53 protein-coding genes and 1 tRNA gene (2 of these 54 cut by a window edge) are annotated in these 55,562 nt (G+C 65.5%); 28 read left to right on the plus strand and 26 right to left on the minus strand.

Annotation, left to right across the window (positions count from 1 at the left end):
• Positions 1 to 640: the 5' portion of a corrinoid protein gene (locus ACO2Q5_RS13530; RefSeq protein ID WP_423291871.1), read on the minus strand. Its footprint begins 59 nt before the window's first position; only the first 640 of its 699 coding nucleotides appear in the window; the start codon lies at positions 638 to 640; its stop codon lies beyond the left edge, outside the window.
• Between the two features lie 156 nt (positions 641 to 796).
• Between ACO2Q5_RS13530 and ACO2Q5_RS13535 the strand changes: the two genes are divergently transcribed.
• Complete coding sequence (locus ACO2Q5_RS13535; RefSeq protein WP_423291873.1) at positions 797 to 1,912, plus strand: PA0069 family radical SAM protein; 1,116 nt, start codon at positions 797 to 799, stop codon at positions 1,910 to 1,912.
• On the opposite strand, the gene ACO2Q5_RS13540 is transcribed toward ACO2Q5_RS13535, so the two are convergent.
• The 3 genes from ACO2Q5_RS13540 to ACO2Q5_RS13550 form a co-directional block, all read right to left on the minus strand.
• The gene (locus tag ACO2Q5_RS13540) at positions 1,909 to 2,289 is read right to left on the minus strand and encodes a DUF4260 domain-containing protein (protein WP_423291875.1); all 381 of its coding nucleotides are present in this window, start codon (positions 2,287 to 2,289) and stop codon (positions 1,909 to 1,911) included. The two genes, ACO2Q5_RS13535 and ACO2Q5_RS13540, sit on opposite strands and share 4 nt — an antisense overlap.
• Positions 2,289 to 3,305 carry a betaine--homocysteine S-methyltransferase gene (bmt, locus tag ACO2Q5_RS13545; RefSeq protein ID WP_423291877.1) on the minus strand — a complete coding sequence of 339 codons (1,017 nt, stop codon included), beginning with the start codon at positions 3,303 to 3,305 and terminating at the stop codon, positions 2,289 to 2,291. Before bmt ends, ACO2Q5_RS13540 begins: the two co-directional genes overlap by 1 nt.
• A 66-nt stretch (positions 3,306 to 3,371) precedes the next feature.
• Entirely contained in the window at positions 3,372 to 3,686 is a 315-nt protein-coding gene (locus ACO2Q5_RS13550) for a DUF1476 domain-containing protein (RefSeq protein ID WP_423291879.1), read from the minus strand.
• A gap of 202 nt (positions 3,687 to 3,888) precedes the next feature.
• Between ACO2Q5_RS13550 and ACO2Q5_RS13555 the strand changes: the two genes are divergently transcribed.
• Positions 3,889 to 4,647: a phosphoribosylaminoimidazolesuccinocarboxamide synthase gene (locus ACO2Q5_RS13555; protein WP_423291881.1), complete on the plus strand. Its 759-nt coding sequence runs from the start codon at positions 3,889 to 3,891 to the stop codon at positions 4,645 to 4,647.
• A 72-nt stretch (positions 4,648 to 4,719) separates the two neighbouring features.
• Positions 4,720 to 4,959, plus strand: coding sequence for a phosphoribosylformylglycinamidine synthase subunit PurS (gene purS / locus ACO2Q5_RS13560; protein WP_423291883.1), 240 nt, complete (start codon positions 4,720 to 4,722; stop codon positions 4,957 to 4,959).
• Between the two features lie 170 nt (positions 4,960 to 5,129).
• On the opposite strand, the gene ACO2Q5_RS13565 is transcribed toward purS, so the two are convergent.
• From ACO2Q5_RS13565 to ACO2Q5_RS13575, 3 genes are read right to left on the minus strand one after another with little or no spacing between them, the layout of a single operon-like run.
• On the minus strand, positions 5,130 to 6,494 hold the full coding sequence (locus tag ACO2Q5_RS13565) for a cytochrome P450 (RefSeq protein WP_423291885.1): 1,365 nt from the start codon (positions 6,492 to 6,494) through the stop codon (positions 5,130 to 5,132).
• On the minus strand, positions 6,494 to 7,744 hold the full coding sequence (locus tag ACO2Q5_RS13570) for a hypothetical protein (RefSeq protein WP_423291887.1): 1,251 nt from the start codon (positions 7,742 to 7,744) through the stop codon (positions 6,494 to 6,496). Before ACO2Q5_RS13570 ends, ACO2Q5_RS13565 begins: the two co-directional genes overlap by 1 nt.
• 39 nt (positions 7,745 to 7,783) lie before the next feature.
• Positions 7,784 to 8,542, minus strand: coding sequence for a cytochrome c biogenesis CcdA family protein (locus ACO2Q5_RS13575; protein WP_423291889.1), 759 nt, complete (start codon positions 8,540 to 8,542; stop codon positions 7,784 to 7,786).
• A gap of 100 nt (positions 8,543 to 8,642) precedes the next feature.
• Here ACO2Q5_RS13575 and ACO2Q5_RS13580 point away from each other — a divergent pair, with 100 nt between their 5' ends.
• Entirely contained in the window at positions 8,643 to 8,921 is a 279-nt protein-coding gene (locus ACO2Q5_RS13580) for a sulfurtransferase TusA family protein (protein WP_423291891.1), read from the plus strand.
• A 237-nt stretch (positions 8,922 to 9,158) separates the two neighbouring features.
• On the opposite strand, the gene ACO2Q5_RS13585 is transcribed toward ACO2Q5_RS13580, so the two are convergent.
• From ACO2Q5_RS13585 to purQ, 4 genes are all read right to left on the minus strand, one after another.
• Positions 9,159 to 11,921, minus strand: coding sequence for an Rne/Rng family ribonuclease (locus tag ACO2Q5_RS13585; protein ID WP_423291893.1), 2,763 nt, complete (start codon positions 11,919 to 11,921; stop codon positions 9,159 to 9,161).
• Positions 11,922 to 12,534: 613 nt separating this feature from the next.
• Complete coding sequence (locus ACO2Q5_RS13590) at positions 12,535 to 13,863, minus strand: sigma-54-dependent transcriptional regulator (RefSeq protein ID WP_423291895.1); 1,329 nt, start codon at positions 13,861 to 13,863, stop codon at positions 12,535 to 12,537.
• A gap of 2 nt (positions 13,864 to 13,865) precedes the next feature.
• The gene (locus tag ACO2Q5_RS13595) at positions 13,866 to 15,626 is read right to left on the minus strand and encodes a sensor histidine kinase (protein ID WP_423291897.1); all 1,761 of its coding nucleotides are present in this window, start codon (positions 15,624 to 15,626) and stop codon (positions 13,866 to 13,868) included.
• A 46-nt stretch (positions 15,627 to 15,672) separates the two neighbouring features.
• Positions 15,673 to 16,341 carry a phosphoribosylformylglycinamidine synthase subunit PurQ gene (gene purQ / locus ACO2Q5_RS13600; RefSeq protein ID WP_423291899.1) on the minus strand — a complete coding sequence of 223 codons (669 nt, stop codon included), beginning with the start codon at positions 16,339 to 16,341 and terminating at the stop codon, positions 15,673 to 15,675.
• A 224-nt stretch (positions 16,342 to 16,565) separates the two neighbouring features.
• Between purQ and murB the strand changes: the two genes are divergently transcribed.
• The 8 genes from murB to recN all read left to right on the plus strand — a co-directional run bounded on the left by murB (position 16,566) and on the right by recN (position 26,464).
• Positions 16,566 to 17,489: a UDP-N-acetylmuramate dehydrogenase gene (murB, locus tag ACO2Q5_RS13605; RefSeq protein WP_423291901.1), complete on the plus strand. Its 924-nt coding sequence runs from the start codon at positions 16,566 to 16,568 to the stop codon at positions 17,487 to 17,489.
• Between the two features lie 67 nt (positions 17,490 to 17,556).
• On the plus strand, positions 17,557 to 18,474 hold the full coding sequence (locus ACO2Q5_RS13610) for a D-alanine--D-alanine ligase (protein ID WP_423291903.1): 918 nt from the start codon (positions 17,557 to 17,559) through the stop codon (positions 18,472 to 18,474).
• Complete coding sequence (locus tag ACO2Q5_RS13615) at positions 18,462 to 19,388, plus strand: cell division protein FtsQ/DivIB (protein ID WP_423291905.1); 927 nt, start codon at positions 18,462 to 18,464, stop codon at positions 19,386 to 19,388. Before ACO2Q5_RS13610 ends, ACO2Q5_RS13615 begins: the two co-directional genes overlap by 13 nt.
• The gene (ftsA, locus tag ACO2Q5_RS13620) at positions 19,385 to 20,719 is read left to right on the plus strand and encodes a cell division protein FtsA (protein WP_423291907.1); all 1,335 of its coding nucleotides are present in this window, start codon (positions 19,385 to 19,387) and stop codon (positions 20,717 to 20,719) included. The genes ACO2Q5_RS13615 and ftsA overlap by 4 nt, the downstream gene beginning before the upstream one ends.
• Before the next feature lie 221 nt (positions 20,720 to 20,940).
• A complete protein-coding gene (gene ftsZ / locus ACO2Q5_RS13625; RefSeq protein WP_423291909.1) occupies positions 20,941 to 22,626 on the plus strand; it encodes a cell division protein FtsZ in 1,686 nt (561 codons plus the stop codon).
• Positions 22,627 to 22,855: 229 nt separating this feature from the next.
• On the plus strand, positions 22,856 to 23,788 hold the full coding sequence (lpxC, locus tag ACO2Q5_RS13630; RefSeq protein ID WP_423291911.1) for a UDP-3-O-acyl-N-acetylglucosamine deacetylase: 933 nt from the start codon (positions 22,856 to 22,858) through the stop codon (positions 23,786 to 23,788).
• 153 nt (positions 23,789 to 23,941) lie between these two features.
• Entirely contained in the window at positions 23,942 to 24,787 is an 846-nt protein-coding gene (locus tag ACO2Q5_RS13635) for an outer membrane protein assembly factor BamD (RefSeq protein WP_423292013.1), read from the plus strand.
• A 33-nt stretch (positions 24,788 to 24,820) separates the two neighbouring features.
• On the plus strand, positions 24,821 to 26,464 hold the full coding sequence (gene recN, locus ACO2Q5_RS13640; protein ID WP_423291913.1) for a DNA repair protein RecN: 1,644 nt from the start codon (positions 24,821 to 24,823) through the stop codon (positions 26,462 to 26,464).
• Here the strand turns inward: recN and ACO2Q5_RS13645 are convergent.
• The 5 genes from ACO2Q5_RS13645 to ACO2Q5_RS13665 form a co-directional block, all read right to left on the minus strand.
• Entirely contained in the window at positions 26,461 to 27,261 is an 801-nt protein-coding gene (locus ACO2Q5_RS13645; RefSeq protein WP_423291915.1) for a hypothetical protein, read from the minus strand. The genes recN and ACO2Q5_RS13645 overlap by 4 nt on opposite strands.
• 281 nt (positions 27,262 to 27,542) lie before the next feature.
• Positions 27,543 to 27,797, minus strand: coding sequence for a DUF2484 family protein (locus tag ACO2Q5_RS13650; RefSeq protein ID WP_423291917.1), 255 nt, complete (start codon positions 27,795 to 27,797; stop codon positions 27,543 to 27,545).
• Positions 27,794 to 29,221 carry a UDP-N-acetylmuramate--L-alanine ligase gene (gene murC, locus ACO2Q5_RS13655; RefSeq protein ID WP_423291919.1) on the minus strand — a complete coding sequence of 476 codons (1,428 nt, stop codon included), beginning with the start codon at positions 29,219 to 29,221 and terminating at the stop codon, positions 27,794 to 27,796. Before murC ends, ACO2Q5_RS13650 begins: the two co-directional genes overlap by 4 nt.
• Entirely contained in the window at positions 29,218 to 30,309 is a 1,092-nt protein-coding gene (locus ACO2Q5_RS13660; protein ID WP_423291921.1) for a UDP-N-acetylglucosamine--N-acetylmuramyl-(pentapeptide) pyrophosphoryl-undecaprenol N-acetylglucosamine transferase, read from the minus strand. The genes murC and ACO2Q5_RS13660 overlap by 4 nt, the downstream gene beginning before the upstream one ends.
• Entirely contained in the window at positions 30,306 to 31,472 is a 1,167-nt protein-coding gene (locus ACO2Q5_RS13665) for a peptidoglycan glycosyltransferase FtsW (protein ID WP_423291923.1), read from the minus strand. The genes ACO2Q5_RS13660 and ACO2Q5_RS13665 overlap by 4 nt, the downstream gene beginning before the upstream one ends.
• Positions 31,473 to 31,732: 260 nt before the next feature.
• Between ACO2Q5_RS13665 and ACO2Q5_RS13670 the strand changes: the two genes are divergently transcribed.
• On the plus strand, positions 31,733 to 32,665 hold the full coding sequence (locus ACO2Q5_RS13670; RefSeq protein ID WP_423291925.1) for an L-lactate dehydrogenase: 933 nt from the start codon (positions 31,733 to 31,735) through the stop codon (positions 32,663 to 32,665).
• Here ACO2Q5_RS13670 and ACO2Q5_RS13675 read toward each other — a convergent pair.
• Complete coding sequence (locus ACO2Q5_RS13675) at positions 32,662 to 33,279, minus strand: class I SAM-dependent methyltransferase (protein WP_423291927.1); 618 nt, start codon at positions 33,277 to 33,279, stop codon at positions 32,662 to 32,664. The two genes, ACO2Q5_RS13670 and ACO2Q5_RS13675, sit on opposite strands and share 4 nt — an antisense overlap.
• Before the next feature lie 141 nt (positions 33,280 to 33,420).
• Complete coding sequence (scpA, locus tag ACO2Q5_RS13680; protein WP_423291929.1) at positions 33,421 to 35,547, minus strand: methylmalonyl-CoA mutase; 2,127 nt, start codon at positions 35,545 to 35,547, stop codon at positions 33,421 to 33,423.
• 73 nt (positions 35,548 to 35,620) lie between these two features.
• Here scpA and ACO2Q5_RS13685 point away from each other — a divergent pair, with 73 nt between their 5' ends.
• Positions 35,621 to 36,073 carry a DUF4174 domain-containing protein gene (locus ACO2Q5_RS13685; RefSeq protein ID WP_423291931.1) on the plus strand — a complete coding sequence of 151 codons (453 nt, stop codon included), beginning with the start codon at positions 35,621 to 35,623 and terminating at the stop codon, positions 36,071 to 36,073.
• Between the two features lie 23 nt (positions 36,074 to 36,096).
• On the opposite strand, the gene ACO2Q5_RS13690 is transcribed toward ACO2Q5_RS13685, so the two are convergent.
• The 8 genes from ACO2Q5_RS13690 to ACO2Q5_RS13725 form a co-directional block, all read right to left on the minus strand.
• Positions 36,097 to 38,100, minus strand: a complete 2,004-nt coding sequence (locus ACO2Q5_RS13690) for an acetyl-CoA carboxylase biotin carboxylase subunit (RefSeq protein WP_423291933.1) — start codon at positions 38,098 to 38,100, stop codon at positions 36,097 to 36,099.
• A gap of 120 nt (positions 38,101 to 38,220) precedes the next feature.
• Entirely contained in the window at positions 38,221 to 38,460 is a 240-nt protein-coding gene (locus ACO2Q5_RS13695; RefSeq protein ID WP_423291935.1) for a hypothetical protein, read from the minus strand.
• 340 nt (positions 38,461 to 38,800) lie between these two features.
• Positions 38,801 to 39,196, minus strand: a complete 396-nt coding sequence (locus ACO2Q5_RS13700) for a hypothetical protein (RefSeq protein ID WP_423291937.1) — start codon at positions 39,194 to 39,196, stop codon at positions 38,801 to 38,803.
• Positions 39,197 to 39,610: 414 nt separating this feature from the next.
• On the minus strand, positions 39,611 to 39,751 hold the full coding sequence (locus ACO2Q5_RS13705; protein WP_423291939.1) for a hypothetical protein: 141 nt from the start codon (positions 39,749 to 39,751) through the stop codon (positions 39,611 to 39,613).
• Positions 39,752 to 39,962: 211 nt separating this feature from the next.
• A complete protein-coding gene (locus ACO2Q5_RS13710; protein ID WP_423291941.1) occupies positions 39,963 to 40,376 on the minus strand; it encodes a DUF6497 family protein in 414 nt (137 codons plus the stop codon).
• Positions 40,377 to 40,393: 17 nt separating this feature from the next.
• The gene (locus tag ACO2Q5_RS13715; protein WP_423291943.1) at positions 40,394 to 41,926 is read right to left on the minus strand and encodes an acyl-CoA carboxylase subunit beta; all 1,533 of its coding nucleotides are present in this window, start codon (positions 41,924 to 41,926) and stop codon (positions 40,394 to 40,396) included.
• A 127-nt stretch (positions 41,927 to 42,053) separates the two neighbouring features.
• Positions 42,054 to 42,139, minus strand: a tRNA-Leu gene (locus ACO2Q5_RS13720).
• Between the two features lie 43 nt (positions 42,140 to 42,182).
• Positions 42,183 to 43,064: a lytic transglycosylase domain-containing protein gene (locus ACO2Q5_RS13725; RefSeq protein WP_423291945.1), complete on the minus strand. Its 882-nt coding sequence runs from the start codon at positions 43,062 to 43,064 to the stop codon at positions 42,183 to 42,185.
• A 370-nt stretch (positions 43,065 to 43,434) separates the two neighbouring features.
• On the opposite strand from ACO2Q5_RS13725, the gene ACO2Q5_RS13730 reads away from it, so the two are divergent.
• The 14 genes from ACO2Q5_RS13730 to ACO2Q5_RS13795 form a co-directional block, all read left to right on the plus strand.
• Positions 43,435 to 43,641 (plus strand): Flp family type IVb pilin, encoded by a 207-nt coding sequence (locus tag ACO2Q5_RS13730; RefSeq protein WP_423291947.1) that lies wholly within the window; start codon positions 43,435 to 43,437, stop codon positions 43,639 to 43,641.
• A gap of 419 nt (positions 43,642 to 44,060) precedes the next feature.
• The gene (locus tag ACO2Q5_RS13735) at positions 44,061 to 44,267 is read left to right on the plus strand and encodes a Flp family type IVb pilin (RefSeq protein ID WP_423291947.1); all 207 of its coding nucleotides are present in this window, start codon (positions 44,061 to 44,063) and stop codon (positions 44,265 to 44,267) included.
• Positions 44,268 to 44,470: 203 nt separating this feature from the next.
• A complete protein-coding gene (locus ACO2Q5_RS13740; RefSeq protein ID WP_423291949.1) occupies positions 44,471 to 44,662 on the plus strand; it encodes a hypothetical protein in 192 nt (63 codons plus the stop codon).
• Positions 44,663 to 44,719: 57 nt separating this feature from the next.
• Positions 44,720 to 45,637: a Flp pilus assembly protein CpaB gene (cpaB, locus tag ACO2Q5_RS13745; protein ID WP_423291951.1), complete on the plus strand. Its 918-nt coding sequence runs from the start codon at positions 44,720 to 44,722 to the stop codon at positions 45,635 to 45,637.
• A 204-nt stretch (positions 45,638 to 45,841) separates the two neighbouring features.
• Positions 45,842 to 47,233 carry a type II and III secretion system protein family protein gene (locus ACO2Q5_RS13750; protein WP_423291953.1) on the plus strand — a complete coding sequence of 464 codons (1,392 nt, stop codon included), beginning with the start codon at positions 45,842 to 45,844 and terminating at the stop codon, positions 47,231 to 47,233.
• 4 nt (positions 47,234 to 47,237) lie between these two features.
• The gene (locus ACO2Q5_RS13755; protein WP_423291955.1) at positions 47,238 to 47,924 is read left to right on the plus strand and encodes an OmpA family protein; all 687 of its coding nucleotides are present in this window, start codon (positions 47,238 to 47,240) and stop codon (positions 47,922 to 47,924) included.
• A 242-nt stretch (positions 47,925 to 48,166) separates the two neighbouring features.
• Positions 48,167 to 49,441 (plus strand): AAA family ATPase, encoded by a 1,275-nt coding sequence (locus ACO2Q5_RS13760; RefSeq protein WP_423291957.1) that lies wholly within the window; start codon positions 48,167 to 48,169, stop codon positions 49,439 to 49,441.
• 20 nt (positions 49,442 to 49,461) lie between these two features.
• Positions 49,462 to 50,931 carry a CpaF family protein gene (locus tag ACO2Q5_RS13765; protein ID WP_423291959.1) on the plus strand — a complete coding sequence of 490 codons (1,470 nt, stop codon included), beginning with the start codon at positions 49,462 to 49,464 and terminating at the stop codon, positions 50,929 to 50,931.
• A 9-nt stretch (positions 50,932 to 50,940) separates the two neighbouring features.
• Positions 50,941 to 51,909 carry a type II secretion system F family protein gene (locus tag ACO2Q5_RS13770; protein WP_423291961.1) on the plus strand — a complete coding sequence of 323 codons (969 nt, stop codon included), beginning with the start codon at positions 50,941 to 50,943 and terminating at the stop codon, positions 51,907 to 51,909.
• A gap of 8 nt (positions 51,910 to 51,917) precedes the next feature.
• The gene (locus tag ACO2Q5_RS13775; protein WP_423291963.1) at positions 51,918 to 52,883 is read left to right on the plus strand and encodes a type II secretion system F family protein; all 966 of its coding nucleotides are present in this window, start codon (positions 51,918 to 51,920) and stop codon (positions 52,881 to 52,883) included.
• Between the two features lie 30 nt (positions 52,884 to 52,913).
• On the plus strand, positions 52,914 to 53,462 hold the full coding sequence (locus tag ACO2Q5_RS13780) for a tetratricopeptide repeat protein (protein WP_423291965.1): 549 nt from the start codon (positions 52,914 to 52,916) through the stop codon (positions 53,460 to 53,462).
• Positions 53,463 to 53,504: 42 nt separating this feature from the next.
• A complete protein-coding gene (locus tag ACO2Q5_RS13785) occupies positions 53,505 to 54,362 on the plus strand; it encodes a tetratricopeptide repeat protein (protein WP_423291967.1) in 858 nt (285 codons plus the stop codon).
• Positions 54,363 to 54,366: 4 nt separating this feature from the next.
• Positions 54,367 to 54,873, plus strand: a complete 507-nt coding sequence (locus tag ACO2Q5_RS13790) for an A24 family peptidase (protein ID WP_423291969.1) — start codon at positions 54,367 to 54,369, stop codon at positions 54,871 to 54,873.
• Between the two features lie 63 nt (positions 54,874 to 54,936).
• Positions 54,937 to 55,562 carry the start of an ATPase gene (locus tag ACO2Q5_RS13795; protein WP_423291971.1) on the plus strand. It continues 706 nt past the right edge of the window, so the window shows 626 of its 1,332 coding nt (coding positions 1-626); the start codon lies at positions 54,937 to 54,939; its stop codon lies beyond the right edge, outside the window.

A 55,562-nucleotide genomic window follows, 5' to 3' on the forward strand; every position in this document is an offset into this window, starting at 1 on the left:
CGGCCGCATCGCGGCAATAGGCATCGGCCCCGATGGCACGGCCAAACTCTTCGTTCAGGGGCGCCCCGCCGACGAGGACGATGTAATCCTCGCGCATGCCCTTTTCCTTCAGCGTGTCGATCACGACCTTCATATAGGGCATGGTCGTGGTCAGCAGCGCCGACATGCCCAGAATATCGGGCTGTTCGGCGGCCAGCGCGTCGAGGTATTTTTCCACGGCATTGTTGATGCCAAGGTCAACCACCTCGAACCCGGCGCCTTCCATCATCATCGCGACAAGGTTCTTGCCGATGTCGTGGATGTCGCCTTTCACGGTGCCGATCACCATCTTGCCCATCCGCGGCGCGCCGGTTTCGGCCAGCAGCGGCTTCAGGATGGTCATGCCGGATTTCATCGCATTGGCCGACAGCAGCACTTCGGGCACGAACAGGATGCCGTCGCGGAAATCGTCACCCACGATCTTCATGCCGGCGACCAGCGCCTTGGTCAGCACGTCGTAGGGCGCCCATCCCCGCGCGATCAGGATGTTGACGCCCTCTTCGATCTCTTCCTTCAGACCGTCATACAGGTCGTCGTGCATCTGAAGCACAAGCTCGTCATCCGGCAGTTCGGACAGGATGATTTCGTCGTCGTCGGCCATGGTCGGCTCCAAAGGGCGGAAGTCTTCATCCTGAATGATCCGAAAGCGACGCCGCCACTTCGCGGATTGCGACATGCGCCGGATTAAAGCCGACAGAGCGGCGTCGCAGATGGTGCGGGCTTGGCAAATGTTCTCTTAATGTTCTAATCTCACGGCATGGAATCGACCCTGCCCCCCTCTGACGGACCACCCCTGCCTGAGGGGCTTCACCCCGGTGACCGGGCGCGCGGCCGCGGTGCAGTATCAAATGCGACCGGCCGGTATGAGGCGGCCAGCCGCGAAGCCGTGGATGACGGCTGGGACATTCCCCATGACGACCGGCTGATCCGGACCGAGGTGCGCGAGGAACGGGCGCGCTCTGCCCTGACCTTCAACAAATCCCCCGACCTGCCGTTCGACCGCAGCGTGAACCCCTACCGGGGCTGCGAACACGGCTGCATCTATTGTTTTGCCCGGCCCAGCCATGCCTATCTGAACCTGTCGCCCGGGCTGGATTTCGAAACGAAGCTGATCGCGCGGCCCGGCATCGGTGCGGTGCTGGACCGGGAGCTGCGGGCGAAATCCTACAAGGTGGCGCCTTTGGCGATTGGCACCAACACCGACCCCTATCAGCCGATCGAGGCGAAATACCGCGTCATGCGCGAGGTGCTGGAGGTGCTGACCACCTTCCGCCATCCGGTCGCCATCGTCACCAAAGGCACGCTGATCGAACGCGACATCGACCTGCTGGCGCCTCTGGCCGCGCAGGGGCTGGTGCGGGTCGGCGTCTCGGTCACCACGCTGGATGCGGGGCTTTCGCGGCGGATGGAGCCGCGGGTCGCCGCCCCGGCCCGCCGTCTGGCCACCATCCGCCGTCTGGCCGAAGCCGGCATCCCGGTCCGCGTCATGGTCAGCCCGATCATCCCCGGCCTGACCGATCACGAGATCGAGGCGATCCTGCAGGCGGCCAAGGATGTGGGCGCCACCAATGCCAGCTGGGTCATGCTGCGCCTGCCGCTGGAGGTGTCGCCGCTGTTTCAGGAATGGCTGGCCGAGGTGGAGCCGGGCCGCGCGGCCAAGATCATGGGGCGTGTGCGCGACACCCATGGCGGCAAGGATTACGATCCGGCCTGGGGCAAAAGGATGCGGGGCGAAGGTGTCTGGTCGAACATGATCGCGCAACGCTTTGCCAAGGCGGTGGCGCGGATCGGCCTGAGCACCGAACACCCGTCGCTGCGCTGCGACCTGTTCGCCGTGCCCTTCGCCAAGGGCGCGCAGCTGGGGCTGTTCTAGCGCTGCCCCGGGCGGCGGCCGATGCGGCCCAAATGGGTGTCCTGGAACGCTGTAGGAAGCTTCAGCCCGTAGCCCAGCATCCGGTCGAACCCGGCATGCGCGGCCCAGAGCGCCCCGCAGGCGGTCAGCACCGGCAGGCCAGAGACCAGCCCCACCGCCGCGACCGTTATGCCGAAGCCGTAAAGATGCACAGAATTGTAGGCGATGGCCCCGATCCGGGGGCCAAAGGCATAGCCCGCAAAGCTCAGATCCGGAGCAAAGAAGATCAGCACGGCACCCCAGACCGGCACGGGCAGGCCCAGATGCCAGAGGGCGGCCAGCACCGCCAGAAGAACCAGCGCACCTTCAGCCTGTTGCCAAAGCCGCGCCGGTGCCATCAGCCGCCCCGGCGCCCGCGGCGTTCGCGCTTGGGTCCCGGATCGTCGCCCGTCCCGTCCGACGCCGAGGAGAAGCCGCCCAATTTCGCCGCCACCTCCTCCAGCGAGGGGCGCGGACCCATGGGCCGCTCTTCCAGCGCGCGGCGCATGGCGGCCAGATGCTCGGGCATGGTGCCGCAGCAGCCGCCGATGATCCGCACGCCGCTGTCGCGCGCCAGAACGGCATATTCGGCCATCAGGTCCGGGGTGCCGTCATAATGGATATGGCCATCGTGATATTTGGGGATGCCCGCATTGCCCTTGGCGATCACCGGACGCTCGGTCCCCGAGGCCATGAAGCCCATGACCGTGCGCATCAGATCCGACGCGCCCACACCGCAATTCGCACCGAAAGCCAACGGCGGGTTCGGCAGCTTTTCGACCATCGCCGCCAATGCCTGCGACGTGACGCCCATCATGGTGCGCCCCGCGGTGTCGAAACTCATGGTTCCGGCCCAGGGCATCCCGGCCAGCGCCGCCGCCTCAGCCGCAGCCTTGTATTCCTCGGGCGCGCTCATCGTCTCGATCCAGAGCACATCGGCGCCGCCTTCCTTCAGGCCCTCGGCCTGTTCGTGGAAGATCTCCACCGCCTGCGCATGGGTCATGCTGCCCATCGGCTCGAAAATCTCGCCCGTGGGACCGACGGAGCCCGCCACAACGACCGTGCGGCCCGAGGCATCGGCGATTTCGCGCCCCAAGGCGGCGCCCGCGCGGTTCAGCTCGCGCACCCGGCCCTGCGCCTCGTGCAGCTTCAGCCGCGCCGCATTGCCGCCGAAGGTGTTGGTCAGAAAGATATCCGACCCGGCATTCACCGCATTGCGGTACAGGGTGCGGATATTCTCCGTCTGGTCGACATTCCACAGTTCCGGCGGCTCGCCCGAGGCAAGGCCCATATTGAACAGGTTGGTCCCCGTGGCCCCGTCGGCCATCAGCCAGTCACGGGTGGCAAGAAGCCGGCTCAGCGCGTCTTCGGACATGGGAACCCCCTGGACAAAATTCGGCAGAAAGGAAAAGGGCCGCTCTGGAAAGCGGCCCCGGAGCGTTCAGATCTCGCTCATCAGCTGGGCCTTGGCCACCGGCAACAGTTCGGTCAGCTTGGCGCGCACCTCATCGGCGCTGGCCTTGCCCGCCAGATCGGCCACGACCTTGCGGACCACATCCTCGTGCCCGGCTTCCTCGAAATCGGCGCTCACCACTTCGCGGGCATAGGCATCGGCGGCATCGCCGGTCTTGCCCATCAGCCCCGCGGCCCAAAGCCCGACCAGCTTGTTGCGGCGGGCCTCGGCCTTGAACTGCATTTCGCTGTCATGGGCGAACTTCGCCTCAAACGCATTCTCGCGATCGTCGAACGTGGTCATGTCCCGCTCCGGCTTAGGGCTGTTTCCTCCGATATGCCCATGCAAGGGCCGCGCCGCAAGATCAAAGCCGCGCCGCGCCCGCGACAGGACGCCCTGCGCCGCCTTGCGGGGCGCGGGCCACTGGCGTATAGGCCGGGAAAGACGGGGTGGCGGTCTGCAGGCGCAGGCGGGCGCCCCTTTCGTCATTTCCGCAGAGGCACGCATGGCACGTCGCAAGAAGGTGTACGAGGGCAAGGCCAAGATCCTGTACGAAGGCCCCGAACCCGGCACCCTGATCCAGTATTTCAAGGACGACGAACAGCCCGCCAATGTCTCGCCCATCTCGGCCGCGACCGAGGGCAAGGGCGTCCTGAACAACCGCCTGTCCGAATTCTTCATGACCGGGCTGAACAACATCGGTGTGCCGACGCATTTCATGCGTCGCCTGAACATGCGCGAACAGCTGGTCCGCATGGCCGAGATCGTGCCGCTGGAGGTGGTGGTGCGCAATTTCGCCGCGGGCGGGATCAGCGAAAGGCTGGGCATCCCCGAAGGCACGCCCCTGCCCCGCCCGATCGTGGAATATTACTTCAAGGACGACAATCTCGGCACGCCGCTGGTGTCGGAAGAACATATCATCGCCTTCGGCTGGGCCAACCAGCAGGATCTGGACGATGTCGTGGCGCTGGCGCTCCGGGTGAACGACTTCCTGTCGGGCGTCATGCTGGGCGTCGGCGTGCGGCTGATGGACTTCCGCATCGAGGTGGGCCGCATCTGGGAGGGCGATTTCATGCGCCTGATCCTGGCCGATGAGATCAGCCCCGATTCCATGCGCCTCTGGGACCTGCGCCTGCCCGAACGCTCCGACGGCCAGACCCCGGACCCGGCACCGCTGGCCGATGTCTACACCGAACTCGCCCGCCGTCTGGGCGTGCTGCCGTCGAATGTGACCCATCCGGCCAAGCCGTCGGTCATCAACTGAACGCCGCCCTTGCCCCTGCGGGGCGGGGGCGCTAATGCCCTGCATATCCACGAGCCACCCGGAGCCTGCCCGATGAAAGCCCGCGTCACCGTCATGCTGAAGAACGGCGTCCTTGACCCGCAGGGCGAGGCGATCCGCCACGCGCTTGGCGCCCTGGGCTTTTCCGGCGTGAACGGCGTGCGGCAGGGCAAGGTGATTGAGCTGGACCTCGCCGCCACCGATGCTGCCGCGGCCGAAACCGAGGTCAAGGCGATGTGCGAAAAGCTGCTCGCGAATACGGTGATCGAAGGCTACAAGGTCGAGATCCTGTAAGGTTCCGTCTTTGCCCGCCCACAGGGGCTCTGCCACCGGCCCTTCGGTACCTCGAACCGATGGCGTCCCCGTTGGGCCACCCGGGACATTCATGAACAGATGAACCGCGCAAATCATTCATCTGTTCATAAATATCCTCTGGGGGTGCGGGGGGCGAAGCGCCCCCGCTGCTACCGCCGCGTCACGCGCAGCCGGATGCCGTCCTTGGCCCGCACGGTCAGCTGTGCCTGCGGCACCGGGTCCTGGCCCTTGATCCGGCTGAACCGGTAGCTGCGCACCAGCATCGCCAGGAGCAAAACCCCCTCGATCATCGCGAATCCGGCGCCGGTACAGACGCGGGGGCCGGCGGAGAAGGGTAGGAACGCTTCGCGCGCAGAGATCCGGCCCGCCGCGGTCTGCCAGCGGTGCGGGCAGAAGGCATCGGGCAGATCCCAGAGCCGTTCGTGGCGCTGCAGGTGCCATGGCGACAGCACCACCTGCGCGCCGGGGGCGACGGGGCGGCCGCGGAAATCTTCGTCCTTGGTGGTTTCCCGCACCATCATCGGCACCGGCGGATAGAGCCGCAAAGCCTCACGAAACACATCGCGGGTGTATTTCAGCCGGCCCACGGCGGCGAAATCGGGCGCATCGCCCAGCAGGTCAGCCTCCTCGGCCACCTTCTCCTGAACATCGGGACACATCGCGCAAAGATAAAGCGCCCAGGCCAAAGCCGAGGCGGAGGTTTCGTGCCCGGCCAGAAAGAAGATCGCCACCTGATCGACCATCTCAGCCGGGGTGAAGGTCTCTCCCGTCAGCGGGTCCGGCGTGGTCATGATCTTGGTGGCCAGATCGTCCGGCGCGGTGCCTGCGGCGATCTCGGCCGCCCGCGCCTCGGTCAGGTCCGTGATCAGGCGCCGGATCACCTGCGCCGATTGCAGGGTGCTGCGGCGGTGAAACCGCGGGAACCAGCGCGGCAGCGGCAGAAAGGCGGCAAGGTTCAGGATCGGCTGCGTCCGCTGATAGCGGCGGAATTCCTGAAACACCCGGGCCGCCACCTCATGTTCGATCGGGATCGAGAACAGCGTGCGGAAGATCACATCCGCCGCGGCATGGCTCATCTGCTCTTCAACCTCGACCTCCCCCTCGCCCATGCGGGCGACGGCGGCGCGGGCGGCGGCGGCCATAGCGGGGAAAGTGTCGCGCAGGCGCCCGCCCTCAAACGCGGGGTCGATGATGCGGCGCTGGCGTTTCCAGACCTCGCCATTGGTCACAAAGACCGAATTGCCCAGCAAAGGCTCCAGCCCGGCGCGGATGCGGTTCGACTTCGGGAAATCGTCCGGCCGCCCCTTCAGCACCAGATCGACGAGCTTCGGATCGTTGCACATATAGCTGCGGAAGAATGGCGTGCGGAATTCGGCCATCCACGCCCGATACAGCCGCCCGGGTTGCGCCGAGAGGATGTCGCGCCGGAAAAGCCGCAGATATCCCAGAAGGGAAACCTTGTCGGCCCGCGGTTGCGGTTTCGGCGGAACGGGGCAGCGGCCGAACTCATCCATCAGGCCACGCTTCCATAGCCGTTGACCGCGCGTTCGATGCGGCTTTTCGACGGGGGCCGGGCGGCGAACCGTTCGCGCAGGGTCAGCGGCCCGGCCGTCACGCGGAAATAGTCATATTCATCGGCACGGTCGGCCAGATTGTCGAAGGCACAGAGATATTGGAAATGCAGCCGGAACCAGCGTCGTTTCAGTGCCTGCCATTTCGCGGGCGACAGCGTGCGCGTGAAGGCGGCAGAGATCACCAGCGGCCCCTTCTTGTCCGGCGGCGCCATGCCCGAGACGCTGACTGGATCGCAGAGCGCGAAGGCGCAGCCGTCGCCGGGCGCCGTCACGTCCAGCCAGAACACCTGCTCCTGCGCCGCCATAAAGCGCAGATCGGCGCGCAGCCGCGCGGCGTTCGGCAGGAAGGACACCATCGGCACCACCTGCCCCAAGGACAGGAAGGACAGCGCGGGGCAGCGCTCCGGCAATCCCTCGCGCAGCAGATCCGCCAGAATGGACACCGCCAGATGCGCGCCGGAGGAATGGCCGACGACCAGCACCTCATCATAATCCTGATCCAGCGCGGCGCGGATCTGGGTGCGGAATTCAGCCATCCGCACCTCCAGCGCGGGCGGGTTGGCCCCGCCGGACTGCGCGGAATAGGCGTAGTCATGCATCAGATACCAGGCAAAGACCTTGTTGTCCTTCGCCTTGAACCAGCGCAGCACCAACACCGCCACAAGCGCCGCCACCGCAAGGCCAAGCGTCCAATGGGTCAGGCCCGCAATCAATGCCCCCAACGCCCAGCCCAGAAGGCAGGCCAGCGCCAGCTGCACCAGCAGAAACACGATCGGATACAGCGCCGCGATCATCGGCCCCTTGCGCAGCCGCATCAGCCGGAACAGCGCGCCGGAGCCGATATAGGCCCAGGCGGTGCGCACCAGCTGCAGATAGGTGGCGGGGATCGTGCCGGACATGCTGTCGCGCACAATATCGGACCAGACCAGCACCTCGACATCGGCCTCGGCGGAGCGGCCTTCGATCACCCCCTCCACCTGCCAACCATAGGGTCCCTTCACCTTCTTGGGGCGCAGCGTCAGGCCGTAGCCGGACAGGTCAGCCTGTTCGGCCCCCTCTTTGCGGTAAAGCTCACGATAGCGGCGGGGATGGATCGGATCATAGCCCGGCAGATAGAACACCCGGCGGCGGAAGGTCCGCGTTGCGGCCTCCTGCTCTGGCACGGCGATCTGGGGCTCGGCATCTTTCATGCGGCCCAGATTACCCGGAATTCCGGCGGAAATAAGGGGTCAGCCGGGCAAAGGCAGGCCAAGCGTCTCGAAGATCTCCAAGAGCCACCAGCTGAAATCGGTGAAGGCGCCGGTGACCATCATCAGCCCGACGATCAGGAGAAGCGCGCCCATGGCCCGCTCGATCCACTTCATATGGGGCTTCAGCCGGTTCATGACGCCCATGGCGCGTTCGATGAACAAAGCTGACAGAAGGAATGGCAGGCCCAGACCCACGGCATAAATGCCGAGAAGCAATGTGCCCCGCCCGACCGAGTCGCTTTGCGCGGCCAGGGACAGGATCGTGCCCAGCTGCGGGCCGATGCAGGGTGTCCAGCCCGCCGCGAAGGCCAGCCCCAGCACGAAGGCCCCAAGGGCCGAACCGCCACGGTCGCCCGCATCCAGCCGCGCCTCCCGGTTCAGGACCGGAATGCGGATCACCCCCAGAAAATGCAGGCCGAAGACGATGATCACGGCACCCGCGATCCGCGCGAACAGCACCTGATTCGACAGGAAAAACGTCCCGAAGGCCGAGGCGGTGAAGCCCAGAAGAAGGAAGATCACCGACAGGCCCATGACGAAGAACAGCGCAGGCAAGAGAATGCGCCAGCGTGCCGAACCGCCGCCCTTCATCTCTCCCATCGTGATGCCGCCCATATAGGCCAGATAGGGCGGCACCACCGGCAGGACGCAGGGCGACAGGAATGACAGGACCCCCGCGACAAGGGCCACAAGCGCGGCGGGGCCAAGGCTGGCCTGAAAGAGGTCGATCCCGAACATGCGCCCTGCATAGCGGGTTGGCCGCCGCGCGTCACCGGGGCGCGGCTCACTTTGCCGGGAACGCATTGTCACAAAGCGCCGCAGGCGGGTAGAAGGCGGCATGACCGAGGATGCCCCCCTTCCCGCCCGACTGCCCGCCGCCGATGAGACCGTGGATTGCGCGGGCCTTCTGTGTCCGTTGCCCGTGCTGCGCGCGAGGAAGCGCCTTCTGGCCATGGTGCCCGGTCAGGTGCTGGGCGTCCTTGCCACCGATGGCATGGCGGCGGTGGACCTGCCGCATTTCTGCGGGCAGGCCGGGCATGCGTTTCTGGGATCCCGGCCGGAAGGGGCGGCAACCCTGTATCTGATCCGTGCCGGAGCGGTGGCCGGCGCCCCCTAGTCATTCTAGGCTATGGCCTGCCTTGAGGAAGCGGCGGTTGCGTCCAAGCCCGTCTGCGCGAGGCCGGGCGGGGTGAAACCTGCCGGTTTGCACCCTGCACCGATGCGACCCGCCCTCGGACCAAGCCGGCCTGACATCCGCAACGCTATGCCGCGTTCAGACCACGACAGCCCGACAGCCTAAAACGAAAACGGACGGACCTTCCGGCCCGTCCGTCTGTTTCTGTCTCAGACCGTCTTAGCGGCCCAGCGACCACCAGCCCTTTTTGCGCGGCTTCGGCTCACCGTTGTCATCGGTCTCCTCTTCCGCGGCCACGGGCTCTGCCGGATCGGGTGCCAGCGTCTCAGCCACGGCGGGGCCGGGATCGGGCTGCAGTTCGGGCAGCACCGGCGCCACCGCGACAGGCGCATCGACAGGCGCTTCGGCCACCGGGGCGGCCGGTTCTTCCGCCGGAGTTTCAGCCGCTGCAGCAGCGGCCGCAGCTTCCTCGGCCGCTTTCGCTGCCTTGGTCTTCGACGGCGCACGGGTGCGCTTCGGCTTGGCGGGCGGTTCCACTGCCTCGACCGGCAGGCTTTCGGCGCTTTCGGGTGCCGCCTCAGCCGCCGCTGCCGCAGCGGCAGCCGCTGCTTCTTCGGCCGCCTTCGCCGCCTTGGTCTTCGACGGCGCGCGGGTGCGCTTCGGCTTGGCCGGGGCCGCTTCTTCAGGCGCGGGTTCGGCCACGACCTCCACCGGCGCAGGCGCGGCTTCCGCAACCGCCTCGACTTCGGCCGGGGCCTCGGCGGCTACCGCCGGGGTGTCATCGACGCCGTCTTCCGCGCCTTCCCCGTCGTCATCGCCATCGTCATCCTCGTCGCCATCATCCTGACCGTCGGCCCCGCCGTTCGCGGTGCCATCCTTCGATCCGCCCCGACGCCGACGGCGGCGGCGGCGCTTCTTCTTGCCCGGCGCCCCGTCACCATTGCCGTCCGCCGAAGGCGCGGCGGGCGCGGCGGCCTCATCCTCTTCTTCCTCATCGACCACATCGTCGATCAGGTCTTCCTCTTCCTCATCCACCGGGGCGCCCATCAGACCGGCATGGCCCGAGATCACCGCCGAAGGTTCGGGCACGGTGCGGGTGGCGGTCTTGAACTTCTCGATCGAGTAATCGGGCGAGACGAGCGTGGGGTCCGCCTCCATCCGCACGGCCATGCCGTAGCGGGTTTCGATCAGCGCGATATGTTCGCGCTTGTGGTTGAAGAGATAGTTGACGATGCCGACCGGCGCCTTCAGCAGCACCTCTTTCGACCGCTTGCGCGTGCCCTCTTCCTCCAGCGCGCGCAGGACCGTCAGCGCCATGCTGTCGTCGGACCGGATCAGGCCGGTGCCATGGCAATGCGGGCAGGGCTGGGTGGTCGATTCCAGCATGCCGGGGCGCAGGCGCTGGCGGCTCATCTCCATCAGGCCAAAGCCCGAGATGCGGCCCACCTGGATGCGGGCGCGGTCGGTCTTCAGCTTGTCCTTCAGCCGCTTCTCGACCGCGGCATTGTTGCGCCGCTCTTCCATGTCGATGAAATCGATGACGATCAGACCGGCCAGATCGCGCAGGCGCAGCTGACGGGCGATTTCTTCAGCGGCCTCAAGGTTGGTCTTGAGCGCGGTCTCCTCGATCGAGCCTTCCTTGGTGGCCCGGCCGGAGTTCACGTCGATGGCGACCAGCGCCTCGGTCACGCCGATGACGATATAACCGCCGGATTTCAGCTGCACGGTCGGGTTGAACATGCCGCCAAGGTAGCTTTCTACCTGATAGCGCGCGAAAAGCGGCATCGGTTCGGTGTAGCGGACCACCTGCTTCGCATGGCTGGGCATGATCATCCGCATGAAGTCCTTGGCGGTGCGGTAGCCCGCTTCGCCTTCGACCAGAACCTCGTCGATCTCGCGGCTGTAGAGGTCGCGGATCGTGCGCTTGATCAGATCGCCTTCCTCATAGATGGCGGCGGGCGCGATCGACCGCAGGGTCAGGTCGCGGACCTGTTCCCACAGCCGCATCAGATATTCGTAATCGCGGCGGATTTCCGGCTTTGTGCGCTTGGCGCCCGCGGTGCGGATGATCAGGCCGGCGCCTTCCGGCACCTCCAGCTCGGATGCGATTTCCTTCAGCTTCTTGCGGTCGGCGGCATTGGTGATCTTGCGGCTGATGCCGCCGCCGCGGGCGGTGTTCGGCATCAGGACGCAGTAACGGCCCGCAAGGCTGAGATAGGTGGTCAGCGCGGCGCCCTTGTTGCCCCGTTCTTCCTTGACGACCTGGACCAGCATGATCTGCCGGACCTTGATCACTTCCTGAATCTTGTAGCGACGCGGACGCGGGCGGCGCGGGGCGCTGATTTCCTCGGCCACATCCTCTTCGGCGACCGATTCGATCTCGTCATCGGTGTCGCTGGCGTGGTCCACGGCGCGGTAGGGCTTTTCGCCGTTGCCGTTGCCATTCCCTTCGGCCGGAGCCTCTGCAACCGCCTCGGTCCCTTCGGGGGCTGCCGCGCCTTCGGATTCGTAGGCGGCCACACCGCCATCGGCCGCGGCATCCTCAAGGTCGATCACTTCCATGCCGTCGGGCATGCCGCCGGATGCCAAATCGGCCGCTTCGGTCGCCACCGGATCGGCGGCCACCGCGGCCGTCTTGGGCGCAGGCTTGCGCGACCGGCTGCGGCGGTTGTCCTCTTCCTCTTCGGCGCGGGCCAGCGCGCGCTCTTCCTCGATCAGCGCCTTCCGGTCGGCGACGGGGATCTGGTAATAATCCGGGTGGATTTCCGCAAAGGCCAGAAACCCGTGCCGGTTCCCGCCGTAATCCACGAAGGCCGCCTGAAGCGAGGGTTCAACCCGCGTCACCTTGGCCAGATAGATATTCCCTGCCAGCTGCCGCTTGTTCAGGGTTTCAAAGTCGAATTCCTCGACCTTGTTGCCGTCCACCACGACGACCCGGGTCTCCTCCGGGTGCGTGGCGTCGATGAGCATTTTCTTTGCCATGTTCTTCCATCGCGCCCCGAACGCACAAGGCCGCCCGGAGGACCGGACGGCGGATTGAACGTTGCAGGGCGGCTTGTCTGGGCGCGGACGGCGGGCACAGGGCCGCGGACCCTGCCCGGTGGGCAGTCCTCGCGTCCTTCTGTCATGCTCGCGCGCCTCATCGCGGTTCACGTCAAGGGGACTTGCGCCCCCCGCCTTGGTCAGCCGCCTGCCCTGCCCTTCCGGGCCGCAGGTCGGCAATGGTGCACGGCCTTGCGGCCGATCCGGCTCCCCTCGGTCTGCGGCGCGGGCCAAGGCACCAGGCGTTCCGGGGGGAGAGAATTTCTCGGGCAGCGTCATGCGCGCCTTGGGGCGAAACTAAGGGCAAACCCGGGGCAAGGGCAACGGGAAATTCATCGCAACGTTACCCGGCCGTGCCCAGGCGCGCGATCAGCCCGGCCTTCCGGCACGGATCCGCCGGATCAGCCGCACCACCAGCCAGACCAGAAGCACCGCAATCGCGACCGCCCCCACCGCCAGAAGGACCAGCACGGTCAGAAGACCGTCATAGCAGCCCTGCCCCAGACATTCGGCCGCGGCAGCAGCACCGCCAGTGCCGCCGCCAGCAGGCGCATCAGACGTAATCCGCCCGCTGAAGCCCGTATTTCGCCATCTTTTCGTTCAGCGTCCGCCGCGGCAGACAGAGTTCCTCCATCACCGCGACGATGCTGCCTTTGTGCCGGCGCATGGTGTTGTCGATCAGCATGCGTTCGAAGGCTTCGACATATTCCTTCAGGGGCTTGCCCTCAGTCGTCATCGCCGGGCCGCTGGCTTCGTTGTCGGCCATCAGCAAGGACGCGATTGAGCCGGAGCCGCGGCGGTTCTGCAAAACCGCCCGTTCGGCGATGTTGACCAGCTGGCGCACATTGCCCGGCCACGGCGCCTGCATCAGCTGCGCGGCCTCCTGCGCCGTCACCTGCGGAGCATCGCAGCCGTACTCCTCGGCGAATTGCTCGGAAAGGCGGGTGAACAGCTGCAGGATATCCTCGCCCCGCGCGCGCAGCGGCGGCAGGACGATGGTCATGGCGCCAAGGCGATAGAACAGATCCGACCGCAGCGCCTGTTCCAGCGTCACATCGGGCGCGTGCTGGTTGCGGATGGCGATGATCCGCGTCTCGGGCGGGGTGCCCTGATCGTTGATGAAGGTCAGAAGCCGCGCCTGCAGGCCCTGGCTCAGCGCCTCGATATCCTCAAGGCAGAGCGTGCCGCCCCGCGCCTCTTCCACCAAGGGGATCGCGCCATCCTCGGCCGGGCCGAACAGGCGGGCGGCCAGCTGATCCTCGCTCCATGCCGCACAGGATATGGTGACGAATTTCTTCGACGCCCGCGGCCCCACGGCATGAAGCGCATGGGCGACCAGCGTCTTGCCGGTGCCGGTTTCGCCGTCGATCAGGACATGGCTGTCCGCCTGCCCCAGATCGAGGATATCCTCGCGCAACCGCTCCATCGCCGGGGACGACCCGACCAGCTTTTTCATGATGGTGGAGCCATCGGCCAGTTCCCGGCGCAAGGCGCGGTTGTCCAGCGTCATGCGCCGGGACTGGGTGGCCTTTTTCGCAAGTTCGGTCATCCGGTCGGGATTGAACGGCTTTTCCAGAAAATCAAAGGCGCCGACCCGCATCGCCTCCACCGCCATGGGCACATCGCCATGGCCGGTGATCATGATGACGGGCAGACCGGAATCCTGACCCATCAGGCGCTTCAGGAACGCCATCCCGTCCATGCCCGGCATCTTGATGTCGCTGACGACCACGCCGGAATAATCCGGGCCGATGACCTTCAACGCCTCTTCGGCCGAAGAATAGGTCTCGGTGTCGAACCCGGACAGGGCCAGCCATTGGCTGATCGAGGCGCGCATGTCCGCCTCGTCGTCCACGATCGCCACTTTCATTGCGCGTGCCATGCTTACTCCGCTGCTTCCTGTTCACGTCCGAGGATGGGCAGCTGCATCTCGAAAACCGCGCCGCCCCCTTCCCCGTTGCGGGCGGTGAGCCGGCCACCCAGATCGGTGACGATCCCGGACGAGATGGCAAGGCCAAGGCCCACGCCCTCTCCGGGTTTTTTCGTCGTGTAGAAAGGCTCAAATAGGTTATCCAGATCGCCGATGCCGTGGCCGTTGTCGCGCACGGTCAGGGTCGCCGTCTCTCCCGCCGACAGAAGAAGGTCGATCTGCGGGGATTTCACATCCTTGGTCGCATCCAGCGCGTTGCGCAGCAGGTTGATGATCACCTGCTCCAGCCGGATACGGTCGGCCATCACCATCACCTCGCGCCGGGGCAGGCCGCGGGTAATCTTGACGTAGCGGGTTTTCAGCTGCGGCTCCATCATGGCCAGCGCCGAGGAGACGCAGGCGCGCAGGTCCACCGGCTCGAACGCCTCGCCGCCCTTGCGGGCATAGGATTTCAGTTGCCGGGTGATCGCGCCCATGCGTTCGATCAGATCGTCGATCCGCTGAAAGCTGGACAGCGCCTCATCCGCGCGCTTGCGCTGCAAAAGAAGGCGTGCGCCGGCCAGATAGGTCTTCATCGCGGCCAAGGGCTGGTTCAGCTCATGGCTGACCGCGGCCGACATCTCGCCCAGAACCGCCAGTTTGGACGATTGTTCCAGCGTCTGTTCCGCCACCTGAAGGTTGGCCTCCACCTTCTCGCGCTCTGCGATTTCCCTCTGCAAACGCGCATTCAGCATCCGCAGTTCCGCAGATTCCCGCTGCAGGCTGATCGAACGCGACCAGGCCCGGCGGCTGAGCAGGTAGAAGGTGATGGACATCAGGATGGCGAAGCCCATGATCTCCAGCGCAAGGATGCCGTTCACCTTTTCCCGCACGGTGCCGTAATCGGTGAAGGTCACGATCCGCCAGCCGCGGAAGGGGATCCGCGCCTCGGTCTTCATCATCGGTTCGCCCTGAAGCCAGGCGTCGGGCTTGGACCGGGCCCAGTCGGTGCTGGCCTGAAACATCCGCGACAGGGTGGAGGTGGGTTCCGTTACTGCCATCGCCTCGGTCAGCGACTTGCCGCGCCAAAGGGGAACGGTGGTCAGGATGACGGTGCCCTCGCTGTTCGTCACCACGACGGCATCCTGCAGCCCCGACCAGGCGCGTTCGTATTTGAACAGATCGACCGAGACGACGATGACGCCCAAAATCTTGCCATCCGCCTTCAGCGCGCGGCTGTAGGTGAAATCGAAGCCAACGGAATCGCGCGGCGCAGCGGTGAAGATCGTCTCATTGGTGCGCTGCGCATCGACGAAGTAAATCTCGTTGCGGTAGCTGGTGCCCAGAACGTTGCGGTTCGTGGCACCCACCACCCGGCCCGCGCTGTCCAGAAGCCGGATCGAGGCGACGCCGATTTCCGATTGCAGGGCGATCAGCTTGGCCGAGGTGCGCGAGAAATTCCCGTCGCGCAGCGCGGCAATCAGATCAGGGTCGCGCGACAACAAAAGCGGCACGACCGAGGTCCGCTGCAATTCGCTGACCAGGTTGCCGGAATAGAGCGCGAGCCGCACATCGCTGCGGTTGCGGGTGGAATCGACGAAACGGTCCGTCAGCCAGCGGTTCGAGACGACGACCACCCCGATGGCCAGCACGACCAGCAGGACAACCGCAAGCTTCACCCGCCAGGGCAGGCCCTGCGGTGCATCTTGGCTGTCTGTGGTGCGCTCGGCAAACATCGGGCGATTCTAGGCTCTGGCCCCTGCCCCCTCAAGCCGCAGGGCCTCAGGCCAGCGCCAACCCGCCCATCAGACCCGTGAACATCGCCGCCCCGTCGGTGGAGCCGTGCAAGCCTTCGGCCGCGCGCTCGGGGTGGGGCATCAGGCCCAGCACCCGGCGGTTCGCCGACAGCACCCCCGCGATATCCCCCATCGAGCCGTTGGGGTTGGCCGTATAGGTAAAGGCGATCCGGTCGCCGTCCTGCAATTCCTTCAGGCCCGCATCGTCGATCGTGTAATTGCCGTCATGATGGGCGACGGGAATGCTGATCTCCTGCCCGGCCTTATACCCTTGCGTAAAGGCCGAGGCGGTGGTGGCGACCCGCATCCCCACGGGTTTGCAGATGAATTTCAGCCCGGCATTGCGCATCAGCACACCCGGCAGGAGCCGCATCTCGGTCAGCACCTGAAAGCCGTTGCAGATGCCAAGGACATAGCCGCCGCGGTCGGCATGGGCCTTGACCGCCGCGCTGATCGGCGATTGTGCGGCGATGGCGCCGCAGCGCAGATAGTCGCCATAGGAGAACCCGCCCGGCACGCCCACGACATCAGTGCCTTCGGGCAGGGCCGTGTCCTTGTGCCAGACGCGCGCCACCTGAAATCCGGCCTTCTCGAACGCGACGGCAAGGTCACGGTCGCAGTTCGACCCGGGGAAGGTGATGACGGCGGCTTTCATGGGCGTGGCCTCGCTGGCATTGGGATGCCGGTCCCATACACCCCCCGCGCCCGTTCTGCCAGAGTGCGATTGCGCCAGCCGTGGACCAGCCGCGCGCTCTGCCGCGCCCGCGGACGCCTCCGGCGGTGGAGTATCTGGATCAAGAGGAAGCAGCAAGGGCAGAGCCCCGCCGGTGCCCGCGGGCCGGGCTTGCGGCAGGTGCGGCGGAAAGTTACGGAAAGCCTATGACCCAGATCCCTGCCCCCCGCGGAACCCTGACCGAAAACCGCCCGCTGGCCGACCTGACCTGGCTGCGCGTCGGCGGCCCGGCCGACTGGCTGTTCCAGCCCGCCGATGAGGCCGACCTTGCCGCCTTCCTGCGCGACCTGCCCCCCGAGGTGCCGGTCTTCCCGATGGGTGTGGGGTCGAACTTGATCGTGCGCGACGGCGGCATCCGCGGCGTGGTGATCCGGCTGGGCCGCGGCTTCAACACGGTGGTGGTCGAGGGCCCGCGGGTGACCGCGGGCGCGGCGATGCTGGACGCCCATGTCGCGCGCAAGGCGGCCGAAGCGGGGCGCGACCTGACCTTCCTGCGCACCATTCCCGGCGGCATCGGCGGTGCGGTGCGGATGAACGCCGGCTGCTACGGCCATTATGTCGTCGATTTTCTGGAGGAGGTGCGGATCGTCACCCGGCAGGGCGAGGTGCAGACCCTGCCCGCCGCGGCGCTGAACCTGCGCTACCGCCAGTCCGACCTGCCCGAGGGCGCAGTGATCGTCGCGGCCACCTTCCGCGCGCCGGAGGGTGACCCCGCCGCGCTGGCCGCCCGGATGGAGGAGCAGCTGGCCAAGCGTGACGCGAGCCAGCCCACCAAGGACCGCACCGCCGGATCGACCTTCCGCAATCCGCTGGGCCGCTCCTCCACCGGGACGGCGGATGACACCCATGAGCTGAAGGCGTGGAAGGTCATCGATGAGGCCGGAATGCGCGGCGCACAAATCGGCGGGGCGCAGATGTCGCCCCTGCATGCCAATTTCATGATCAACACCGGCGGGGCCACGGCTGAGGATCTCGAATCACTGGGCGAATCAGTGCGAAAAAAGGTGTTCCAATCCAGCGGGATCACGTTAGAATGGGAAATCATGCGGGTCGGCGAACCGGCGCGCTGAAACGGACCACGGGGCACAAGACCCTGACGAAGAACGAAAACGGGGTCTACCCCCGAGAGGCAGTTACATGGCGGCGGGATCGGGCAGATTTCCCCGCGTGGCGGTATTGAAGGGCGGCATGGCTGCCGAACGCGAGGTCTCTCTCGTGTCCGGTCACGAATGCGCCAAGGCGCTGCGCGAAGCGGGATATGAGGTGGACGAGGTCGACGCCGGCCCCGACCTTCCGGCCGTGCTCTCCGCACTGAAACCCGATGTCGTGTTCAACGGTCTGCATGGCCGCTGGGGCGAAGACGGCTGTGTGCAGGGTCTGCTGGAATGGCTGCGCATCCCCTATACCCATTCGGGCGTACTGGCCTCATCCCTTGCGATGGACAAGCAGCGCACCAAAGAGGTCTACCGCGCCGTGGGTCTGCCGGTGGTGGACAGTGTCGTCGCCACGCGTGAGGCGGTGGAGGCGGGCCATGTCCTGCCGCCGCCCTATGTGGTGAAACCGTTCAACGAAGGCTCCTCCATCGGGGTCTATATCGTTCATCCCGGATCGAACGCGCCGCGCCTTGCGGCAGAGATGCCGGCCGAGGTCATGGTGGAAACCTATGCCCCGGGCCGCGAACTGACCGTCACCGTGCTGGGCGACCGCGCGCTGTGCGTGACCGACATCATCACCGACGGCTGGTATGATTACGACGCGAAATACAAGCCGGGGGGCAGCCGGCATCAACTGCCCGCGAATGTGCCGGAAGAGATCACGGCGGCCTGTCTGGACTATGCCTTGCGCGCCCATGTCGCGCTTGGCTGCCGGGGGCTGACCCGGACCGACTTTCGCTGGGACGAAAGCCGGGGGCTGGCGGGGCTGATCCTTCTGGAGACGAACACCCAGCCGGGCATGACGCCCACCTCTCTGGCGCCGGAACAGGCCGCGCATTGCGGCATGACCTTCCCGCAGCTGTGTGACTGGATGGTGAGGGACGCCTCATGCAACCGCTGATCGCCCGCCGCTCTGCTGCCGCACCCGAGGCCCGCCGCCCTGTGGCGGGCGAGGCGCGGCGCGATCCGGCGCCGACGATCTGGGCCTATCGCATGCAGCGCGTCATGCTGACGCCCTATCTGCGGGCGCTTTTGCGCATCGGCCTGCCGACCATGGTGCTGGCCTCGCTCTGCGGGCTGTATCTGGCGGATCAGGCCCGGCGTGACGGGGTGGTGCAGATCTTCACCGATCTGCGCGCCAAATTCGAACAGCGCCCGGAATTCATGGTGACCCTCGCCTCGATCGAAGGCTGCTCGGACGAGTTGGCCGAGGCGGTCCGCGCGCGGCTGCACCTGAACCTGCCGCAATCGTCGTTCGATCTGGACCTTGAGGCCGCGCGCAGCCGGATCGAGGCGCTGGACGCGGTGAAATCGGCCGATCTGCGGGTGCGCTCGGGCGGGATCCTGCAGGTGGTGATCGTGGAACGCCAGCCGGTCGCCGTCTGGCGCACGGATGAGGGGCTGACGCTGGTCGATGACACCGGCCACCGCGTGGCCAGCCTGATCGAGCGCGCCGACCGCGCCGATCTGCCGCTGATCGCCGGTGCCGGTGCCGATCTGGCCACGCCCGAAGCGCTGCAGATCCTGGCCGCCTCTGCCCCCCTCGCCCCCCGCATCCGCGGGCTGGTGCGGGTGGGTGAACGGCGCTGGAACCTTGTCCTTGACCGCGGCCAGACCATCCTGCTGCCCGAAGATGCGCCGGTGCGCGCCATCGAACGCCTTCTGGCACTGGATCAGGCCCAGCCGATCCTGGGCCGCGACCTTGTTCAGGTGGACCTGCGCCATGCGGCGCGGCCCACCATCCGCCTGACCCCTTACGCGCTGACCGAACTGCGCCGCGCGCGCGGCTTGCCCATCGTGGAGACAGACCTGTGACAGATCTTTACCAGACGCAACGCGCCATGCGGAACATGCGCCGGGCTGCCATGCAGCGGGGCGTGATCGCCATTCTGGACGTGGGCACCTCCAAGATCGCCTGCCTGATCCTGCGCTTTGACGGAGAGGCGCGGCTGCGGGAAACCGAAGGCGTGGGCCCGATGGCGGGCCAGTCGCAGTTCCGCATCATCGGCGCTGCCACCACCCGGTCGCGCGGGGTGCGCTTCGGCGAGATCAGCGTGATGAACGAAACCGAACGCGCCATCCGCACCGCCGTTCAGGCGGCCCAGAAGATGGCTAATGTCCGGGTGGACCATGTCATCGCCTGTTTCTCGGGCGCAGAGCCGCGCAGCTATGGCCTCGCCGGGGATATCGAACTGGCCGACAATGTGGTGACCGAACAGGACATCGCCCGGGTGCTGGCCGCCTGCGACGTGCCCGACCTTGGCCACGGGCGCGAGGTGCTGCACGCCCAGCCGGTGAATTTCGCGCTGGACCACCGCTCGGGTCTGGGCGATCCGCGCGGCCAGATCGGCCAGCGGCTGGCCTGCGACATGCATCTTCTGTCGGTGGACGGCGGCGCGATCCAGAACCTTCTTTACTGCATCAAGCGCTGCGATCTGGAACTGGCGGGCATCGCCTCCTCGGCCTATGTCTCGGCCATCTCCAGCCTTGTCGAGGACGAGCAGGAACTGGGCTCCGCCTGCATCGACCTTGGCGGCGGTGCCACCGGCATCTCGATCTTCATCAAGAAACACATGATCTTTTCCGACAGCGCCCGGATGGGCGGCGATCATGTCACCTCGGACATCTCGAAAGGGCTGCAGATCCCGATGGCCACGGCCGAGCGGATCAAGACCCGGCACGGCGGCCTGTTCGCCACCGGCATGGACGACCGCGAGATGATCGAGATCGGCGGCGACAGCGGCGACTGGGACAAGGACCGCCGCCAGATCAGCCGCACCGAACTGATCGGTATCATGCGTCCGCGGGTCGAGGAAATTCTGGAGGAAACCCGCGCCATGCTGGATGCCGCCGGGTTCGACAGCCTGCCCAGCCAGCAGATCGTGCTGACCGGCGGCGGCAGCCAGATCCCGGGGCTGGACATGCTGGCCGCGCGCATTCTGGGCCAGCGCGTCCGTCTGGGCCGCCCGCTTCGGGTGCAGGGCCTGCCGCAGGCCGCCACCGGACCGGCCTTTGCCAGCGCCGTGGGCCTGTGCCTCTTTGCCGCGCATCCGCAGGATGAATGGTGGGATTTCGAAATTCCCGCAGAACGTTACCCCGCACGGTCGCTGAAACGGGCCTTCAGATGGTTCAAGGACAACTGGTAACCGCAACATCCGGGAAGACGTGCGAAATCCCGCCGATTGGACGGGATTTGCCCCTACATTTTGTGGGCAATTGGCGTTTTTTTGATGACCTCCCCGGTCGATGTCGATAGAATCAGGGGAATTGCGGTGGACGCGGGCTGGGGACAGGTCCGATCTGCCCGAAGAAAAGACGAACAGCTAAAAGACGACTGCGGCGTCACAAGAAACGGACAGGCGGAACCATGGCACTCAATCTGACGATGGCGAACCAGCGCGAAGAGCTGAAGCCGCGCATCACCGTCTTCGGTGTGGGCGGCGCGGGCGGCAACGCTGTGAACAACATGATCGAGCAGCAGCTGGAAGGGGTGGAGTTCGTCGTCGCGAACACCGATGCCCAGGCCCTGCAGCAATCGAAATCGCATGCGCGCATCCAGATGGGCGTGAAGGCCACCGAAGGTCTGGGCGCGGGCGCCCGCCCCTCGGTCGGGGCCGCCGCCGCGGAAGAGACCATCGAGGAAATCGTCGACCATCTGGCGGGGGCGCATATGTGCTTCATCACCGCCGGGATGGGCGGCGGAACCGGCACCGGCGCCGCCCCGATCATCGCGCAGGCTGCGCGGGAACTGGGCGTCCTGACCGTGGGCGTGGTGACCAAGCCCTTCCAGTTCGAAGGCAACAAGCGGATGCGTCAGGCCGAAGAGGGGATCGAAGCCCTTCAGAAGGTCGTCGATACACTGATCATCATTCCGAACCAGAACCTGTTCCGTCTGGCCAACGAACGCACCACCTTCACCGAAGCCTTCGCCATGGCCGATGACGTTCTGTATCAGGGCGTCAAGGGCGTGACCGATCTGATGGTGCGCCCGGGCCTGATCAACCTCGACTTCGCCGACGTGCGCGCGGTCATGGACGAGATGGGCAAGGCGATGATGGGCACCGGCGAGGCCGAGGGCGAAGACCGCGCCGTTCAGGCCGCCGAAAAGGCCATCGCCAACCCGCTTCTGGACGAGATCAGCCTGCATGGCGCCAAGGGTGTCCTGATCAACATCACCGGCGGCTATGACCTGACGCTGTTCGAACTGGACGAGGCCGCGAACATCATCCGCGAGAAGGTGGACCCGGACGCCAATATCATCGTCGGCTCCACGCTGGACACCTCGATGGAAGGCCGCCTGCGGGTTTCGGTCGTGGCGACCGGCATCGACGTGAACCAGCAGCTGAAGCCGGAAGTGCCGGTGACGCGCCGCCCGATGGCGCAGCCGCTGACGCTGCATCCGGCGCCGGCCCCCGCCCCGGAGCCGCGCCGCGCTCCGGTGCAGCAACCGGCCTATGCGCCTGCCGCCGCGGCCTATGCGCCCGCGCCGCAACCGGCCCCTGTCCCGCAACCCGCCCCGCAGCCCATGGCTGAGGCGCCCCGCGCGCAGGACCTGTTCGACCATCACGAGGACCATTCCGGCTTTGCCCCCGCGATGGAACCCGAAGAGATGCTGGACCACGACCTGCCCCCGCCGGTCTATCGGACGCAGGCCCCTGTCCACAGCCCGGCCGTGACACGCGCCGTGCCCTCGGCCATCGAAGCGGATGCCGGCGGTTTCGTCGCGCCGAAGCCCCGCCCCGCCGGTCAGCCCTCGCCCGAGGCCTTGGCCCGGCTGCAGGCCGCCGTGTCGAAGAACCCGGCGATGACGGCACAGCGCGGCGCGGCCCAACCCGCCCCGCAACCGGCCGCCGCCCCGGCCGCAGGCGCCAAGCCGCGCTTCGGTATCGGCTCGCTCATCAACCGGATGGCGGGCCATGGCGATGCCCCGGCCGAACGTCCCGCCACCACCCGTGCGCAACCTCCCGTCACCTCTTACGATGACGAGCAGGACCGCGGCAGCGACCATGACCGGATCGAGATTCCCGCTTTCCTGCGCCGTCAGGCCAATTGATTAACAGGCAAGAAGAAACGGCAGAAGGCCCGGGAGACCGGGCCTTTTTGCTGCAAAATCAACATATTGGACATGTTTCATTCCGTGTCACATTCCGTTGCAAAAGGTGAATTGTGATCGCACCCCCCCTTGATTACCTAGAATGCGACGGAACGGTGACGGTTGCGCGGGTGTTACGCCCATGTTGACCCGGTTGTTCCGGCCGAAGGCATCAAGGGAAGGCACGCTCGTGCAGAATACACTGAAATCCGCGATCAGCTTTGCCGGAGTGGGGCTTCACTCCGGTCGGCCTGTGCGCATGACGGTGCGTCCCGCCTCGGCCGATTATGGCATCTGGTTCCGCCGCACCGATGTCTCTGGCGTCGATGCCATGGTTCCGGCGATCTGGTCGGCGGTGCCGCCGTCGCGCCTGTGCACCATCGTGGAAAACGACGATGGCGTTTCGGTCTCGACGATCGAGCATCTGATGGCCGCGTTGGCCGGTTGTGCGATCCACAACGCCCTGATCGAGATTGACGGGCCGGAAGTGCCGATCCTTGACGGCTCGGCCGAACCTTTCGTCGCGGCCTTCCTTGCCCGTGGTCTGCGGTCGCAAATGGCCGAAGTGCGCACGATCCGCGTGCTGAAAGCCGTCGAAGTGCGCGAGGGCGAGGCCGTGGCCCGTCTGGAACCGGCGGACATGCTGGAAATCGACTTCCGCATCGAATTCAACGAAGCGGCCATCGGCACACAGGAACGCCACCTGCTGATGTCCAACGGTGCCTTCGTGCGCGAACTCTCGGACAGCCGCACCTTCTGCCGTCAGGCCGATGTCGATGCGATGCAGGCCCGCGGTCAGGCGCTTGGCGGCACGCTGGACAATGCGGTGGTCTTTGATGGCGACCGCGTGGTCAGCCCGGGCGGCCTGCGCCACCCGGATGAGCCCGTGCGCCACAAGATGCTGGATGCCGTCGGCGATCTTTCGCTTGCCGGTGCGCCCCTGCTGGGCCGCTATACCGGCCATCGTGCGGGCCATGCGCTGACGAACCGCCTGTTGCGGGCACTGTTTGCCGATCCCGAAGCCTATCGGCTGGAAAGCTGTGCCGCCTTTGTGGGGGCAAAGCTGCCGGGCGTGGGCGTCCATGCGGGCGATCTGCCCTCGGCCCGCCGTCACGCCGCCTGACGGCGGTGCTGCCGAAACCACGCGTCCAGTCCCGGAAACCTGACGAAAGGCGTTTTGCGCAGCCGATTTTTCTGTGCTAGGACAAGGCAAATCGCCCGGGCGGCGCCCTTTTGGGGGCGCCGGACAAGGAAGACAGGTTTGGACAAGCGGAAGATGGCAGGCACGGCGGCGGGCGTTCGGATCGGGGCGGCTTTGGCCCTTGCGGCGGTGCTTTCGGCCTGCGGCGGCGGCTCGGCCAATAAGGAACCGGCTTTCGAAAGCTTCACGGCCGACGAACTTTACCGTCAGGGCGAGCTGAAGCTCGAATCCGACGGCAAGCCCGAAGATGCCCTGCGCTATTTTCAGGAGATCGAGCGGCTTTATCCCTATACGGCATATGCCAAGCGCGCGCTGATCATGCAGGCTTTCGTACTGCACAAATCCAAGAATTATGAAGAAGCCCGCGCCGCCGCGCAGCGCTTCATCGATTTCTACCCGGATGACGAAGACGCCGCCTATGCCCAGTATCTGCTGGCGCTGTCCTATTATGACCAGATCGAGGATGTGGGCCGGGATCAGGGCCTGACGTTCCAGGCGCTGGTCGCCATGCGCGATGTGATCGAGAAATATCCCGACAGCGAATATGCCCAGTCGGCCATCCTGAAATTCGACCTCGCCTTCGACCATCTGGCGGCGAAGGAAATGGAGATCGGGCGCTATTACCTGAAGCGCAAGCATTATACCGCGGCGCTGAACCGCTTCCGCAGCGTGGTGCAGGATTTCCAGACCACCACCCACACGGCCGAGGCGCTGTATCGTCTGGTGGAATGCTATCTGGCGCTTGGTTTCGATGCCGAGGCCCAGACCGCGGCGGCGATCCTTGGCCACAATTACCAATCCTCGCCCTTCTATCAGGATGCGTTCAACCTGTTGAAAGGCAAGGGTCTTTCTCCCGAAGTCAAGGGTGACAACTGGCTGTCGAAGATCTACCGCCAGATGATCCGCGGCGAATGGTTGTAAGGGTGGGCCCCCTGCCCGCCCTGTGGTCCTGCCATGCTGCGCAGTCTTGAAATCCGCGATATCCTGATCATCGACCGCCTGGTGCTGGAGCTTGGCGCCGGGCTGAATGTGCTGACCGGAGAGACCGGGGCCGGCAAATCCATCCTGCTTGACGCGCTTGGCATGGTGCTGGGCTGGAAGGGCCGGGCCGACCTGGTCCGCCTTGGCGCCGACCGGGGCGAGGTGACCGCCGTCTTCGACCTGCCCGGCCAACACCCCGCCCGCGCCCTGCTGGAGGATGCCGGGATCGAGGCCGAGGATGAGCTGATCCTGCGCCGTCTGGCCCATGCCGATGGCCGCCGCCAGGCCTTTGCCAATGACCGCCGGGTTTCGGCCGAGGTGCTGCGCGGCCTGTCGGAGACGCTGGTGGAGCTGCACGGCCAGCATGACGACCGCGGGTTGCTGAACCCCCGCGGCCACCGGGCGCTGCTGGATGCCTTTGCCGGGCTGGACACCGCGCCCCTGCGCACGCTTTGGGCCGCGCAACGACAGGCCCGCGACGCATTGTATGAGGCGGAGGCGCAGATTGCCCGCGCCCGCAGCGATGAGGATTTCCTGCGCCATGCGGTGGCGGAACTGGACAAGCTGGCCCCGCTGCCCGGCGAAGAGGCGACGCTCGACGCCAAACGCCGCCTGATGCAGGGCGCCGCCCGCATCCGCGAGGATGTGTCGCGCGCCTTGGCCGCCTTGTCCGAAGACGGCGCCGAAGGCCGCATGCGCGATGCGCAGCGCTGGATGGAGGGCGCCTCGGACAAGGCCGAAGGTCGTCTGGATGCGCCACTCTCCGCGCTGGCGCGTGCAACGATCGAACTGGCCGAGGCGCAGGCCGGGGTCGAAGCCTGTCTTGAGGCGCTCGACTTCAACCCGGCCGAGCTGGAAGCCTGCGAAGAACGGCTCTTCGCCATCCGCGCCCTGTCACGCAAGCATGGCGTGGCGCCCGACGATCTGGCCAGCCATGCCGATGGCCTGCGGACACGGCTGGGCGCCATCGACGCGGGCGAGGCCGGGCTGGCGAAGCTCTCGGCCGCGGTGCGGGACGCCGAAGCCGCCTTCGCGGTTGAGGCAAAGCGCATCTCGTCCCTGCGCGCCACCGCGGCCACCCGGCTGGACCGGGCCATGGCGGCGGAGCTGGCGCCGCTGAAAATGGAACGCGCGGTCTTCCGCACCGTTCTGGACGCGGCCGAACCGGGGCCGGAGGGGCTGGATCAGGTGACATTCACCGTCGCCACCAACCCCGGCGCCCCGCCCGGTGCGCTGAACCGTATCGCTTCGGGCGGGGAACTCAGCCGCTTCCTTCTGGCGCTGAAGGTCTGCCTGACCGGCGGCGGCGAGGGGTTGACCATGATCTTTGACGAGATCGACCGCGGCGTCGGCGGCGCCACCGCCGATGCCGTGGGGCGGCGGCTGAAGGCACTCTCCGCTGCGGCACAGGTTCTGGTCGTGACCCATTCGCCGCAGGTGGCGGCGCTTGGCGCGCATCACTGGCGGGTGGAAAAGCGGGTGAAGGCGGATGTCACCACCTCGACCGTGACCGCTTTGTCCAAGGCTGAGCGGGTCGAGGAGATCGCCCGCATGCTGGCCGGGGATACCGTGACCGACGCCGCCCGAGCGGCAGCGCAGGCGCTGCTGGCGGCCTAGAACACCCCGTTCAGGACGTTCTGGATCACCGCGGGCAGCGCGCTGTCCGGCGTGCCATACAGCGTGCCGCCCTGCCCCTTTATCCAGCGCGCCAGGATCACCCGTCCGTCGCGGGTCGAAATCGCCACCCCCGCGCGTGAGGCGTTGCAGTTATGCGCCTCGCATCCGGCGCCCGCCACCCAATCGCCGTCGCGGGTCATCGGCACCGCGGACAGGACGGCGGCCAGCCGCACCTCGGCCAGAACGGCGGGGGAGACGATGCCCAGCAGGACAGGCTCCATTTCGGCCGCGCCCAGCACATCCCACGGCCATTTCCCCTCCCACTGCGCGGCATCGCGCGGGTTCGTGACACCGGCCGGGGCAAGGCCCAGATCCACCTCGGTCACCGTCACCCCGTCGAAAACAAAGCCGGAGATGCCGCTGTTGTCCGACCGGGACATCACCGCCATCGGCCCGCCTTCGGTCTGCCGCATCTCAGGGCTGCCGCCGCAGGTGCCGAAATTGGGCGTGGCCCACAGGCCCGCAGGGGCAATCGTGACCCAGACCAGATCGGGCGCGCACATCGACCCGCCGGTCGACGTTGCCAGCAGCACCGATTGCGCGGTGCGCGCCACCACATCGGGCAGATAGGCGGTCGCCAGTTGCACCGAAGATCGTCCGTCAGACACAACGGCGCGGAAATTGTCGCGGTCCAGCTGGATGACCAGCGACCCGTCCGGCAGGTCCACCTGTATGCGGTCCTGCGCGGCGGCGGCAAGCGGAAGGATCAGGGCAAGGCATAGGGCAATCGCGCGCATCCGGGCCTCCTGCGGGTGCGGCCATGGTGGCGGCGGATCGCCCGGTCGGCAAGGATTTCCGGCCATGCAGCATGGTCAGGGCGGGGTTGCGGTCAAAGCGCTGGCAATGCTGCAATGCGGCATTATCTTGACCCCGGGGAGGACTGTCACAGGAGATGCCATGCTCGCCCCGCTGAAAACCGCCCTGCGCGCCTTTCACCTGCCCATGATCTTCCCGGAACTGGAAACGGCCGAGCGCGCCTGCCTGCCTCCGCGCAGATTGTTCCGCGCGCGGCGCTGACTTACTCTGCCGGATCGCGGCTGCCGCGCAACCCGCGCCACAGGTGGATCAGCGGCCAGCGCAGGACCGAGGCACCGCCTGCAAGGAACAGCAGCCCCCAAAGCGGCCCTGCCGTCCAGGTCACCCAGCCCAGAAGCGGGATGCCCACGGCAATCAGCCCATAGGCCGCGCGCCAATGCTGGTCGCGCGAGGGCAGCATGGCGATAAGGTTCGCCACGACCAGCCAGAGGAAACCGCCGATCAGCGCCGCCGTCATGCGGCCTGCGCCGTCAGCTTGGCCGGAAGCGCATTGGCCCAGGCCGAGATGGTGCCCGCGCCAAGGCAGACAAAGATATCGCCCGGCCGGGCCTGTTCACGGAACAGTCGCGCCAGATCCGCCTCGTCCAGACAGGCACGCGCATGGCGGTGGCCATGGGCGATCAACCCGGCCACAAGGTCATCACGGCTGGCGCCGGGGATCGGGTCTTCGCCCGCGGCATAGACATCGGCGATGGCGACCACATCCGCCTCGTTGAAGCAGGTGCAGAAATCCTCGAACAGGCCGGACAGGCGGCTGTAGCGGTGCGGCTGGTGAATGGCGATGACGCGGGCGCCCGGCGTGGCCGAGACGGCCTGACGCGCGGCCTTCAGCACGGCGGAAATCTCAACCGGGTGGTGGCCGTAATCGTCGATGATGGTGACCCCATTGACCTCGGCCACCTTGGTGAAGCGGCGATTGACACCCCCGAAGGCAGCCAGAGCCTCGCGGATTTCCTCGCGCTTCATGCCCAGATGGCGGGCGACCGCCACCGCGGCCAGCGCGTTCGAGACATTGTGATTGCCCGGCATCGGCAATTCGCAGCCTTCAATAACCGAACCTTCGCCTTCATTCTGAAGCACGACATCAAAGCACGACTTGCCGTTTTCGAACCTGACATTCACCGCCCGCACATCGGCCTGCGCGTTGAAGCCGAAGGTGACGATGCGGCGGTCGGTGACGCGGCCGACCAGCGCCTGAACCTCGGGGTGGTCGGTGCAGCAGACGGCAAGGCCATAGAACGGGATGTTCGACACGAAATCCTGGAACCCGCGGCGCAGGGCGTCGATGGTGCCCCAATGCTCCATATGCTCGGGGTCGATGTTCGTCACGATGGCGATGGTTGCGGGCAGCCGGTTGAAGGAACCGTCGCTCTCATCCGCCTCGACCACCATCCATTCGCCGGCGCCTGCGCGGGCGTTCGATCCATAGGCATGGATCACGCCGCCGTTGATCACGGTGGGGTCGAAGCCGCCTTTGTCCAGCAGAGTGGCCACCATGGTGGTGGTCGTGGTCTTGCCATGGGTGCCCGCGACGGCGATGTTCGACCGCATCCGCATCAGCTCGGCCAGCATCTCGGCCCGGCGCACGACCGGCAGCTTGCGGCGACGGGCCTCTTCCAGCTCGGGGTTGCCCTTCTTGATGGCCGAGGAAATCACGACCACAGACACCCCGTCGCCGATATTCGCGGCGGCCTGCCCTTCGAAGAAGGTGGCGCCCAGCTTCACCAGACGGTCGGTGATCTTCGACGCCTTGGAATCCGAGCCCTGGACCCGATAGCCCAGCGTGATCAGCACTTCGGCGATCCCCGACATGCCGATCCCGCCCATTCCCACGAAATGAATCGGGCCCAATTCCAGCGGCAGCTTGGTGGCTGCATTCATGGCAGGTCTCCTGCAAGTTCTTCGACAAGGGCGGCCAGACGTGCGGCCGCGTCGGGCTTGCCTTGCGAAAGCGCATGGGCGGCCATGGTTTCGGCCGCAGCGGGGTGCCCGAGGATCGCCGCCATTTGCGCGCTCAGCGCGGCAGGGTCAAGCAGCTTTTCCGGGATCAGCACCGCCGCCCCCGCCTCGGTCAGACCGCGGGCATTGGCGGTCTGGTGGTCGGCAATGGCCGCAGCAAAGGGGATCAGGATCGACGGACGCCCGATGATCGAGATATCCGCCACCGAAGACGCACCAGAGCGGCTGATGACCAGCTGCGCCTCGGACAGGCGGCGGGGAATGTCGGCAAAGAAGGGCTGGACCTCGGCCCGGACGCCCGCAGCGGCATAGGCGGCGGCGGCGCGTTCGGCATCCTCGTCACGGGCCTGATGCGCCACCCGCAGATTGTCGCGCAGGCCCTCGGGCAGCAGCGCCACCGCTGCGGGCACCACATCCGACAGGATGCGCGCCCCCTGCGAGCCGCCGATGACCACAAGGCTCATCGGATAGTCACCCGGCGGGATATAGGGCGCGGCGGCACGTTCGCGCACGGCGGCGCGCACCGGATTGCCGGTGTTCTCACCCGTCACGCCCTGCGGCAGCTCGGTCGGCCAGGTGCCGCAGGCCACCTTGTCCACCCGGCCTGCAAAGACCCGGTTCACCCGGCCCAGAACGCCGTTCTGTTCATGGATCATCCGCGGCCGCCGCAGCAGCCAGGCCGCCGACAGCGCCGGGATGGACGGATAGCCGCCAAAGCCCACCACGACATCGGGCTTGTCGAGCATCATGCGGAACGTTGCGCCGATCACACCGCCCGCGATGCGGAACGGCACTGCGGCCCGTGCCAGAGCGCCCCCGCGCGCAAAGGTGGCCGAGGAGACCGTCTCCACCTTCACCTCGGCCGGAAAGCCGCCCGCATAGCGCGCCCCGCGGTCATCGGTGGACAGTTTTACCCGCCAGCCGCGCGCCAGCATCGTCTCGGCCAGCGCCTGCGCCGGGAACATATGGCCGCCGGTGCCCCCCGCCGCGATGAGGAGAAGCTTCGTCATCCGCGCCGCCGCCCGAAGAGTTCGGCCATGCGGTCCCGCGGGCGCGACCGGGTCAGCGCCAAAAGCATGCCCACGGTGATCCCCGCCGCGATGACGGACGACCCGCCGTAGCTGACGAAGGGCAGCGTCATGCCCTTTGCGGGCAGAAGGCGCACGGCCACACCCATGTTGATCATCGCCTGCACCCCGAAGATGCAGGCAAGGCCCGAGCCCGCCAGCCGGATGAACGGATCCCGCTCCGCCATCAGCCGAATCAGCGACCGCACCACCACCACGCCGAACAACGTCAGGATCAGCAGCACCAGCAGAAGCCCGTATTCCTCGGCCGCGACGGCAATGATGAAATCGGTATGCGCATCGGGCAGCGACCATTTCACCTGCCCCTCGCCCACGCCCACGCCGAAGAAGCCGCCCTCCTGAATGGCATTGGCGGCATAGCCCAGCTGGGTCCGCGGATCCACGTCGGGCGACAGGAAGCCGTCGATCCGGCGGGCAAAGTGTTCCGAGGCCGTATAGGCAAAGAACCCGCCCGCCGCGACGATGCCTGCAACGCTGGCGATCAGCACCATCGGCGCACCGGCCACGAAATAGACCACGCCCCAGGCAAAGACGATCAGCGCAGACTGGCCAAAGTCAGGCTGCATGGCCAGAAACCCCACCACGACCGTCAGCAGCCCGAAAGAGATCAGCTTGCCGGGCGGGCCGTTCACCTCCTGCGCGGCCGCCATCAGCCAGGCGGTCACGATCACGAAACCGGGCTTCAGAAACTCGGACGGCTGCAACGAGAAGCCGCCCAGCGACAGCCAGCGCACCGCGCCTTTGCCGTGATCCTGCCCCACGACGGGCAGCAGCATGACAAGGACCAGCGCCCCCAGAAAGCCAAGGATGCCCAGCCGCCGCACCAGCGCGGGCGAGGCCATCGACAGGCCCAACATCACCGCCAGCCCCATGGCCCCGAACATCGCCTGTTTCTGGACATAGAAGAACGGCTCCAACCCGTTGCGGCTGGCCAGCGGCACCGAGGCGGCCAGCCCCAGAAGCAGACCGATCCCGAACAGGACGAAGACCGACGTCATCGCCCAGCGGTCGATCGTGCGCCACCACCGCGGCAAAACGGGATCGCGCACCGCAACAGGGGACGAGCCATAGACCATCTCAGTCATGGGAATACCGCCTCGGATTATCTGCCTCTGGCCCGGATGTTCCCCCCGGGCTCTTGATCGGAAACTGTAACGGCAAAGCGGGGCTCTGGCTAGGGAAAACCGGCGCGCCCCTGTCTGTCCGGCACCCGCGCCTGCCGGATATGCAACCGACCCGCCGCGCGTCCCGCATTCCCCGTTGCGTCCCGGCGGCGGGGCGGCTTTGCGCTTTGCCGCGGCGCGGGGCTCTGCCACTCTGCTCCCGCGATCAGGAGGGCCAGAGGATGCGGATCGGAATTGTCGGGGCTGGCGCGGTCGGCGCACAGGCGGCCTTTGCCATTGCCTGCGACGGGGCCGCGCGGGAAATCATCCTCTGCGACCGCAACCCCGCCCTTGCCCGGGCCCAAGCCGAGGATATCGCCCATGCGGTGCCCTTCCTCTCGCCCGTGATCCTGCGCGCCGGAGAGATCGCCGAGCTGGAGGGCGCCGGGCTGATCATCCTTGCCGCCGGGGTCAGCCAGAAGTCCGGCGAAACCCGTCTGGCCCTCTTGGAACGCAATGCCGCGGTCTTCGCCGAAATCCTGGGCCAGATCGCACAGGCGGCACCGGAAGCGATCCTTCTTGTCGCCACCAATCCGGTGGACATCATGACCGATATCGCCACCCGGCTCTCGGGCCTGCCGCCGGGGCGGGTCATCGGCTCGGGCACCATCCTCGACACCGCCCGCTTCCGCAGCCTGCTGTCGCGCCACATCGGCATCGCCCCGCAAAGCTTTCACGCCTATGTATTGGGCGAACATGGCGACAGCGAGGTGCTGGTCTGGTCCTCGGCCCGGGCCGGCACCGGGGCGCTGGATCAGGTCGCGCGCCAGATGGGCCGCCCGCTGACCGGGGAAATCCGCGCCCGGATCGACGACGGCGTCCGCCGCGCCGCCTATCGCATCATCGAAGGCAAGGGCGCCACATGGTTCGGCATCGGCGCCGGGCTGGCGCGGATCGTGCGCGCCATCGCAAGCGACGAACATTCGGTGCTGTCAGTCTCGATCCGCACGCCCGAGGTGGCCGGCGTCACCGGCGCCACCCTGTCACTGCCCCGGGTTCTGGGCCGCGACGGCGTGCTGGCCGATCTGGACCCCGGCCTCGATCCGGAGGAGACCGCCGCGCTGGCCCGCTCGGCCCGGCTTCTGGCCGAGACCGCGGCCGAACTGCGGCTCTAACGCCGTTCGGCCAAATAGACGCTGCGCCCGGCGGTTTCCGGGTCTTCGGCCACGAAGCGGCGCAGGATCATGCCGCAGCCCTCCAGCGCGGCGGCATAGCCCGCGGGCGACAGGCTGGCATGATAGACCGGCCCGCCGGACACCGCGCCCCAGACTTCGCCCTCTTGCGGCCCGGCGGTGTAAAGGAACCACCCGCCCGGCACCAGATGCGCAGCGATCCGCGGGATCAGCGCCGCCTGCTCCGCCGCGGTCAGGTGGAAAAAACTGTCCCAGGCGATCACCGCGGCGAAGGTTGCGCCCAGATCCAGCGCGCGCATATCGCCCTGCACCCATGTGCCCCCCGGCATCGCCTGCCGCGCCACCGCCAGCATGGCGGCGGAAAAATCAAGGCCCGTCACCGCAAAGCCCCGCCCGGTCAGATCAGCCGCCACCGGATGGCCGCTGCCGCAGCCCAGATCCAGCACCGCCGCCCGCGGTGCCAAACCTGCGGCCAGACGGTCGATCCACGGACGCTCCGGATAGAACTCCGCACGTCCCTCGTGCCACTCTGCCGCGCTGCGGTCATAGACCGCCTCATGCCCGTGATCCGCCTCTGCCAAACCTGCGCCTTTCATATTGGTCCAAATATCCCGGGGGAGGTCAGCCGCCCCGGCTGACCCGGGGGCAGCGCCCCCGCTCGCCGGTCCCGCGCGCAAGGCGCGGGGCCGGGACAAAGGCGCGCGGGCCGCAAGGCCCGCACCATGAGCGCGCCCGCCTCAGGCCCGCGCGGCCCGGATCAGGTCGAGGATATCCTTTGCCGCAGCGGGAATATTCGTCCCCGGACCGAAGATCGCCTTTACCCCCGCCGCTTTCAAGAAGTCGTAGTCCTGCTGCGGGATCACGCCGCCGCAGATGACCAGAATGTCGCCCGCCCCCTGCGCCTTCAGGGCCTCGATCAGCTTCGGCGCCAGCGTCTTGTGCCCGGCCGCCTGCGACGAGATGCCGACCACATGCACGTCATTGTCGATGGCATCCTGCGCGGCCTCTTCCGGCGTCTGGAACAAAGGCCCCACATCCACGTCAAAGCCGATGTCGGCAAAGGCGGTGGCAATGACCTTGGCGCCGCGGTCATGGCCGTCCTGCCCCATTTTCACCACCAGCATGCGCGGGCGGCGCCCTTCATCCTCGGCAAACAGCTCCACATCGCGCTGGATCTGGGCAAATCCCTCATCGCCCTCATAGGCGGCCCCATAAACCCCTGCCAAAGTCCTGACCTCCGCCCTGTGGCGCCCGAAGGTGCCTTCCATTGCCAGACTGATCTCGCCCACCGTGGCCCGCGCACGGGCGCATTCCACCGCAGCCTCCAGAAGGTTGCCGCCTTCCACCGTGCGGCGGCCCAGTTCCAGAAGCGCCGCATCGCAGGCCGCCTGATCGCGGGTCGCGCGGATGTGTTCCAGCCGGGCGATCTGCGCGTCGCGCACCTTGACGTTGTCGATGTCCAGAATGTCGATCGGGTCTTCGCTGGCCTTGCGGTATTTGTTGACGCCGACGATCACCTCTTCGCCGCGGTCGATCATCGCCTGCCGCCGCGCCGCCGTTTCCTCAATCCGCAGCTTCGGCATGCCAGAGGCGACGGCTTTGGTCATGCCACCCATCGCCTCCACCTCTTCGATCAGCGCCCAGGCCTTTTCCGCCAGTTCCGCCGTCAGGCTTTCGACGTAATAGGACCCCGCCAGCGGATCCACCACATGAGTGATCCCGGTTTCCTCCTGCAAGATCAGCTGGGTGTTCCGTGCGATCCGGGCGCTGAATTCGGTCGGCAGGGCAATCGCCTCATCCAGCGCATTGGTGTGCAGGCTTTGCGTGCCGCCCAAGGCTGCCGCCATCGCCTCATAGGCGGTGCGGATCACATTGTTGTAGGGGTCGGCCTCCTGCAAGGACACGCCGGAGGTCTGGCAATGGGTCCGCAGCATCAGGCTGCCGCTTTTCTGCGGGTTGAATTCCTTCATGATCCGCGTCCACAGAAGACGCGCCGCCCGCAGCTTGGCCGCCTCCATGAAGAAATTCATGCCGATGGCAAAGAAGAACGACAGCCGCCCGGCGAAATCATCGACATTCATGCCTGCCGCCAGCGCGGCCCGGACATATTCCCGCCCGTCGGCCAGGGTATAGGCCAGCTCCTGCACAAGGTTCGCGCCCGCCTCCTGCATGTGATAGCCGGAGATCGAGATCGAGTTGAACTTGGGCATCTCTTTCGAGGTGTATTCGATGATATCGGCGATGATCTTCATCGAAGGTTCGGGCGGATAGATATAGGTGTTCCGCACCATGAACTCTTTCAGGATGTCGTTCTGGATCGTGCCGGACAGCAGCGCGCGGGAATGGCCCTGCTCTTCCCCGGTCACGATGAAATTCGCCAGAATCGGGATTACGGCGCCGTTCATCGTCATGGAAACGCTGACTTTATCCAGCGGGATGCCATCGAACAGGATCTTCATGTCCTCGACCGAGTCGATGGCCACGCCCGCCTTGCCCACATCGCCCACCACGCGCGGGTGGTCACTGTCATAGCCCCGGTGCGTGGCAAGGTCGAACGCGACGGACACCCCCTGCTGCCCGGCGGCCAAAGCCTTTCGGTAGAATGCGTTCGACTCTTCGGCGGTAGAAAAGCCCGCATATTGCCGGATCGTCCACGGCCGGCCCGCATACATCGTGGCGCGCACACCGCGGGTAAAGGGGGCGATGCCCGGCATCTCTCCCATCTGGGGCAGGCCCTGCACGTCTTCGGCCGTATACAGCGGCTTGACGGTGATCCCTTCCAGCGTCTGCCAGTTCAGGCTGTCCGGGCCCTTGCCCTTCAGTTCCTTCGAGGCCAGCGCCTCCCATGCCTTGCGATCCGTCATTCCCTACTCCGTTCCGCGGGGCATCTGCCCGCTGCCGCTTGGGATTTGCCGCGCCCTGCCTTATATCGGGGACATGGGTCCGCAGTTTTCCCGCCGTTCATTCGTCCTGATGGCCCTTCTGGGCCTGTCACCGCTTCCGCTTCGGGCCGCTGAACCGGCCCTGTCGCCCGTCCCCGCCACCGAGGTGGACGAGGCCGGGCTTCTGTTCCTGCGCCGTCCGGTCATCGTCTTCGCCGACAGCCCGGCCGATCCGTCCTTCACCCGGCAGATGGAGCTTTTGCAGCGCTACCTGCCGGAACTGGCGCTGCGCGACGTGATCCTGATCACCGACACCGATCCCGCCGCCCGTTCCGCCCTGCGGCAAAGATTGCGGCCCCGCGGATTTTCCCTTGTCATCATGGACAAGGACTGGGGTTCCGCCATCCGCAAGCCGCTGCCATGGGACGGGCGCGAGGTGGTGAATGCCATCGACAAAATGCCCCTGACCCGCGCCGAGGCGCTGGAAAAGAACCCGGCGGGACGCTGACGCCCCACCGGGTCCGCCACCGTTTACTCGAACTCCATGATCACATCGTCCACCTTCAGGCTGGCGCCCGGGGCGGCGCTGATCTTCCGGACCACGCCCTTGCGTTCGGCCTTGAGGATGTTTTCCATCTTCATCGCCTCGACCGTGGCCAAAGCCTGTCCTTCCTGCACCTCCTGCCCCTCTTCGACGCTGATCTTCACGATCAGGCCGGGCATCGGGCAGAGCAGGTATTTCGACGTGTCGGGCGGCAGCTTTTCCGGCATCAGCTTGGCCAGTTCCGCCGCGCGCGGGCTGCGGACATGGACCTTCAGATCGGCCCCGCGCAGCCGGATGCGGAAGCCCATCGGCACCTTGCCCACCTTCAGCACCAGCGGTTGACCGTCCACCGTCAGCCGCGCCAGCGACTGGCCCGGCGTCCAGTCCGACGTGACACGGTGGCTGTCGCCTTCGGCAAAGGTCACGGTCGAGCCGTCACGGTCCGCCGCGATCTGCACTGCAAAATCCTGCCCCGCCAGCGAGACGACCCAGACATCGCCCACCCGGCGCTGGTGATTGTCCATCGTGCCGGTGATCCGGGTGCGCCGGATTTCCGCCACCCGGTTCATCGCCGCCGCAGCAGCAGCCACCTTGCGCAGGGTCACCCCATCCAGCGTAGCGCCCTGGAACCCCTCGGGGTATTCCTCGGCGATGAAGGCGGTGGTGATATTGCCCGAGACGAAGCGGGGATGATCCATCACGGCGCCGACGAAGGGCAGGTTGTGGCCGATGCCTTCGACCTCGAACGTGTCCAGGGCCAGCCGCATTTCTTCGATGGCCTCGCCGCGGGTGGCACCCCAGGTGCACAGCTTGGCGATCATCGGGTCATAATACATGCTGATCTCGCCGCCCTCATAGACGCCGGTATCGTTCCGGACGATGCCGCCGCGGTCGGTCTTGCCCTCGACCGGCGGGCGGTAGCGGGTCAGCCGCCCGATGGAGGGCAGGAAGTTGCGGTAGGGATCCTCGGCATAAAGCCGGCTTTCCATGGCCCAGCCGTTGATCTTCAGATCTTCCTGCTTGAACGGCAGCGGCTCACCTGCCGCGACGCGGATCATCTGTTCCACCAGATCGACGCCGGTGATCAGTTCCGTGACCGGATGTTCCACCTGCAACCGGGTGTTCATCTCAAGGAAATAGAAGTTGCGGCTGCCATCCACGATGAATTCCACCGTGCCCGCGCTGGTATAGCCCACGGCCTTGGCCAAAGCGCAGGCCTGTTCGCCCATGGCCTTGCGGGTGGCTTCGTCCAGAAAGGGCGACGGCGCCTCTTCGATGACCTTCTGGTTCCGCCGCTGGATCGAGCATTCGCGTTCGTGCAGATAGACGCAGTTGCCGTGCTTGTCGGCCAGCACCTGAATTTCGATGTGGCGGGGCTGCGTCACGAATTTCTCGATGAAGATGCGGTCATCGCCAAAGCTGGCGGCCGCTTCGTTCTTCGAGGATTCAAAGCCTTCGCGCGCTTCGGCGGCGTTCCATGCGATCCGCATGCCCTTGCCCCCGCCTCCCGCCGAGGCCTTGATCATCACCGGATAGCCGATCTGGTCGGAAATCTTCACCGCCTCATCCGCATCGGCGATCAGGCCCATATAGCCCGGCACGGTAGAGACCCCGGCCTGCTGCGCCAGCTTTTTCGAGGTGATCTTGTCGCCCATCGCCTCGATCGCCGGGGACGGCGGGCCGATGAAGACCACGCCCATATCCTCCAGCGCGGCGGCGAAATCCATCCGTTCCGACAGGAAGCCATAGCCCGGATGGACCGCCTCGGCCCCGGTCTGGCGGATCGCGTCCAGAATCTTGTCGATCACGATATAGGACTGGTTCGCCGGGGGCGGCCCGATATGAACCGCCTCATCCGCCATCTTCACATGCAGCGCGTTGCGGTCGGCGTCGGAATAGACGGCCACGGTCTTGATGCCCATCTTGCGGGCGGTCTTGATGACGCGGCAGGCGATCTCGCCCCGGTTGGCGATCAGGATCTTCTTGAACATGGCTCTCCCTCAATTCCGCCCGGGCCAAGGGGCGCGCAAAACAAAAGGGGCCTTCCGGGCTGATGCCCCGGAAGACCCCGGTTCAGGATGGCGCAGCCGCCCGAAGGCGCCGCGGTCAGATCAGTAGCAGGTGTTGACGCCCGGCAGGATGCACGAGCCGCCACCGGCCACGGCGCCAATGAGCGCGCCCTTGGTCTTGGACCCGCCGGTCGCATCGGCGATGACAGCGCCCGCGGCCGCGCCGCCAATGGTGCGCACAGCAGCGCTGTCCATGGGCGAGTTGTTGCCATAGCCATTGCCGCCGACGCAGCCGGCAAGTGGCATGGCCAGAATCGGAAGGAGAACGATGAGTTTGCGCATGGAGAACTGCCTCGTAGTTTGTTTGTTATTGAGGCGGAGTCTATCGCAAGGCCCGGAAAAGCAAAGAGGGGTTTCGCCGACTTCACGTCATCGGCACCGATCCGCGCATGGGGACCTGTCAGAGAACGGGCCGGGAAAAAACCCGGGCGCGGTGTTTGGGCACCGTCCCGGGCCAAGATAGAAAGGGAACGTTCGAAACCCGTCACATGCGGCACGTCATCCCGCACGCCCTGGGCCAGCACTGCATCCTGCCGCGCCGGTCCCCGTGCCGCAACGGCCCCGAAAGACGCCACGGGCGCCTTGGCGGTAAGCTGCCGGACATCGGGAACCATGCGCGGATTCACGCCCAGTCCTCCTCGTCATCGTCAAAGGCCACCGGCGGCGCCTCGGGGGCAAAGACCTCCGGGAAGGCGATCTCTGCCTTCTTCACGTCGATCTTCAGAAGCGCGTCATAGCTTGCCGGGTCGAACGGATCTTCAGCAGGCACAACCTCGCGCCCGAACAGCCACGACAGCCGCCCGGCATCCAGATTGCCGCGTTCGAAGGTCTCTTCCCCGAAATACTGCCACAGCGCCGCCATGAAGGCACTGTCGGCCATCCGGTCCATATGCTTGCGGTCCTTGAACCGTTCGCGCCGAATGATCTTGGTCGCGCCTTCTTTGACATTGGCGCGCCGGATGGTGAACTGGAAATCAGACCCGGGCATCCGCCCGGGAAAACCGCGATGCTTCAGCATATGCATGTCCCCTTGGTTGCGGGACGGGCTGTAGCAGCGGAGGGCCAGCCTGCGCCAGCGGCACGGCGGCAGATAAGGGGAACCCCGGACGTCAGAACCGGCCGGAATTCCCCGGCAGTCTTACTTGTACTTGCCGGTATAGGCCGGTTCGACCGAGACGGGCTCGGGCGCAGGGGCCGGGGCGGGAGCGGGCTTCGAGCAGGCCGCGAGAGTCGCGAGAGCGAGCATCGAGAAGAGAGCAGTGGTGCGCATGTCAACCTCCAGTGTGAATCAGCGTTCCGCGCGGCAACATATTGCAGCGCCTGACCAGAGGGAATGCCAGTAGTCTGCGCCGCAGCGCAGAACAAGACCGGCGGCAGATTTCCGCCGGCATCGGGGAACCCGGTCCCGAAGGACCGGGTGCCTTCGCAGGTCTTACTTGTACTTGCCGGTGTAGACCGGTTCGACCGAGACCGGCTCGTCGATGTAGACGACTTCTTCTTCAGCCTTCTTGGCGCAAGCGGCGATGAAGCCGGTGACGGCCAGGGCCAGAACGATACGCATGGTGCTCGACATCCTCTTCTCCTTGATTCACAGGGGCTTTCTGCGGAGGGAAGATCCCCCTGCCCCCTTTGCGAGGTAACGGCCGCTTGGGTTCGGCCTGCGCCAACCATAGCGGAAAGCGCGCAGATTTGACACGGCGTGGCACCCAAGTTGTCACGCTGTGTCCGCGTTACATCAGGGGGGGCAATTTCCCGGGCAGAATCAACCAGATGTAGTGGCATCTTCAGAACATCTCCCACATGCAGGAGCCGTCCTTGACCCGGTAGGCCTCGAAGAACTGCACGGCCTCGGGCGCCGCCTCGCCAAAGGGCAGCGCGCGGTCGGCCAGCGACACGACGATCTGCTGCGGCGCAGGCACCATGCCCGCGATCCGTGGCATCGCATATGTGTCGCACAGAACCTGCATGTCCTCGGCCCAGTCCTCGTCCTGTTTCAGCCCGGGCACGACAAAGCGGAACCGGGCCGTCGCGCCCTCTGTCCCGGGCGCATTGGTGATCACATCCAGCAGATGCACCGTCCGGCCCGAAGGCACGGCCACGGCCTCGCCTTCGGGCGGCGGGCTTTCGTCCTCACAGGCCCCGGCCGCAAGACATGTCGTCAGCGCCAGAGCCAGAGCCACACGATGCAATCCGGCCATCCGATATCCCCCTTTGTTCAGAGGGGGATATTGTCGTGCTTCTTCCAGGGGTTCGAAAGCTTCTTGTTGCGCAGGGACGCAAAGGCCCGTGCCACCCGGCGGCGCGTGCTGCGCGGCTGGATCACCTCGTCGATAAAGCCCTTTTCGGCCGCAACGAAGGGATTGGCGAAGCGGTCTTCGTAATCCTTGGTCCGGGCGGCGATCTTGTCCTTGTCGCCCAACTCGCTGCGATAGAGGATCTCCACCGCGCCCTTGGCGCCCATCACCGCGATTTCGGCAGAGGGCCAGGCGTAGTTGAAATCGCCGCGCAGATGCTTGGACGACATCACGTCATAGGCCCCGCCATAGGCCTTGCGGGTGATGACGGTCACTTTCGGCACCGTCGCCTCGCCATAGGCGAACAGCAGTTTCGCGCCGTGTTTGATGACGCCGCCATATTCCTGCGCGGTCCCGGGCAGGAAGCCCGGCACATCGACAAAGGTCAGGATCGGGATTTCGAACGCATCGCAGAAGCGGACGAAGCGCGCGGCCTTGCGGCTGGAATCGATGTCCAGACAGCCGGCCAGCACCATCGGCTGATTGGCGACCACGCCGACGCTCTGCCCTTCGATCCGGATGAAGCCGGTGATGATATTGCCCGCGTAATCCTTCTGGATCTCGTAGAAATCGCCCTCATCCGCGACCTTAAGGATCAGTTCCTTCATATCATAGGGCTGGTTCGGATTGTCCGGGATCAGCGTATCAAGGCTGGTTTCCACCCGCGCCGGATCATCGAAGAACGGGCGGACGGGGGCCTTTTCGCGGTTCGACAGCGGCAGGAAGTCGAACAGGCGGCGGATCTCGGCCAAAGCCTCGACATCGTTTTCAAAGGCGCCGTCGGCGACGCTGGATTTCTTTGTATGGGTGCTGGCCCCGCCAAGTTCCTCGGCCGTCACCACCTCGTTCGTCACCGTCTTCACCACATCGGGGCCGGTCACGAACATGTAGCTGGAATCCTTCACCATGAAGATGAAGTCGGTCATCGCCGGCGAATAGACCGCCCCCCCCGCGCAGGGCCCCATGATGACCGAAATCTGCGGCACCACGCCCGAGGCCATCACATTGCGCTGAAACACGTCGGCATAGCCCGCCAGCGAGGCAACCCCCTCCTGGATCCGCGCACCGCCGGAATCGTTCAGCCCGATCACCGGCGCACCATTCTGGATCGCCATATCCATGATTTTGCAGATTTTCTGCGCATGGGTTTCTGACAGAGAGCCACCGAAGACGGTGAAGTCTTGCGAAAAGACATAGGCCATTCGGCCGTTGATCGTGCCCCAGCCGGTGACCACGCCATCACCCGCGGGCCGGTCCGCCTCCATCCCGAAATCGGTGCAGCGATGCGCGACGAACATGTCGAACTCTTCAAAGCTGTCGTCGTCCAGCAGAAGCTCGATCCGCTCACGCGCGGTCAGCTTGCCTTTCTGGTGCTGCGCGTCGATCCGGCGCTGGCCGCCCCCGGCACGTGCCGCAGCGCGGCGCTGTTCCAGCTGTTCCAGAATATCTTTCATGGCGCTCTCTCCCCGGGGAATCGAGCGGACAATATTATTACGCCGCAGCGAAGGAAAACGAAATTCCGTAAATTTGCAAACTATTGGCAATGAGAAAACCGAAAATTGCAAATCTGCCAAGAGGCGGTGGTGCGGGCGGCGGGAGTCGAACCCGCACGGGCCTGAGCCCAAACGATTTTAAGTCGCGTGTGTCTACCGTTCCACCACGCCCGCTGCCGGCCCTGCATAACGGCAGGCGGCGGGGGTCACAACATGCTTAGCCCGGCGGGGCTGCGGCCTGTCCGGTCGCGGCATTGATCACGTTGAAGACGCAAGGGTCCGTCACCAGCTCGGGCGGGGTCACACACAGGCCTTGAGCCACCTGCCAGGCCGCCAGCACCTTGGGCACGTAATCCCGCGTCTCGGCATAGGGCGGCACACCGCTGTTCTTCTTCACCGCGCCCTCGCCCGCATTATAGGCGGCCAGAACCATCAGCGGATCATTGTCGAATTCGTCCAGAAGCCAGTCCAGATAAGCCACGCCGCCCTTGATGTTCTGGGCGGGATCGGTGGAATCGGTCACGCCGAAACGCGCGGCCGTCGCGGGGATCAGCTGCATCAGCCCCACGGCACCGGCCGTGCTGACCGCATCCTTCCGGCCCGCGCTTTCAATCCCGATCACCGCAAGCACCAATGCGGGTGAGACGTCGGTGCCGATCGTCGCCATCAGGATCTCTCTGCCATAGACCTCGGCCAGCGTCTGCATCGACTGCAGCCGCGGCGCGGCGACCTGTGCCCCGCCCGGCCCCTGCGCCAGCGCAGCCATGGCAGCGGGGAAACGCCCGCCCACCTCGGCCCGCCCGGCGGGGACCAGATCCCAGAACCAAGCGTAATTCGATTTCGGCGCCGGAGCGGGGGCAAGAGGCGCGCCCGCCTCCGCCTCAACCGGGGGCAGATCCGCGGATTTCAGCGCCGGATCCTTCCACGCCGTCGCCGCCAGCCGCCGCGCCTGCTCGACCGGGTCCACCTGCACGGTGATCCTTTTGCCCGCCTCCATCTCGCTGACCTTGACCCGGCGAAAGGTGAAATCTTCCTCGGCCCGGCCCGCGGGGGCCAGAAGGGTCAGAATCACGGCGGCAAGTCCCGCGGGAATGCGCATGGGAGGGGCCTGCAATCTGCTGCTCTTGTCTTCTTGTTGCGGGAAGACTCGCAGAAAACCGGCCCCCGTCAAAGCCGGAATCCCGGCCTTTTACCGCATTTTCGCCTGAATTGGCGGGTTTGCCACGGGCCCGCGTCCGGAGCGGAGGCAAAGTTGTGATAGTTTTATATTTATTTTCATATATTTGAAAGAAATCTCACGAAATTGTGCTGTGCTGGAAAAAGGCCCTGATCGCTCCGCAGTGCCGCCACGATTCAGGGTGCATATGAGGACATCCCAAGCGGGACCGGCCGGAACAGAGGCCGGACCGGATGAGCCCCCGCCACGGATACGAAACCTGAACCAGAGCACCTTAGAAAGGGACACCACCATGCAATTCCTGAACCTCGTCAAGCGCTTCAACAAAGACGAAGACGGCGCCGTGACCGTTGACTGGGTCGTGCTGACCGCCGCCGTCGTGGGCCTTGGCCTGATCGTCATGGGTGCCATCCGCCCGGCCATCACCGGCCTGTCGGGCAACATCGCAACCCAGATCACCGCGGCCAACCCGACCCCGGTCAGCGGCGGCGGCAACTGAGCCTGAGCTGAAGGCAAAAGCATAACGAAGGCCGCGCCCCGAAAAGGCGCGGCCTTTTTACGTTTTCCCGCCCCGGCCCCTGAGAGGGCGGCCAGCCATTGCGTCCACTCTACACCGAGGCACAGACATCGGGGCAGAGTTGCTTCGATCCACGCCCCCCGTGAGGGGGCGACTTATGGCCCTCTTGTCCGGCGGGCGAGCCGTGGACGTTTCGATCCACGCCCCTCTGGTGGGCGCGGCGCCGTCAATAAAGCTTAAAACCATACGGAAAATGCCCCGAACAGATCCAAATCCCGCCACGATTCAGGGGCCATATGCAGTCATCCCAAGCGGGACCGGCCGGAACAGAGGCCGGACCGGATGAGCCCCCGCCACGGATACGAAACCTGAACCAGAGCACCTTAGAAAGGGACACCACCATGCAATTCCTGAACCTCGTCAAGCGCTTCAACAAAGACGAAGACGGCGCCGTGACCGTTGACTGGGTCGTGCTGACCGCCGCCGTCGTGGGCCTTGGCCTGATCGTCATGGGTGCCATCCGCCCGGCCATCACCGGCCTGTCGGGCAACATCGCAACCCAGATCACCGCGGCCAACCCGACCCCGGTCAGCGGCGGCGGCAACTGAGCCTGAGCTGAAGGCAAAAGCATAACGAAGGCCGCGCCCCGAAAAGGCGCGGCCTTTTTCTGTCGCTCCGGAGCCCCAAATCCTGCCCCAGCCTGCCACTGAAACAATCCCGCAATCGCATAGTTTTGCCGCAATCCTTGGCGAGACTCAGACGGAACAAGATTTTGGACATACGGGCACCATGCCCATACCGGAGAATGATTGTGCACGACGTGCTGGAATCTTTCGTAGATGAAGAAGACGGCGCCATCTCGGTGGACTGGGTGGTCCTGACGGCGCTCATTCTGGGGGTCCAGATCGTCCTGCTGATGCAGCCGATCCGCAATGCGCTGGTCGGCGTGTCAGAGGGTACAGGCGGCGTTGTCGAAGAATACAATGCCTTCCTTCAAGAATAGGAACCCCCTTCGGACTGCCCGGCAGATCTGTCGCGCTTAGGGAAATGAGGAACGGGTATGCGAGTTGTCTTTGCTCTGGTCTTGGTGGCAGGAATGGCATTGGCCGCAATGGCTGTCTTCCTGGCTCAGAACTACATGAGCCAGACGGAGGCCGCCCTGAACGCGGCAACCGAAATGCAGCGCAAGACGGGTCGGCTGGTCCAAGTCTATGCCGTCAACAAGCCCATGAAGTTTGGCACCCCCCTCACCAAGGATGACGTGCAGACGGTCTGGGTCCAGGCCCACGTTCTGACCAATGGTGCATTCTTGGTTGAGCCACCAGCCCAGACGGAGCCTCCGGCAAAGGCAGCCGCAGGCGAGGCCCCTCCGCCGGGCCCCGCCACCGAAGCCCTGTTCCCGACCGACAACAACAAGCCGCGTTTCCTTACCCGTTCGGTCGAGGCGAATGAGATCCTGCTCTTCAGCCGTGTCACCGCCCCGGGCGAAGCCGCCAGCCTGACCGGCAAGCTGGAGCCGGGCATGCGGGCCTTCCAGATCAAGGTGGACGTCGCCTCGGGCGTGTCCGGTTTCGTCATGCCGGAATCCTATATCGACATCTACTGGACCGGCGCCGCGTCGAACAATGTCTCTGGCGAGGTGACCCGTCTGATCGAAAGCGCGGTCCGCGTCATTGCGGTGGACAGCGCCTCGGGCGAGGGGCAGATGACCGGCAGTGGCGACGCCCGGACCGTGACCGTGGCAGCCAGCGCCGAACAGGTGGCGCGTCTGGCGCAGGCCCAGGCCACGGGCCGGCTGGCCATGTCGCTGGTCGCCTCTTCCGCCGATGCCGTCAACGGTCTGGTCGAGGTGGATCGCAACAAGCTTCTGGGGGTGGAGCAGCAGGAGGTCGTTGCCGTCGAGGCGCCGGAAGTCTGCACCATCAAGACCCGCAAGGGGCCGGATGTGATCGAAGTGCCGATCCCCTGCACCAACTGAACCAAGGACAGGCGGACGCCGGGCCACAGCATGTGGGGCCGGCGCCCCGATCCTTTCACCACGACTAGCGCTTGTTGCAGGTTATCCACATCAGGATTGCCCTCCAAGCGTATGATTCTTGCAAAAAAATGCCGCCTCGGGCAATCTGGCGGGGTAAATGGGCGAAAAGACCCCAGTTGAGGCGTGATCGAAAGGGCAGATCACATGAGCATGAAGACCTCTTTCGCGGTGGCGATGCTGGGCCTTGGCCTGGCCGCGGGCACCCCGATCACGGCCGCGGCCGAGGTGCTGCAGGTGATGACCGGGCAGGCCTCCAGCGCGCTGAACGTGCCGATGAATCGCGCCGTGGTGGTGGAAAGCGACGTTCCCTTCGCGGAACTGTCCATCGCCAACCCCGGGATCGCCGATATCTCCACCCTGTCCGACCGTTCGATCTATGTGCTGGGCAAGGCGCCCGGCCGCACCACGTTGACGCTGCTGTCTCCGGACGGCAAGCTGATCTCGAACGTGGATGTGCATGTCACCCCCGATATTGCCGAGTTCAAGGAACGCCTGCGGCAGATCCTGCCCGGCGAGAATATCGAGGTCCGGACCGCCAATGACGGGATCGTCCTGTCGGGCACCGTGAGTTCGGTCGCCAAGATGGACCGCGCGCTGGATCTGGCCAGCCGCTACGCACCGGACCGGGTGTCGAATCTGATGGTGGTGGGTGGCACGCAGCAGGTCATGCTGAAGGTCCGCTTCGCCGAAATGCAGCGGTCGGTGTCGAAAAGTCTTTCGGCTTCGGTCGGCGTGAAATCGAACAGCGGCACCGTCGGCGGCGGAATCGCCACCGGCAATATCGACGGCGTGAACAATTTCTTCGCGGGCAACCCGATCGAGACCTCGGCCAAAGGCGCCATGGGCCTTGGCTTCAGCGCGGGCGCGCTGGAATTCGCCGTGCTGCTGGAGGCGCTGGAATCCAAGGGCATGGTCCGCACTCTGGCCGAGCCGAACCTGACCGCGCTGTCGGGACAAGAGGCCAAATTCCTGGCGGGCGGCGAATATCCCATCCCCGTCGCGGACAACAACGGCATCAAGATCGAATACAAGCCCTTCGGTGTGGAGCTGAATTTCACGCCGGTGGTGGTGGACGGCGACATCATCAACCTGACGATCAACGCTGCCGTCAGCTCGATCGACACCACGATCTCGCTGGAAGCGAACGGCTTCAACCTAAACGCCTTCAAGCGGCGTGAAACCTCGACCACGGTCGAGATGCGCGACGGCGAAAGCTTTGCCATCGCAGGCCTTCTGCAGGACGATTTCCGCAACCTGAACGGTCAGGTGCCGTGGCTCGGTGACATCCCGATCCTTGGCGCCCTGTTCCGCAGCGCAGACTATGCACGCGCGCAGTCAGAGCTGGTGATCATCGTCACCCCGCATCTGGTGACCCCCGTTCATGGCGAGGCTTTGGCCCTGCCGACCGACCGTGTCCGCATCCCGACCGAGCGCGAGCTGTTCCTTTACGGCGAAGTGGCCGGCGCACCCAAGGGGGCCGCGGGCGAAGTGGCACGGCAGGACTTCTCGTCCTCCTACGGCTATGTGATGGAGTGAGGCGATGCCTGTGAAAGTCTCCCGCAGCATCAGCGCCCTGCTTGGCACCGGCTGCATTCTGGCCCTGTCCGCCTGCGGCGGTCCCAGCTTCGATGCCGAGATGGGCGCCGAAGTGGACAAGGGCCAGTTCGGCAATGCCACGATGAACAACACGCTCCTCCAGACCGGAGAGCTGGAATATACCGTCATGCTGGCCGAACGGTTCGCCCGTGAGGTGCCCGATACGGTGACCTTCGCCTTCGACAGCGCGCAACTCTCGCCCGAGGCGATGGCCGTGCTGGACCGTCAGGCGCATTTCATCCGGCAATTCCCCGAGGTTCGGTTCAAGGTCTTCGGCCATACCGATCTGGTCGGCGGACAGGGCTACAACTACAATCTCGGACTGCGGCGCGCGAAGGCGGTGGTGAATTATCTGGCGGCACGCGGCATCTCCAAGTCGCGGCTGGAGGCGGTGGTCAGCTATGGCAAGACCCGCCCGCTGATCCAGACCAATCAACCCGAAGAACGCAACCGCCGCACCGTGACCGAGGTATCGGGTTTCGTGAAGGGCAACCCGATGGTGCTGAACGGCAAATATGCCGAGATCATCTGGCGGACCTATTCCACCGGGATCGAAGGCGATATCGGGCTGGCCGCGCGGCCGCATCCGAGCAACACCGACGTGAAATCCAGTATCGACCCGAACAACTGACCCGTTCTGAAGGGCGAACCGAAGGCCGGGCGGCAGCGCCCGGCCTTTCGCGTTTGCGCCGAAGAAATCAAAGATTGACGCCAATCCGGCCCCATTCTTGCCCTGATCCCCGGCCAGTTTGCCTGCAATGGGAACGGTTGCGCGGGGGAACACCTGCGCCCGGCGTTCCGGGCCGTCAAGGATCGCGCTGCCTTCTGCAGCCGGCCCGGCCCGCGGTGCCGCCTGATAGGACGTGAGGCAAAATGACGAGCGTTGCAACTCTCCAGCCTGAACCGGCGCCGATCCTGGCCTGCACGGTTTCGCGCGATGTGCAGAATTTCGAGCTTCTGATCGACGATATGGAACGCGAACTGGGCGAAGCCTGGGGCGATCTTGGCTTTGACGATGCCCTGATCTTTCTGGACCAGCCCGAGGCGGAGACGCTGGAATTCATCGCCGTGGCGGTGGATGCCCAGGATGAAAGTGATCTGACCCGCATTTCCGAGGTGGTGCGCGCCGCGCTGGCCCACCGGGTCAAGGTCATCCTGGTGGCCAATCAGATCAGCCCCATGGTCCTGCATCAGCTGATGCGGCTCGGCGCCGATGATTTCGTGCCCTATCCCCTGCCCGATGGCGCATTGCATGACGCCATCGAACGCATCCGCAAGCCGGAGCCTGAGGCTCCGCCGCCACCCGCGCTGGAACCGCAGCCCGCCGCCGCCGCGGAAGAACGCCCCGCGTTCAAGGCCAAGGGCGACCGGCATGGCGTTCTGCTGCCGGTGCATGGCATGGCGGGCGGAACCGGTGCATCGACCTTTGCGGCCAATCTGGCCTGGGAACTGGCCACCTCGGACAAGGCCAATCCGCCGCGCGTCTGCCTGATGGATCTGGATTTCCAGTACGGGTCGATCTCCACCTATCTGGACCTGCCGCGCAAGGAATCGGTCTTCGAGACGCTGACCGATCCGCAATCGGCCGACAGCGATTCGCTGATCAAGTCGATGCAGACCTTCAACGAACGGCTGCATGTCTTCACCGCTCCCTCCGACATGCTGCCGCTCGACATCATCTCGGGCGAGGATCTGGGCCGGCTGATCGACATGGCGCTGGCGAATTTCGACTTTGTCGTGATCGACATGCCTTCGACCGTGGTGGCCTGGACCGAGGCGGTGCTGACACGGGCGCATGTCTACTTTGCCCTGCTGGAGCTGGATCTGCGGTCAGCGCAGAACATCCTGCGTTTTGTCCGTGCGCTGAAGGCCGAGGCGCTGCCGCATGAAAAGCTGCGCTATGTGCTGAACCGCGCACCCAAATTCACCGATCTGTCGGCCAAGGCCCGGGTGAAGCGCATGGCCGAAAGTCTGGACATCGACATCGAAGTACAGCTGCCCGATGGCGGAACCCAGATCACCCAGGCCAATGACCACGGGCTGCCCCTGGCGGAAAGCGCGGCGAAGAACCCGCTGCGCAAGGAACTTCAGAAACTGGCCAAATCGCTCTTCGACCTGAACAAGGCCGCCGAGGCGGGCAAGTCGTAACCGTCATCAAGGGTAGTCCCATGTTCAGCCGTTTCCGCAAAGACGCCCCTCCCACCACCGCCGGTGCCGCACCGCGCCCGGGCACCCCTGCCCCGGCCCCTGCCGCGGTGACGAAACCCGCGGCAGCCGCGCCCACGCCGAAAACGGCCGCCGCCACCCGGCCCGTCGCGGTGACCGGACGCTCACCAGCCGAGGCCGTGGCCGCCGACAAGGAGAAGAAGCGCAAGGACCGGCTGATGGAGCTCAAGCTTGAGATCCACAAGCGGCTTCTGGAAAACCTGAACCTTGCGGCGCTGGAACATGCTTCCGAGGCGAATCTGAAGGCGGAAATCTCGCAGCTCAGCTCCGAGGCGCTGGATGACATGTCCGTCGCGTTGAACAAGGACGACCGTACCCTTCTGGTGCAGGAGCTTTATGACGAAGTGATGGGCCTTGGCCCGCTGGAGCCCCTGCTGAAGGACGAGACGGTCAACGACATTCTGGTAAACGGCCCGAAGCGGGTCTTCGTCGAACGCGCGGGCAAGCTGCAGCTGTCGGACGTGACCTTCCGCGACGAACGCCACCTGATGCGGATCATCGACAAGATCGTCTCCGCCGTGGGCCGCCGTGTCGATGAATCGAACCCCTATTGCGACGCCCGTCTTGCCGATGGCAGCCGGTTCAACTGCATGGTGCCCCCGGTGGCGGTGGACGGCTCGCTCGTCTCGATCCGGAAGTTCAAGAAGGAAAAGCTCAAGATCGAAGATCTTGTGCGCTTTGGCGCCTTTACCGAAGAAATGGCCGCCTATCTTCAGGCCGCCGTATCCTGCCGGCTGAACATCATCGTCTCGGGCGGGACGGGTTCGGGCAAGACCACCACGCTGAACGCGCTGTCCTCCTTCATTGACAACACCGAACGGGTGCTGACGATCGAGGATACCGCCGAATTGCAGCTGCAACAGGTCCATGTCGGCCGGATGGAAAGCCGCCCGGCCAACGTCGAAGGCAAGGGCGCGGTCACACAGCGCGACTGTCTGCGCAACGCCCTGCGGATGCGGCCCGACCGGATCATCGTGGGCGAAACCCGCGGCGAGGAAGTGATCGACATGCTGCAGGCCATGAACACCGGCCACGACGGCTCCATGACCACGATCCACGCGAACAACCCGCGCGACGGCATTTCCCGTCTGGAAAACATGGTCGCCATGGCGGGTATCGAAATGCCGTTGAAGGCCGTGCGCAGCCAGATCGCCAGCGCGGTCAACCTGATCGTGCAGGCCTCGCGCCTTCAGGACGGATCGCGCCGCATGACTTCGGTCACGGAAATCACCGGGATGGAGGGCGAGGTGATCTCGATGCAGGAGGTCTTCCGCTACGAACGCCTTGGGATCGAGCCTTCGGGCAAGATCATCGGTCGCTTCAACGCGACCGGCATCCGCTCGGCCTATTCGGACCGTTTCCGCCAGTGGGGCTTTGACCTGCCGGCCTCGATCTACGAACCCATCAACTGAGGCCCGATCATGCAGATCAGCATCGCCCCTCTTATCTATATCATGATCTTCGTCGCGGTCGTGGTGCTGGTCGAGGGCCTGTATCTGACCGTCTTCGGCAAGTCGATCAGCCTGAACAACCGGATCTCGCGCCGGCTGACGCTTCTGGAAAAGAACGGCAACCGCGAACAGGTGCTGGAGCAGCTCCGCAAGGAGATGAACCAGCATCTGAATTCGAAGAACATCCCGCTTTATTCGATGCTGGCCAAGAAGGCGCAGCGGGCGAATATTGCCTTCTCGCCCATGCAGCTGATCGGCATCATGGCGGGGCTGTCGGTCTTTGCCTTTCTGGGGCTGACGGTGGGCACCTCTGCCGACCTTGGCACGCGCGCGCTCGTCGCCGTGGCCATGGGGGTGGGCGGCGTCTATGTCTGGGTGAACAACAAGGCCAAGAAGCGGATGTCGCTTCTGGAAGAACAGCTGCCCGATGCGGTGGAGCTGATGGTGCGTTCGCTGCGGGTGGGACACCCGTTTTCCTCGGCCGTGGCCATCGTCGCGCGTGAGGTGGCCGATCCTCTGGGATCCGAATTCGGGGTCATCGCCGACGAATCCGCCTATGGCCGCGACATTTCCGAAAGCCTGAAGGCCTTTGCCGAACGGATGGACAGCCAGGACCTGCGCTTTCTTGCGGTGGCCGTGTCGATCCAGCAGCAATCCGGCGGCAACCTTGCCGAAATTCTGGAAGGGCTGGCCAAGGTGATCCGCGCCCGGTTCAAGCTGTTCCGCCGTGTCAGGGCCATTACCGCCGAGGCGAAATGGTCGGGCATGTTCCTGTCGGCCTTCCCGATCCTGGCGCTGATCATGATCACCGTGATCCAGCCGGACTATTATGACGAGGTGAAAGAGACCCCGGTCTTCATCCCGGCGGCGCTGGTCGTGTTCACCTTCCTCATCATCAACGTGATCTTCATGAAGATCATGACCAACATCAAGGTCTGAGGCCCGTCATGCTCTCCAATCTGAACCAGACACTGGTCGATCTTCTGGGCCCGCTTGGCCCGCTGATCGCGGTTGGCCTCTTGGGCGTGGTGCTGATCCTGATCGCCCTGCCCACCATGATGAAGAAAGAGCGTGACCGTTTCGCCGAGCTGAAGGCAGAGACGAAACCGCAGGCCGGTGCCGGGAAAACCCTGCGCCGTGCCGCGGGCAAGGGCGACAAGCTGGAGAAATACGCCCATTTCCTTGAGCCGCAGAAGGCCGACGAAATGTCCGCCATCCGGCTGAAGCTTCTGCGGGCAGGCTATCCAGACAAGGGCGCGGTGCGGCTGTTCCATGCCGCCAAGATGGTGCTGGGTATCGGTTTTCTGGTGCTGGGCCTGATCTATGCGATGATCCAGTCCGCCACGACCGAAGTCTCGACCCAGTCGATGATGCTTTATACGCTGATGCCCGGCGCCATGGGCTATTACCTGCCGCAATACTGGGTGAACAAGCGGCTGGAAAAGCGCCAGACCGAGATCATCCAGGGCTTTCCCGATGCGCTGGACATGATGCTGGTCTGTGTCGAGGCGGGGCAGTCGCTGGATCAGGCGATCATCCGGGTGGGCCGCGAAAGCCGTGCAGGCTACCCGGCACTGGCCGATGAATTCGAGATGGTGGCGAATGAGGTCAAGGCCGGCAAGGAACGGGTCACCGTCCTGAAGGACATGTCCGAACGTGTGGGCGTGCCCGACGTGGCCAGCTTCGTCACCACTCTGGTGCAATCGGCCACCTTCGGCACGTCGATCGCCGAGGCGCTGCGGGTCTATTCCGCCGACATGCGCGACAAGCGCGTGATGCGCGCCGAAGAGAAGGCAAACATGTTGCCGACGAAGCTGACCCTTGGCACAATGATGTTCACCGTCCCGCCGCTGATGGTGATCCTGATCGGGCCTTCGGTCTACGGGATCTCCGTCATGCTGGGCAGCATGTAAAGGGCCCGTCACGAGGCCCGCGAGGGCAGAGTGAAAAGGGCAGGCATCGTTTTGCTGTTATTGCTGGTCCTGGCCGCCTGCGGCCCGGACCTTTCGCGCAATACCCCCTATGGGGCCGACCCCAAGCGTGCGGCCGTCGATGGCCTGCTGGTCGGTCACCGGCTGATGGCCGCGAACGAGCCGGAACTGGCGCTGAAATCCTATCTCCGCGCGGCGGCCGAGGATGGCATCAGCATCGACACGCTGTCGGCCATCGGCTCGGCCAATCTGGCGCTTGGCCGGCTGGGTCAGGCCGAACAGATCCTGCGCCGCGCGCTGGAGATCGACCCCGATTTCGTGCCCGCCCTGAACAATCTGGGCGTGGTGCTGATGGAGCGCGACAAATACGGCGAGGCCCGGGCCATGTTCCAGCGCGCCTATGCGCTGGACAGTGGCCAAACGGACTCGATCCGCGACAATCTGAAACTGGCTATCGCGCGGTCCGAGGCGGCCGTGTATGATCCCGGGACGGAAGAAGAAGGCGAGTTCCAGCTCGTCCGGCGCGACAAGGGGCAGTATGTCCTTCTGACGCAGCTTTGACGGGTTGGGGACGACCGGGCAGTCAACCAAAAGGACGCAACAATGCGCCACCCTGTTTTGCTTGCGCTGTGCCTTAGCGGCACGGCGGTTCTGGCCGCGTGCCAGAACGCGACCGATGCGCAGGTTCAGCGGGCCGTCAAGGACGTGAATGTCATCGACGAGTCCAATCTCAACGACATCATGCTGACTGTGGGCGACCCGAATGAGGCAGTGGCCTATTTCCAGGGTGCCCTGCAAAAAGACCCCGGCCGGGTGGATCTGATGCGCGGGCTGGCCAAGTCTCTGGTGCGGGCGCAAAAGCCGCTGGAGGCGGCACAGGTCTGGGAAAAGGTCGCCGCCAGCCCCGAAGGCACCGCCGATGACAAGGTGATGCTGGCCGATGCCCAGATCCGCGCCAACCAGTGGGACCGCGCAAAGGCCACGCTGAACACCGTGCCCCCCACCCATGAAACCTATGACCGCTACCGGCTGGAGGCGATGATCGCCGACAGCGAGAAGAACTGGAAAAAGGCGGACAGCTTCTATGAAATCGCCGCCGGCCTGACGTCGAAGCCGGCCAGCGTGCTGAACAACTGGGGCTTTTCGAAACTGACCCGGCAGGATTTCGGCGGCGCAGAAAAGCTGTTCATTCAGGCGCTGACCTATGATCCCGGGATGTTCACCGCGAAGAACAACCTTGTCCTGTCCCGCGCGGCGCAGCGCAAATATGATCTGCCCGTGGTCGAGATGACCCAGACCGAACGGGCCGAGCTGCTGTATACGATGGCGCTGGCCGCCATCAAGCAAGGCGACGTCTCCGTCGGCAAGGGTCTGCTGCAGCAGGCCATCGACACCCATCCGCAACATTTCGAGGCCGCCAGCCGCTCGCTGGCCGCACTTGATGCCAATGTGACGAATTGATCCCATGAATTTCACGCTTCCGACCGTCCAGCAGGCGCTTGTCCTTCTGCCTTTCGTCCTGCCCATTGCCGTCTGGGTCGCCTGGTCCGACCTGAAGTCGATGAAGATCCCGAACCGGGCGGTTCTGGCCATGGTGGCGGTCTGGGTGGCCGTGGGCTGGTATGCCGTCGGCCTGACACCTTGGCTGTGGAGCTTTGCGTTGATGGCGGCTGTGCTTGTGCTGGGCTTCCTTGGCAACATGATCGGGCTGTTCGGCGCGGGCGATGCCAAGTTTGCCGCCGCCATGGCGGGCGTCTTCATCGGGGGCGACATCTATCTGATCGCGCTTCTCTACGCTGGCTGTTCGCTTGGCGCGCTGATCCTGCACCGCATCCTGAAACAGATCCCCGCCGTGCGCCGCGCCACCCCGGACTGGACCAGCTGGGACAAGAAGAAGATGTTCCCGATGGGCCTTGCGCTGTCGGCGATGCTGGTCCTCTATCTTCTCGCCGCCTTCCTGCCCAAAGGCTGACACCTTTTGCAGGCATGACCCGGTCCGGGGCCGCCCGTGGCCCCGTTGAACAGGGGGCGTGCGATGAACGTTCAGGTCACTTCGGCGGCGGCACCGGCACAGGGCGTGCAGTCTCCGGCCAGCCCGAAGACGCTGGCCGACACCGGCATCTCGACCGTGATGATGCGGGATGTGCTGCTGAAGACGATGTTCCGCACCAATCTGGACCTTGTCTCGGCCCTGTCCAAAGCCATCGCCTTGACCGTGCCGCTGACGCAGGAACTGGTCGATCTGGCCCGCAGCCAGCGTCTGATCGAGGCGACGGGCACGCTGCATGCCAATTCCGGCAACGAAATGGGCTATCAGCTGACCGATGCCGGCAAAAGTCGCGCGCTGGATGCGCTGTCCCAGTCCGAATATTACGGCGCGATCCCGGTTCCGCTGAGCCAGTATTCCGAACAGATCAAGCGCCAGTCGATCCGCAACATCAAGCTGACCCGCGATCAGCTGATGGCGGGCATGGGCCATTTGATCCTGCCGTCGGACCTGATCGGCAACCTTGGCCCCGCCGTGACCTCGGGCCGGTCGATCCTGATGTATGGCCCGCCCGGCAACGGCAAATCCTCGATCTCGCACGGCATTCGCGCCGCCATCGGCGACAAGGTCTATGTTCCGCGCGCCATCGAATATGCGGGCCAGATCATCAGCGT

The sequence above is a fragment of the Neotabrizicola sp. VNH66 genome (assembly GCF_049445895.1).
Taxonomy (GTDB): domain Bacteria; phylum Pseudomonadota; class Alphaproteobacteria; order Rhodobacterales; family Rhodobacteraceae; genus Pseudogemmobacter.

What these genes read in the sequence shown, in the direction of transcription:
- ACO2Q5_RS13535 (WP_423291873.1), top strand. Translation starts at nt 797, where the DNA reads ATGGAATCGACCCTGCCCCCCTCTGACGGACCACCCCTGCCTGAGGGG.
- ACO2Q5_RS13540 (WP_423291875.1), bottom strand. Translation starts at nt 2,289, where the DNA reads ATGGCACCGGCGCGGCTTTGGCAACAGGCTGAAGGTGCGCTGGTTCTT.
- bmt (WP_423291877.1), bottom strand. Translation starts at nt 3,305, where the DNA reads ATGTCCGAAGACGCGCTGAGCCGGCTTCTTGCCACCCGTGACTGGCTG.
- ACO2Q5_RS13550 (WP_423291879.1), bottom strand. Translation starts at nt 3,686, where the DNA reads ATGACCACGTTCGACGATCGCGAGAATGCGTTTGAGGCGAAGTTCGCC.
- ACO2Q5_RS13555 (WP_423291881.1), top strand. Translation starts at nt 3,889, where the DNA reads ATGGCACGTCGCAAGAAGGTGTACGAGGGCAAGGCCAAGATCCTGTAC.
- purS (WP_423291883.1), top strand. Translation starts at nt 4,720, where the DNA reads ATGAAAGCCCGCGTCACCGTCATGCTGAAGAACGGCGTCCTTGACCCG.
- ACO2Q5_RS13565 (WP_423291885.1), bottom strand. Translation starts at nt 6,494, where the DNA reads ATGGATGAGTTCGGCCGCTGCCCCGTTCCGCCGAAACCGCAACCGCGG.
- ACO2Q5_RS13570 (WP_423291887.1), bottom strand. Translation starts at nt 7,744, where the DNA reads ATGAAAGATGCCGAGCCCCAGATCGCCGTGCCAGAGCAGGAGGCCGCA.
- ACO2Q5_RS13575 (WP_423291889.1), bottom strand. Translation starts at nt 8,542, where the DNA reads ATGTTCGGGATCGACCTCTTTCAGGCCAGCCTTGGCCCCGCCGCGCTT.
- ACO2Q5_RS13580 (WP_423291891.1), top strand. Translation starts at nt 8,643, where the DNA reads ATGACCGAGGATGCCCCCCTTCCCGCCCGACTGCCCGCCGCCGATGAG.
- ACO2Q5_RS13585 (WP_423291893.1), bottom strand. Translation starts at nt 11,921, where the DNA reads ATGGCAAAGAAAATGCTCATCGACGCCACGCACCCGGAGGAGACCCGG.
- ACO2Q5_RS13590 (WP_423291895.1), bottom strand. Translation starts at nt 13,863, where the DNA reads ATGGCACGCGCAATGAAAGTGGCGATCGTGGACGACGAGGCGGACATG.
- ACO2Q5_RS13595 (WP_423291897.1), bottom strand. Translation starts at nt 15,626, where the DNA reads ATGTTTGCCGAGCGCACCACAGACAGCCAAGATGCACCGCAGGGCCTG.
- purQ (WP_423291899.1), bottom strand. Translation starts at nt 16,341, where the DNA reads ATGAAAGCCGCCGTCATCACCTTCCCCGGGTCGAACTGCGACCGTGAC.
- murB (WP_423291901.1), top strand. Translation starts at nt 16,566, where the DNA reads ATGACCCAGATCCCTGCCCCCCGCGGAACCCTGACCGAAAACCGCCCG.
- ACO2Q5_RS13610 (WP_423291903.1), top strand. Translation starts at nt 17,557, where the DNA reads ATGGCGGCGGGATCGGGCAGATTTCCCCGCGTGGCGGTATTGAAGGGC.
- ACO2Q5_RS13615 (WP_423291905.1), top strand. Translation starts at nt 18,462, where the DNA reads ATGCAACCGCTGATCGCCCGCCGCTCTGCTGCCGCACCCGAGGCCCGC.
- ftsZ (WP_423291909.1), top strand. Translation starts at nt 20,941, where the DNA reads ATGGCACTCAATCTGACGATGGCGAACCAGCGCGAAGAGCTGAAGCCG.
- ACO2Q5_RS13635 (WP_423292013.1), top strand. Translation starts at nt 23,942, where the DNA reads ATGGCAGGCACGGCGGCGGGCGTTCGGATCGGGGCGGCTTTGGCCCTT.
- recN (WP_423291913.1), top strand. Translation starts at nt 24,821, where the DNA reads ATGCTGCGCAGTCTTGAAATCCGCGATATCCTGATCATCGACCGCCTG.
- ACO2Q5_RS13645 (WP_423291915.1), bottom strand. Translation starts at nt 27,261, where the DNA reads ATGCGCGCGATTGCCCTATGCCTTGCCCTGATCCTTCCGCTTGCCGCC.
- ACO2Q5_RS13650 (WP_423291917.1), bottom strand. Translation starts at nt 27,797, where the DNA reads ATGACGGCGGCGCTGATCGGCGGTTTCCTCTGGCTGGTCGTGGCGAAC.
- murC (WP_423291919.1), bottom strand. Translation starts at nt 29,221, where the DNA reads ATGAATGCAGCCACCAAGCTGCCGCTGGAATTGGGCCCGATTCATTTC.
- ACO2Q5_RS13660 (WP_423291921.1), bottom strand. Translation starts at nt 30,309, where the DNA reads ATGACGAAGCTTCTCCTCATCGCGGCGGGGGGCACCGGCGGCCATATG.
- ACO2Q5_RS13665 (WP_423291923.1), bottom strand. Translation starts at nt 31,472, where the DNA reads ATGACTGAGATGGTCTATGGCTCGTCCCCTGTTGCGGTGCGCGATCCC.
- ACO2Q5_RS13670 (WP_423291925.1), top strand. Translation starts at nt 31,733, where the DNA reads ATGCGGATCGGAATTGTCGGGGCTGGCGCGGTCGGCGCACAGGCGGCC.
- ACO2Q5_RS13675 (WP_423291927.1), bottom strand. Translation starts at nt 33,279, where the DNA reads ATGAAAGGCGCAGGTTTGGCAGAGGCGGATCACGGGCATGAGGCGGTC.
- scpA (WP_423291929.1), bottom strand. Translation starts at nt 35,547, where the DNA reads ATGACGGATCGCAAGGCATGGGAGGCGCTGGCCTCGAAGGAACTGAAG.
- ACO2Q5_RS13685 (WP_423291931.1), top strand. Translation starts at nt 35,621, where the DNA reads ATGGGTCCGCAGTTTTCCCGCCGTTCATTCGTCCTGATGGCCCTTCTG.
- ACO2Q5_RS13690 (WP_423291933.1), bottom strand. Translation starts at nt 38,100, where the DNA reads ATGTTCAAGAAGATCCTGATCGCCAACCGGGGCGAGATCGCCTGCCGC.
- ACO2Q5_RS13695 (WP_423291935.1), bottom strand. Translation starts at nt 38,460, where the DNA reads ATGCGCAAACTCATCGTTCTCCTTCCGATTCTGGCCATGCCACTTGCC.
- ACO2Q5_RS13700 (WP_423291937.1), bottom strand. Translation starts at nt 39,196, where the DNA reads ATGCTGAAGCATCGCGGTTTTCCCGGGCGGATGCCCGGGTCTGATTTC.
- ACO2Q5_RS13705 (WP_423291939.1), bottom strand. Translation starts at nt 39,751, where the DNA reads ATGTCGAGCACCATGCGTATCGTTCTGGCCCTGGCCGTCACCGGCTTC.
- ACO2Q5_RS13710 (WP_423291941.1), bottom strand. Translation starts at nt 40,376, where the DNA reads ATGGCCGGATTGCATCGTGTGGCTCTGGCTCTGGCGCTGACGACATGT.
- ACO2Q5_RS13715 (WP_423291943.1), bottom strand. Translation starts at nt 41,926, where the DNA reads ATGAAAGATATTCTGGAACAGCTGGAACAGCGCCGCGCTGCGGCACGT.
- ACO2Q5_RS13725 (WP_423291945.1), bottom strand. Translation starts at nt 43,064, where the DNA reads ATGCGCATTCCCGCGGGACTTGCCGCCGTGATTCTGACCCTTCTGGCC.
- ACO2Q5_RS13730 (WP_423291947.1), top strand. Translation starts at nt 43,435, where the DNA reads ATGCAATTCCTGAACCTCGTCAAGCGCTTCAACAAAGACGAAGACGGC.
- ACO2Q5_RS13735 (WP_423291947.1), top strand. Translation starts at nt 44,061, where the DNA reads ATGCAATTCCTGAACCTCGTCAAGCGCTTCAACAAAGACGAAGACGGC.
- cpaB (WP_423291951.1), top strand. Translation starts at nt 44,720, where the DNA reads ATGCGAGTTGTCTTTGCTCTGGTCTTGGTGGCAGGAATGGCATTGGCC.
- ACO2Q5_RS13750 (WP_423291953.1), top strand. Translation starts at nt 45,842, where the DNA reads ATGAGCATGAAGACCTCTTTCGCGGTGGCGATGCTGGGCCTTGGCCTG.
- ACO2Q5_RS13755 (WP_423291955.1), top strand. Translation starts at nt 47,238, where the DNA reads ATGCCTGTGAAAGTCTCCCGCAGCATCAGCGCCCTGCTTGGCACCGGC.
- ACO2Q5_RS13760 (WP_423291957.1), top strand. Translation starts at nt 48,167, where the DNA reads ATGACGAGCGTTGCAACTCTCCAGCCTGAACCGGCGCCGATCCTGGCC.
- ACO2Q5_RS13765 (WP_423291959.1), top strand. Translation starts at nt 49,462, where the DNA reads ATGTTCAGCCGTTTCCGCAAAGACGCCCCTCCCACCACCGCCGGTGCC.
- ACO2Q5_RS13770 (WP_423291961.1), top strand. Translation starts at nt 50,941, where the DNA reads ATGCAGATCAGCATCGCCCCTCTTATCTATATCATGATCTTCGTCGCG.
- ACO2Q5_RS13775 (WP_423291963.1), top strand. Translation starts at nt 51,918, where the DNA reads ATGCTCTCCAATCTGAACCAGACACTGGTCGATCTTCTGGGCCCGCTT.
- ACO2Q5_RS13785 (WP_423291967.1), top strand. Translation starts at nt 53,505, where the DNA reads ATGCGCCACCCTGTTTTGCTTGCGCTGTGCCTTAGCGGCACGGCGGTT.
- ACO2Q5_RS13790 (WP_423291969.1), top strand. Translation starts at nt 54,367, where the DNA reads ATGAATTTCACGCTTCCGACCGTCCAGCAGGCGCTTGTCCTTCTGCCT.